Source organism: Oceanobacter sp. 3_MG-2023, from assembly GCF_030688925.1.
Taxonomy (GTDB): Bacteria; Pseudomonadota; Gammaproteobacteria; order Pseudomonadales; family Oceanobacteraceae; genus Oceanobacter.
Window position 1 is genome coordinate 173015 of sequence record NZ_JAUYVX010000003.1, and the last position, 57671, is coordinate 230685.

At 53.1% G+C, this 57671-nt stretch carries 54 protein-coding genes (1 of these 54 cut by a window edge); 25 read left to right on the forward strand and 29 right to left on the reverse strand.

Translation table 11 applies throughout. The annotated features are described in order from the left end of the window. From bamA to rpsB, 9 genes are all read right to left on the reverse strand, one after another. On the reverse strand, positions 1-1276 hold the 5' end (the start) of the coding sequence (gene bamA / locus Q8W32_RS04155) for an outer membrane protein assembly factor BamA (RefSeq protein ID WP_305413830.1). Its footprint begins 1286 nt before the window's first position; the window shows 1276 of its 2562 coding nt (coding positions 1-1276); the start codon lies at positions 1274-1276; its stop codon lies off the left edge, out of view. Positions 1277-1311: 35 nt separating this feature from the next. Beyond that, a complete protein-coding gene (gene rseP / locus Q8W32_RS04160) occupies positions 1312-2652 on the reverse strand; it encodes an RIP metalloprotease RseP (protein WP_303433826.1) in 1341 nt (446 codons plus the stop codon). After that, the gene (ispC, locus tag Q8W32_RS04165) at positions 2649-3842 is read right to left on the reverse strand and encodes a 1-deoxy-D-xylulose-5-phosphate reductoisomerase (RefSeq protein ID WP_305413831.1); all 1194 of its coding nucleotides are present in this window, start codon (positions 3840-3842) and stop codon (positions 2649-2651) included. The genes rseP and ispC overlap by 4 nt, the downstream gene beginning before the upstream one ends. After that, entirely contained in the window at positions 3842-4684 is an 843-nt protein-coding gene (locus Q8W32_RS04170) for a phosphatidate cytidylyltransferase (protein ID WP_303433830.1), read from the reverse strand. The genes ispC and Q8W32_RS04170 overlap by 1 nt, the downstream gene beginning before the upstream one ends. Further along, complete coding sequence (gene uppS / locus Q8W32_RS04175; RefSeq protein WP_303433832.1) at positions 4677-5444, reverse strand: polyprenyl diphosphate synthase; 768 nt, start codon at positions 5442-5444, stop codon at positions 4677-4679. The genes Q8W32_RS04170 and uppS overlap by 8 nt, the downstream gene beginning before the upstream one ends. A gap of 9 nt (positions 5445-5453) precedes the next feature. Then, a complete protein-coding gene (frr, locus tag Q8W32_RS04180; RefSeq protein ID WP_303433834.1) occupies positions 5454-6011 on the reverse strand; it encodes a ribosome recycling factor in 558 nt (185 codons plus the stop codon). A gap of 2 nt (positions 6012-6013) precedes the next feature. Beyond that, positions 6014-6748, reverse strand: a complete 735-nt coding sequence (gene pyrH, locus Q8W32_RS04185; RefSeq protein WP_303433836.1) for a UMP kinase — start codon at positions 6746-6748, stop codon at positions 6014-6016. A 96-nt stretch (positions 6749-6844) separates the two neighbouring features. Next, entirely contained in the window at positions 6845-7699 is an 855-nt protein-coding gene (tsf, locus tag Q8W32_RS04190; protein ID WP_303433838.1) for a translation elongation factor Ts, read from the reverse strand. 90 nt (positions 7700-7789) lie between these two features. Continuing rightward, positions 7790-8545: a 30S ribosomal protein S2 gene (gene rpsB, locus Q8W32_RS04195; protein WP_305413835.1), complete on the reverse strand. Its 756-nt coding sequence runs from the start codon at positions 8543-8545 to the stop codon at positions 7790-7792. A gap of 303 nt (positions 8546-8848) precedes the next feature. Here rpsB and map point away from each other — a divergent pair, with 303 nt between their 5' ends. The 3 genes from map (at position 8849) to Q8W32_RS04210 (ending at position 12824) form a co-directional block, all read left to right on the forward strand. Continuing rightward, positions 8849-9631: a type I methionyl aminopeptidase gene (map, locus tag Q8W32_RS04200; RefSeq protein ID WP_303433842.1), complete on the forward strand. Its 783-nt coding sequence runs from the start codon at positions 8849-8851 to the stop codon at positions 9629-9631. Beyond that, positions 9628-12321, forward strand: coding sequence for a [protein-PII] uridylyltransferase (gene glnD / locus Q8W32_RS04205; RefSeq protein ID WP_303433843.1), 2694 nt, complete (start codon positions 9628-9630; stop codon positions 12319-12321). The genes map and glnD overlap by 4 nt, the downstream gene beginning before the upstream one ends. A gap of 170 nt (positions 12322-12491) precedes the next feature. Continuing rightward, positions 12492-12824 carry a pirin-like C-terminal cupin domain-containing protein gene (locus Q8W32_RS04210; RefSeq protein WP_305413900.1) on the forward strand — a complete coding sequence of 111 codons (333 nt, stop codon included), beginning with the start codon at positions 12492-12494 and terminating at the stop codon, positions 12822-12824. Here the strand turns inward: Q8W32_RS04210 and Q8W32_RS04215 are convergent. Next, positions 12772-14151: a DEAD/DEAH box helicase gene (locus Q8W32_RS04215; RefSeq protein ID WP_303432920.1), complete on the reverse strand. Its 1380-nt coding sequence runs from the start codon at positions 14149-14151 to the stop codon at positions 12772-12774. The genes Q8W32_RS04210 and Q8W32_RS04215 overlap by 53 nt on opposite strands. Positions 14152-14306: 155 nt before the next feature. On the opposite strand from Q8W32_RS04215, the gene Q8W32_RS04220 reads away from it, so the two are divergent. Beyond that, positions 14307-15146, forward strand: a complete 840-nt coding sequence (locus Q8W32_RS04220) for a M48 family metallopeptidase (protein WP_303432921.1) — start codon at positions 14307-14309, stop codon at positions 15144-15146. 214 nt (positions 15147-15360) lie between these two features. Here Q8W32_RS04220 and tcdA read toward each other — a convergent pair whose 3' ends face one another. From tcdA to Q8W32_RS04240, 4 genes are all read right to left on the reverse strand, one after another. After that, positions 15361-16170 (reverse strand): tRNA cyclic N6-threonylcarbamoyladenosine(37) synthase TcdA, encoded by an 810-nt coding sequence (tcdA, locus tag Q8W32_RS04225; RefSeq protein WP_305413839.1) that lies wholly within the window; start codon positions 16168-16170, stop codon positions 15361-15363. Positions 16171-16222: 52 nt separating this feature from the next. After that, positions 16223-16837: a hypothetical protein gene (locus tag Q8W32_RS04230; RefSeq protein ID WP_305413841.1), complete on the reverse strand. Its 615-nt coding sequence runs from the start codon at positions 16835-16837 to the stop codon at positions 16223-16225. 185 nt (positions 16838-17022) lie between these two features. Beyond that, positions 17023-18348 carry a TonB family protein gene (locus Q8W32_RS04235; RefSeq protein WP_305413842.1) on the reverse strand — a complete coding sequence of 442 codons (1326 nt, stop codon included), beginning with the start codon at positions 18346-18348 and terminating at the stop codon, positions 17023-17025. A gap of 127 nt (positions 18349-18475) precedes the next feature. After that, a complete protein-coding gene (locus tag Q8W32_RS04240; RefSeq protein ID WP_303432925.1) occupies positions 18476-18943 on the reverse strand; it encodes an SUF system Fe-S cluster assembly regulator in 468 nt (155 codons plus the stop codon). Between the two features lie 295 nt (positions 18944-19238). On the opposite strand from Q8W32_RS04240, the gene sufB reads away from it, so the two are divergent. The 10 genes from sufB to Q8W32_RS04290 all read left to right on the forward strand — a co-directional run bounded on the left by sufB (position 19239) and on the right by Q8W32_RS04290 (position 28076). Further along, positions 19239-20714, forward strand: coding sequence for a Fe-S cluster assembly protein SufB (sufB, locus tag Q8W32_RS04245; RefSeq protein WP_303432926.1), 1476 nt, complete (start codon positions 19239-19241; stop codon positions 20712-20714). A gap of 199 nt (positions 20715-20913) precedes the next feature. Next, entirely contained in the window at positions 20914-21660 is a 747-nt protein-coding gene (gene sufC / locus Q8W32_RS04250; RefSeq protein ID WP_303432927.1) for a Fe-S cluster assembly ATPase SufC, read from the forward strand. 77 nt (positions 21661-21737) lie between these two features. Continuing rightward, complete coding sequence (gene sufD, locus Q8W32_RS04255) at positions 21738-23075, forward strand: Fe-S cluster assembly protein SufD (RefSeq protein WP_305413844.1); 1338 nt, start codon at positions 21738-21740, stop codon at positions 23073-23075. Beyond that, complete coding sequence (locus Q8W32_RS04260; RefSeq protein WP_305413845.1) at positions 23072-24316, forward strand: aminotransferase class V-fold PLP-dependent enzyme; 1245 nt, start codon at positions 23072-23074, stop codon at positions 24314-24316. Before sufD ends, Q8W32_RS04260 begins: the two co-directional genes overlap by 4 nt. A gap of 28 nt (positions 24317-24344) precedes the next feature. Next, the gene (locus Q8W32_RS04265) at positions 24345-24704 is read left to right on the forward strand and encodes an iron-sulfur cluster assembly accessory protein (protein WP_303432933.1); all 360 of its coding nucleotides are present in this window, start codon (positions 24345-24347) and stop codon (positions 24702-24704) included. Positions 24705-24827: 123 nt separating this feature from the next. Further along, positions 24828-25355, forward strand: coding sequence for a putative Fe-S cluster assembly protein SufT (gene sufT / locus Q8W32_RS04270; RefSeq protein WP_303432935.1), 528 nt, complete (start codon positions 24828-24830; stop codon positions 25353-25355). A 44-nt stretch (positions 25356-25399) separates the two neighbouring features. Further along, the gene (locus tag Q8W32_RS04275) at positions 25400-26098 is read left to right on the forward strand and encodes an alpha/beta hydrolase (protein WP_305413846.1); all 699 of its coding nucleotides are present in this window, start codon (positions 25400-25402) and stop codon (positions 26096-26098) included. 97 nt (positions 26099-26195) lie between these two features. Continuing rightward, entirely contained in the window at positions 26196-26564 is a 369-nt protein-coding gene (locus Q8W32_RS04280) for an ArsC family reductase (protein ID WP_305413847.1), read from the forward strand. A gap of 81 nt (positions 26565-26645) precedes the next feature. Beyond that, positions 26646-27677 carry a 2,3,4,5-tetrahydropyridine-2,6-dicarboxylate N-succinyltransferase gene (dapD, locus tag Q8W32_RS04285; protein WP_305413848.1) on the forward strand — a complete coding sequence of 344 codons (1032 nt, stop codon included), beginning with the start codon at positions 26646-26648 and terminating at the stop codon, positions 27675-27677. A 204-nt stretch (positions 27678-27881) separates the two neighbouring features. Further along, positions 27882-28076, forward strand: a complete 195-nt coding sequence (locus Q8W32_RS04290; RefSeq protein WP_303432943.1) for a (2Fe-2S)-binding protein — start codon at positions 27882-27884, stop codon at positions 28074-28076. A 102-nt stretch (positions 28077-28178) separates the two neighbouring features. On the opposite strand, the gene Q8W32_RS04295 is transcribed toward Q8W32_RS04290, so the two are convergent. Continuing rightward, positions 28179-28928 (reverse strand): sulfite exporter TauE/SafE family protein, encoded by a 750-nt coding sequence (locus Q8W32_RS04295; protein WP_305413851.1) that lies wholly within the window; start codon positions 28926-28928, stop codon positions 28179-28181. Between the two features lie 262 nt (positions 28929-29190). Here Q8W32_RS04295 and Q8W32_RS04300 point away from each other — a divergent pair, with 262 nt between their 5' ends. After that, positions 29191-30135: an AEC family transporter gene (locus tag Q8W32_RS04300; RefSeq protein ID WP_303432947.1), complete on the forward strand. Its 945-nt coding sequence runs from the start codon at positions 29191-29193 to the stop codon at positions 30133-30135. A gap of 124 nt (positions 30136-30259) precedes the next feature. Here Q8W32_RS04300 and Q8W32_RS04305 read toward each other — a convergent pair whose 3' ends face one another. Then, the gene (locus Q8W32_RS04305; RefSeq protein WP_303432949.1) at positions 30260-31399 is read right to left on the reverse strand and encodes an aminomethyltransferase family protein; all 1140 of its coding nucleotides are present in this window, start codon (positions 31397-31399) and stop codon (positions 30260-30262) included. Between the two features lie 500 nt (positions 31400-31899). Here Q8W32_RS04305 and aroQ point away from each other — a divergent pair, with 500 nt between their 5' ends. Continuing rightward, complete coding sequence (aroQ, locus tag Q8W32_RS04310; protein WP_303432950.1) at positions 31900-32328, forward strand: type II 3-dehydroquinate dehydratase; 429 nt, start codon at positions 31900-31902, stop codon at positions 32326-32328. Positions 32329-32497: 169 nt separating this feature from the next. Here aroQ and Q8W32_RS04315 read toward each other — a convergent pair whose 3' ends face one another. Beyond that, on the reverse strand, positions 32498-32713 hold the full coding sequence (locus Q8W32_RS04315; RefSeq protein ID WP_303432951.1) for a VF530 family protein: 216 nt from the start codon (positions 32711-32713) through the stop codon (positions 32498-32500). Positions 32714-33087: 374 nt separating this feature from the next. Further along, the gene (locus Q8W32_RS04320) at positions 33088-33495 is read right to left on the reverse strand and encodes an ester cyclase (RefSeq protein ID WP_303432952.1); all 408 of its coding nucleotides are present in this window, start codon (positions 33493-33495) and stop codon (positions 33088-33090) included. A gap of 309 nt (positions 33496-33804) precedes the next feature. On the opposite strand from Q8W32_RS04320, the gene nth reads away from it, so the two are divergent. Beyond that, complete coding sequence (gene nth, locus Q8W32_RS04325; protein WP_305413853.1) at positions 33805-34440, forward strand: endonuclease III; 636 nt, start codon at positions 33805-33807, stop codon at positions 34438-34440. Between the two features lie 216 nt (positions 34441-34656). On the opposite strand, the gene Q8W32_RS04330 is transcribed toward nth, so the two are convergent. After that, the gene (locus Q8W32_RS04330; protein WP_303432954.1) at positions 34657-35838 is read right to left on the reverse strand and encodes an MFS transporter; all 1182 of its coding nucleotides are present in this window, start codon (positions 35836-35838) and stop codon (positions 34657-34659) included. 88 nt (positions 35839-35926) lie between these two features. Between Q8W32_RS04330 and Q8W32_RS04335 the strand changes: the two genes are divergently transcribed. After that, entirely contained in the window at positions 35927-36814 is an 888-nt protein-coding gene (locus tag Q8W32_RS04335; protein ID WP_303432955.1) for a LysR family transcriptional regulator, read from the forward strand. Positions 36815-36984: 170 nt separating this feature from the next. After that, entirely contained in the window at positions 36985-37389 is a 405-nt protein-coding gene (gene gloA, locus Q8W32_RS04340; RefSeq protein ID WP_303432956.1) for a lactoylglutathione lyase, read from the forward strand. A 114-nt stretch (positions 37390-37503) separates the two neighbouring features. On the opposite strand, the gene Q8W32_RS04345 is transcribed toward gloA, so the two are convergent. The 9 genes from Q8W32_RS04345 to dctP all read right to left on the reverse strand — a co-directional run bounded on the left by Q8W32_RS04345 (position 37504) and on the right by dctP (position 48528). Next, on the reverse strand, positions 37504-38094 hold the full coding sequence (locus Q8W32_RS04345; RefSeq protein WP_303432957.1) for a hypothetical protein: 591 nt from the start codon (positions 38092-38094) through the stop codon (positions 37504-37506). 266 nt (positions 38095-38360) lie between these two features. Beyond that, the gene (locus tag Q8W32_RS04350; protein ID WP_303432958.1) at positions 38361-38738 is read right to left on the reverse strand and encodes a c-type cytochrome; all 378 of its coding nucleotides are present in this window, start codon (positions 38736-38738) and stop codon (positions 38361-38363) included. A 323-nt stretch (positions 38739-39061) separates the two neighbouring features. After that, the gene (locus Q8W32_RS04355) at positions 39062-40426 is read right to left on the reverse strand and encodes a sodium:alanine symporter family protein (RefSeq protein WP_305413856.1); all 1365 of its coding nucleotides are present in this window, start codon (positions 40424-40426) and stop codon (positions 39062-39064) included. A 488-nt stretch (positions 40427-40914) separates the two neighbouring features. Continuing rightward, complete coding sequence (locus Q8W32_RS04360) at positions 40915-41517, reverse strand: peroxiredoxin (protein WP_303432961.1); 603 nt, start codon at positions 41515-41517, stop codon at positions 40915-40917. Between the two features lie 214 nt (positions 41518-41731). Then, positions 41732-43114, reverse strand: coding sequence for a sigma-54 dependent transcriptional regulator (locus tag Q8W32_RS04365; RefSeq protein ID WP_303432962.1), 1383 nt, complete (start codon positions 43112-43114; stop codon positions 41732-41734). 21 nt (positions 43115-43135) lie between these two features. Further along, the gene (locus Q8W32_RS04370) at positions 43136-45319 is read right to left on the reverse strand and encodes an ATP-binding protein (protein WP_303432963.1); all 2184 of its coding nucleotides are present in this window, start codon (positions 45317-45319) and stop codon (positions 43136-43138) included. A gap of 66 nt (positions 45320-45385) precedes the next feature. Continuing rightward, positions 45386-46792 carry a TRAP transporter large permease gene (locus Q8W32_RS04375; protein WP_303432964.1) on the reverse strand — a complete coding sequence of 469 codons (1407 nt, stop codon included), beginning with the start codon at positions 46790-46792 and terminating at the stop codon, positions 45386-45388. Beyond that, a complete protein-coding gene (locus Q8W32_RS04380; RefSeq protein WP_303432966.1) occupies positions 46789-47448 on the reverse strand; it encodes a TRAP transporter small permease subunit in 660 nt (219 codons plus the stop codon). Before Q8W32_RS04380 ends, Q8W32_RS04375 begins: the two co-directional genes overlap by 4 nt. Before the next feature lie 72 nt (positions 47449-47520). Further along, the gene (gene dctP / locus Q8W32_RS04385; RefSeq protein ID WP_303432967.1) at positions 47521-48528 is read right to left on the reverse strand and encodes a TRAP transporter substrate-binding protein DctP; all 1008 of its coding nucleotides are present in this window, start codon (positions 48526-48528) and stop codon (positions 47521-47523) included. Positions 48529-48913: 385 nt separating this feature from the next. On the opposite strand from dctP, the gene gcvT reads away from it, so the two are divergent. From gcvT to Q8W32_RS04410, 5 genes are all read left to right on the forward strand, one after another. Next, entirely contained in the window at positions 48914-50011 is a 1098-nt protein-coding gene (gene gcvT, locus Q8W32_RS04390; RefSeq protein WP_305413857.1) for a glycine cleavage system aminomethyltransferase GcvT, read from the forward strand. A gap of 242 nt (positions 50012-50253) precedes the next feature. Further along, positions 50254-50640, forward strand: a complete 387-nt coding sequence (gcvH, locus tag Q8W32_RS04395; RefSeq protein WP_303432970.1) for a glycine cleavage system protein GcvH — start codon at positions 50254-50256, stop codon at positions 50638-50640. 301 nt (positions 50641-50941) lie between these two features. Beyond that, on the forward strand, positions 50942-53905 hold the full coding sequence (gene gcvP, locus Q8W32_RS04400) for an aminomethyl-transferring glycine dehydrogenase (RefSeq protein ID WP_305413858.1): 2964 nt from the start codon (positions 50942-50944) through the stop codon (positions 53903-53905). Positions 53906-54117: 212 nt separating this feature from the next. Further along, positions 54118-54288: an acetyltransferase gene (locus tag Q8W32_RS04405; RefSeq protein ID WP_305413859.1), complete on the forward strand. Its 171-nt coding sequence runs from the start codon at positions 54118-54120 to the stop codon at positions 54286-54288. 2 nt (positions 54289-54290) lie between these two features. Continuing rightward, the gene (locus Q8W32_RS04410; RefSeq protein WP_305413860.1) at positions 54291-54689 is read left to right on the forward strand and encodes a type II toxin-antitoxin system death-on-curing family toxin; all 399 of its coding nucleotides are present in this window, start codon (positions 54291-54293) and stop codon (positions 54687-54689) included. A gap of 141 nt (positions 54690-54830) precedes the next feature. Here the strand turns inward: Q8W32_RS04410 and Q8W32_RS04415 are convergent, their stop codons facing one another. Beyond that, positions 54831-55994, reverse strand: a complete 1164-nt coding sequence (locus Q8W32_RS04415) for a type III PLP-dependent enzyme (protein WP_305413861.1) — start codon at positions 55992-55994, stop codon at positions 54831-54833. Between the two features lie 258 nt (positions 55995-56252). Here Q8W32_RS04415 and Q8W32_RS04420 point away from each other — a divergent pair, with 258 nt between their 5' ends. Then, positions 56253-57569 (forward strand): acetyl-CoA hydrolase/transferase family protein, encoded by a 1317-nt coding sequence (locus Q8W32_RS04420; RefSeq protein ID WP_305413862.1) that lies wholly within the window; start codon positions 56253-56255, stop codon positions 57567-57569. The last annotated feature ends 102 nt before the right edge of the window (positions 57570-57671 follow it).

A 57671-nucleotide genomic window follows, 5' to 3' on the forward strand; every position in this document is an offset into this window, starting at 1 on the left:
TCAGACTGCCGTTCATCTGCTCTTCGACGTTGTATTCAACATCGATCAGATCATCAGTACCGGGTACCGCCGGGGTTTCCACCGTCACAGTCTTGAAAAAGCCCAGTTGGTTCAGACGGTTTTTACCGGCTTCAATTTTTTCAGTCGAAGCCCAGCCACCTTCCATCTGCAACATTTCACGGCGTAATACTTCATCCATGGTGCTGTCATTACCGGAGAAGTTAACGCTGCGGACATAGGTGCGTCGTCCTGGCTCGACAAAAAAGGTCAGATCCACTTCCAGTGTTTCGTCATCCGGTTTGGGGCTGCCATCCACTTTGGCAAAGGTATAGCCATCATTACCCAGACGACGAATCATGCCTTCGCTGCTGGCCAGCACCTTGCTGCGGGAGAAGACATCTCCGGGGGCAATATTATAAAAACGGGTGAATTCTTCTTCATCCAGCACCAGATTGCCCGCCAGACGAATATCCCGGATGGTATAGACTTCGCCTTCCGTCACGTTGACCGTGATGTAAACACCGTCTTTCTCCGGCGCCAGTGCCACCTGGGTCGACTCAATGTTAAAACGCAGATAACCCCGATCGTAATAATATGATCTGAGGGTTTCCTGATCGGCTGCCAGCTTTTCACGGGAATATTTATTGTCACCCGCGTACCAGGACCAGAAATTGGATTCCTGCAGGCTGAAACGTTTCAGTAATTCTTCATCTGGAAAGGACTCATTACCCACAATATTGATATGGGCAATCGAGGCGACATTACCTTCTTCAACATTGATTTTCAGTGCCACCCGGTTACGTGGCAACGCTTCCACCACGGTCTCGATGTGTGCATCGTAGCGACCTTGCATGACATACTGGCGCTCGAGTTCGAGTGCAATGCGCTCCAGCGTGGAACGCTTGAACACCATGCCTTCTGCCAGCCCGGCCAATTTGAGGTTATCCAGCAGGATTTCATCCGGAATCGCCGAGTTGCCGTCCAACTCGATCTGGGTAATGGTAGGTAATTCAACCAGTTGGAAAATCAGTACCTGATTGTCCCGATAAACCCGGATGTCATTAAAAAAACCCGTCGCAAACAAGCGACGCGATACTTCAGCCAGGCGATTACTGTCAACCTGGTCGCCAGCATTGATCGGCAACCGCTCAAACACGGTACCCGCGGATACACGTTGCAGTCCCTCGAGACGAATATCTTCAATGACAAAGGAATCATCAGCATAGGCAAATGAAGAAAACAGCCCGACAAACAGGGAAAACAGCAGCGAACGCATGAAAAAAGTAATCCAAAATTGCGCGACTTTCAAAGTTAAAGTCGACCGATATCGTTATAAAAGGCAACTGCCATGAGGCTGAACAGCATCACAATGCCCACTTGCATCGCCACTGTCTGTACCCGTTCTGGCAATGGTTTACCAATCACACTTTCTGCGCTATTAAACAGAATATGACCACCATCCAGCATGGGTACCGGCAATAAATTCAATACACCCAATGACACACTGAGCAGTGCCAGGAACTGTACGAAAGATTCCAGCCCTCCCGAAGCCGAAGTGCCGGCTACTTTAGCAATGGTAATTGGGCCGCTCAAGTTCTTTACCGAGAGATCCCCTGCCAGCATTTTCCACATGGAATCGAGGGTAAAGGTAATCAGATCCCAGGTCTTGCCAGCCGCTCTTACCATCGCACTCAACGGGTCAGCCGAGCTGGTACTGAGCCATTCCGGCGGCACTTCCGGTTGTATGGTACCAACCCCGGCAAAACCCATTGTCCGGCCATCATCCAGAGTACGACTGCCCGGCACCAGGGTCAGTAATGTCATATTGCCATCACGCAACACATCGACCTGCAAGGCCACACCGGCATGTCGCTGTACCAGATCCACCCAGGCAAACCAGTCTTCAACCTTCTGACCGTCCACCGTCATTACCTGATCCCCCGGCAAGAAACCCGCCTGCTCTGCGGCACTGCCTTCAACCACAGAGCCAATCATGGCCGGCACATCCAGCTGCCGCGGCTGGAGCCCCAGCGATCCCATCGGGTCCGGCTGTTCACTGTCGGAGAGCCAGTTATCAATAGTGATCTGTACCGGGCGCTGGATACGATTATGGTCTTCCAGCGTCAGGTCAATATGACCGCTTTCACCCAGATGACTGATCAGGCGCCAGTTAACATCTTCCCAGGTGGTGGTTTCGTGGCCATCCACCGCGACAATCCGGTCACGGGGTTCGATACCCGCGATCGCCGCTGGCGATGCCGACTGTACTTGGCCGATCTCAGCAATCACTCCGGTGGTGCCCACCATAAACAGCACCCAGTACGCCAGAATGGCAAACAGGAAATTGGCAAACGGCCCCGCAGCGGCAATAAAATTGCGCTGGGCGACCGATTTGGCATTAAAACTCTGCTCTCTCAAATGCTCGGGAACATCGCCTTCCCGCTCATCCAGCATTTTGACGTAGCCACCCAACGGCAGAGGCGCGACAGAATATTCGGTACCCTGCTTGTCTCGCACGGAAAACAACGGATTTCCAAAACCGACTGAAAACCGCAATACCCGAACGCCGCAGCGACGAGCCGCCCAGAAATGTCCATATTCGTGAATCACCACCAATAAACTGATAGCGACAATAAACCAGAGAATTGTCACGCATCTACCTCGTTTACAGAACCTTGCAGCAACTGGTGTGCCTGGCGCCGGGCCCATTGATCAGCCAACAGCACATTCTCCAGGCTAGTCATTGCTTCGACCTTATGAGCGTCCATCACCTGTTGTACGAGCATTGGAATGGTATTAAACGGAATTCGTTCCCCAAGGAAGGCCTCAACCGCTATTTCGTTGGCAGCATTCAAGACAGCCGGCATCGTGCCACCTGCCATAAATGCCCGCCGGGCCAAGGATAAACAAGGGAAGGTGTGTTCATCGGCGGCTTCAAAATCAAAGCGACCGATAGTGACCAGATCCAGTGGCGCCACTCCGGATGTCATACGTTCAGGCCAGGCCAGAGCGTAAGCAATCGGAGTGCGCATATCCGGTTCGCCGAGCTGCGCGATCACCGAACCGTCACAATATTGCACCAGGCTGTGAATCACGCTTTGGGGATGTACAACAACCTGTATCTGTTCCGGCTGGCAGTTAAACAGGAAACAGGCCTCAATCAACTCCAGCCCCTTGTTCATCAGGGTAGCGGAATCAACCGAAATTTTTTGTCCCATCGTCCAGTTGGGGTGGGCTACGGCCTCGGCAGGTGTAACATCCGCCAGCTGATCCGCCTGCCAGCCCCGGAACGGGCCGCCGGATGCGGTTAACAGGATTTTGCTGATCCCATGCGGGGCAAAATGGCCGTCGTAGCGTTCCGGCATCGACTGGAATATCGCATTGTGTTCACTATCAATAGGCAGTAATTCGGCACCACCGTCACGAATAGCGTCCATAAACAGCGGGCCAGCCATGACCAGTGCTTCCTTGTTGGCCAACAGTACCCGTTTGCCAGCCTGTGCCGCAGCCAGGGATGGCAATAAACCCGCAGCCCCTACAATCGCAGCCATCACCATATCGGTCTCTTCGTGAGCCGCCACCCAGGACAGGGCTTCGGCACCAGACAATACGGTTGTCGGGTGATCTTGCGGTAACAGACAACGCACCGCGTCAGCGCCAGCATCATCTTTCATCACGGCGTATTGCGGCACGTGCTGTAATACTTGCTCGGCCAGTTTTTCGGCACGCGTGGCGGCCGTCAAAGCAAATACCCGGTAACGTTCCGGGTGACGAGCAATCACGTCCAGGGTGCTGCAGCCAATTGATCCCGTTGCACCCAATACCGTCACTGCATGGGTCATCAGGCAAATCCCCAATCAAGTACATGAAGGCATAAGGCAAACACAGGAACGGCCGCTGCCATACTGTCGATCCGGTCCAGTACACCGCCGTGTCCGGGGAGTAATGACGAGCTATCCTTGATTCCCCGGTGGCGTTTCATCATGCTTTCCACCAGGTCGCCGAGTACCGAGACAACGGTGGTGATCACGGCGATCAGCATCAGTTGCCAGTAATCATCCTGGGACATCGGCCGAAGCCAGTAATCCAGCCCCAGACCAAACAGAATCGCGACCATCGCAGAGGTCGCCAATCCCCCCCAGAACCCGGCCCAGGATTTCCCCGGGCTGACATTAGGCGCCAGCTTGGAGTTACCCCAGCGTTTGCCAGAGAAATAGGCACCGGTATCAGCGCCCCAGACAATCAGCATCACAAACACAATCAATAACGAGCTGTGGGGTTGCACTTTGAGGTGCATAAAGCCGACCCACATGGGCACCAGTACACACAGTCCCAGTGCGCCCCGTATCGGGCGTGATGTCCACCAACTGGTACCACCGGGGTAGCGACGCACCAGAGCAAAGGCAACCGTCCACCACAAGGCACCCACCGCGAGGTAATACACCAGCAAATCGGGATGAATCCGGAGCAAACGAGCACTGGCGTACAGGCAGACAAACACCATCAAGGCGTAAGCGACCCGCCCCCAGCGGCGTTCATAACCTGCAATATTGGCCCATTCCCAGGCTCCCAGAGTCGCAATTGCGGCAATAAAAATGGCGAATTGCTTCAGCGGCAGGAAAAATATGCCGATGATCATCAGGGGAGCAAGCACCATCGCGGTGATTACACGCTGTTTAAACACGGCTGGCGGTTTCCTTCAGCTGGTCATCGGTTCGGCCAAAGCGACGGGTGCGATCTGCAAAGGATGCAAGCGCCTGGCGATATTCTTGTTCTTTGAAATCCGGCCAATACACCGGTGAGAAATACAGTTCGCTGTACGCACACTGCCATAACATAAAATTGCTGATACGTTGTTCGCCCCCGGTACGGATCAATAAATCCGGAGCAGGATAGTCACTCAGCCAGGTGTACTGGTGGACGGTATCTTCGTTGATGTCCGCCGGGTCCAGACGCCCTTGCTGAACTTCAATCGCGATTTTCTGGCAGGCCTGGGCAATATCCCACTGGCCGCCATAGTTGGCAGCAATCACCACCACCATGCCGGTATTGTTAGCGGTCAGCGCTTCGGCATTGGCAATCAGGGTCTGGATACGCTCAGAGAAAGCACTTTTATCCCCCATCACCACCAGCCGCAACTTGTTACGATGCAGGCGCTTGACTTCCCGTTCCAGGGCAACGGTAAAAAGCTGCATCAGAGCCGACACTTCAACCGCCGGGCGACGCCAGTTTTCACTGGAAAAGGCAAATAGGGTCAACACCTCAACACCAGCCCGTGCAGACACTTCAACGGCCTGGCGCACAGCATCAACCCCCGCCTTGTGACCAGCGATACCGGGTAAATAACGTGCTTTGGCCCAGCGATTATTGCCATCCATAATCATGGCAACATGACGGGGAACGCGGCCAACGGCCGCGCTTTTATCATCGATACTGGTAGACATGAAGAGTAATCAGACCTGCATCAGATCTTTTTCTTTCTGCGCCAGATGCGCGTCAACTTCAGCGATATACTTGTCGGTCAGTTTTTGGATCTGATCTTCGCCGCCGCGCTCTTCGTCTTCAGAAATCATTTTTTCTTTCAGCAGTTCTTTGATACTGCCGTTGGCATCACGTCGGATATTACGAACAGAGACGCGGCCTTTTTCGGCTTCGGAACGAGCCTGTTTGATAAAGTCCCGACGGGTTTCTTCCGTCAGCATTGGCATCGCCAGGCGAATGGTGTCGCCTGAAGTATTGGGGTTCAGGCCCAGATCCGACTTGAGAATGGCCCGTTCAATAACACTGACCATGTTCTTTTCCCACGGATTGATCGCCAGGGTACGGCCATCTTCAACAATAACGTTGGCTGCCTGGGCAATGGGCGTATCAGTGCCGTAATAGTCTACGGTAATGTTATCGAGAATGGATGGATTGGCACGGCCAGTCCGTACACGCTTGAAAGCATCCAGCAACGAAGACACACTTTTACCCATGCGTTCTTCAGCGTCTTTCTTAATCTCTTCGATCATGTTCACTTTTCCTCGCTTACAATCAATGTGCCATCATCACCGCCAGTGACCAGACGGGCAAGCACACCAACTTCATTCATATCGTATACCCGTAGCGGCATCGCGTGATCACGCGCCAGGCATATAGCAGTCAGATCCATCACGCCCAGTTGTTTCTCAAGCACTTCCTGATAGGTCAGGGTATCGTACTTGACCGCACTCGGGTCTTTCTTCGGATCAGCAGTATACACGCCATCCACGTTGGTGGCTTTCATTACCACGTCGGCGTTGATTTCAATGCCGCGCAAGCAGGCAGCGGAGTCCGTAGTAAAAAACGGGTTGCCTGTACCGGCGGCAAAAATAACCACATCGCCGATATCCAGCGCCCGGATAGCACTGCGTCGATCATAATGATCAACCACACCACTCATCGGGATTGCTGACATAACACGTGTTGTAATATTGGCGCGTTCCAGTGCATCGCGCATGGCCAGTGCATTCATCACCGTCGCCAGCATGCCCATATGATCACCGGCAACACGATCCAGACCGGATTCACTCAGCTTCTTGCCACGGAACAGGTTGCCACCACCAATAACCAGACCAACCTGAACACCAATACCTTTCAGCTGCCCTATTTCCAGCGCCATACGATCAAGCACTTTGGGATCAATGCCGAAATCCAGCTCACCCATCAGGGCCTCGCCGCTCAGCTTTAACAAGATACGTTTGTATTTAGGACTCTGCTGCTTAGCCATGACCGACTCCATTAGCGTGTATTGGACACAAATATGCCGGGCGACCCCGGCATATTCAGGTTGGGACAATCCCTGATGTGTTGCCCCGGTTTTGTATCAGCCTTTCAGCTGTGCAGCAACCTCTGCAGCAAAGTCTACTTTTTCGACTTCGATACCTTCACCAACTTCCATACGGATGAAAGAGGTGACTTCAGCGCCAGCTTCTTTAGCCAGCTGACCAACAGTCTGATCAGGGTTCTTGACGAATGGCTGATCCAGCAAGCTGTTTTCTTTCAGGAATTTCTTGATACGACCAACCATCATTTTTTCGACGATTGCGTCTGGCTTGCCAGCCATATCTGGCTGAGCCTTGATAATTTCTTCTTCTTTTGCCAATACGTCTGCCGGCATATCGTCACCACGGATAACGCGTGGGTTGGAAGCGGTAACGTGCATGGCGATATCTTTGGCGACTTCTTCGCTACCACCGGTCAAGGCAACAACACAGCCCACTTTACCATTGGAGTGCAGGTAGGCACCGACAACACCGGATTCAATCACGACCGGGCGACGAACAGTGATGTTTTCACCGATTTTCTGAACCAGCGCCATACGCGCTTCTTCCAGATCGCCTTCCATCAGTTTGGCCACATCGGTTTCACGAGTGTCTGCCAGCTTGGCAAGAACCAGATCAGCAAATGCATTAAAATTGGCATCGCCAGCAGCGAAGTCAGTTTCAGAGTTCACTTCTACAACAAACGCAACACCGTCTTGAACCTGAATACGCAATTTGCCTTCGGCAGCGGTACGGTCAGCTTTCTTGGCCGCTTTCAGACCAGAGTTTTTACGCAGGTCTTCAATTGCTTTATCAATATCACCGTCATTGGCAGTCAGCGCTTTTTTGCACTCCATCATGCCCAAACCAGTACGTTCACGCAGTTCTTTAACCAGAGCGGCCGATACGTTCGCCATAATCCCAATCCTCTTTTGTTAACTTGTCTTCAATTTTTTTGCTTAAAAAAAAGGGGGCACGCCCCCTTTTTTACCGACCAGAGCTGTCAGTTATTCAGCAGGTGTTTCTGCTGCAGGCGCTTCTTCAGCCGCCACTTCAACAAACTCATTGGCAGCCGGGCTATTTTGCTGCTTGCCTTCCAGTACTGCGTCTGCAACAGCAGAAGCGTAAATCTGGATGGCACGAATAGCATCGTCATTGCCAGGGATTACGAAGTCGATACCGTCCGGGTTAGAGTTGGTATCAACAATACCAACAACCGGGATACCCAGTTTATTGGCTTCTTGAATCGCAATACGCTCGTGATCCACGTCGATCACAAATACCATATCAGGCAGGCCGCCCATTTCCTTGATACCACCAATGGAACGTTCCAGCTTGTCCATTTCACGGCTACGCATCAGAGCTTCTTTTTTGGTCAGCTGCTCAAAGGTACCATCGGCTTGTTGCGTTTCGAGGTCACGCAAACGACGGATCGACTGACGAATGGTTTTGTAGTTGGTCAACATGCCACCCAACCAGCGATGTGCCACAAATGGCATGCTGGCACGTTCGGCCTGTTCCTTGATGATTTTACCTGCAGCGCGCTTGGTACCAACAAACAGAATCTTGTTGTTACGGGCAGCAATGCCTTCGATTTTGGCCAGAGCCGCATTCATCGCCGGAACCGTGTGCTCCAGGTTGATGATATGAATCTTGTTACGTGCACCAAAAATGTAACGACCCATTTTTGGATTCCAGTAACGAGTCTGGTGACCAAAGTGAACACCTGCTTTCAGCAGGTCACGCATATTTACTTGTGCCATTTCAAATACCTTATATATATCGTTGGGTTAAGCCTCCACGTACCCAATGAGTCGACTGCATAACCGAAGTTTGCAGCACCCCGACACATCGTTGCGGCACGTGTGTGATTTAGTTGTTGATCCAAAGTCAATTGCTTGCTTTGTTCAACGGTGCTTACAGCGCGCGCTTTATACCACTTTGCGACCTGTGAAGCCAGAGCCATGGCATCCTCCGTCACGAACAATTACATTTAATGATTGTTCAACACTGCCGCCACAACCGATACAATGGCAGCATCTACAAGCGGAATTCTGTGCCTCTACATGACTGTTACCATTAAAACGACTGAAGAAATAGAAAAAATGCGTGTTGCCGGACGCCTGGCAGCTGACGTTCTGGAAATGATTGCGCCTCACGTTGTCCCCGGCGTCTCGACCGGCAAACTGGACACCCTCTGTCATGACTATATTGTCAATGAACAACAAGCCATTCCTGCGCCGCTGAACTACCATGGTTTTCCCAAGTCGATCTGTACGTCTATCAACCAGGTGATTTGTCATGGCATTCCTTCCGATGACAAAATCCTGAAAAAAGGCGATATCATCAATCTCGATATCACCGTTATCAAAGACGGCTATCACGGCGATACCAGCCAGATGTTTTTTGTGGGTGAGCCAACACCGGCCCTCAAGCGTCTGGTCGAAATCACCCAGGAATGCCTCTATCTTGGTATTGATATGGTACGCCCTGGCGTCCAACTGGGAGATATTGGCGCCGCAATCCAGAAACACGCCGAGGCCAATCATTATTCGGTTGTCCGAGAATACTGCGGCCACGGCATTGGCCAAACCTTCCACGAAGACCCACAGGTCTTACACTACGGCAAACCCGGCACCGGCATGGCACTGGAGGAAGGCATGACCTTTACCATTGAGCCCATGATCAACCTTGGCACTCGTTTCAACAAACAGCTAAAAGATGGCTGGACAGTCGTCACCAAGGACCGCAAACCTTCCGCCCAGTGGGAGCACACATTATTGGTCACCGCTACCGGAGTGGAAGTATTGACGGCACGTACAGGTGAAAAATACCGGGCTGACGCATGAGCCCGGAGTTACCTGAGCTGAAGCTCGCAGACCATCCCGCCCTGCTGGCCCAACTGGCAGACAGCCCCAGCCCGATTCCGGTTATTCGCAACATCCTGAAACAGACTCAGCAACACGCGGATGACTATTTCCGCGCCACTCTGGATGCCGAAACCCCGGTACGGTTTCGTTCAGCACAAATGGATGCCCTGCTCGATTGCTTGTGGCAACACACAGGCCTGCAGAATGACGACCTGGCTCTGGTAGCCGTCGGTGGTTATGGCCGTGGTGAACTGCACCCCTACTCGGATATCGACCTGCTGTTGCTCTGTCGCGATGAAGCCGCCATCACCACCAGCTCGGAACAGTTACAAGGGTTTATTACCCTGCTTTGGGACCTGAAGCTGGAAGTCGGCCACAGCGTCAGAACACTAGAAGATTGTCGTAACGAAGCCGCCAATGATCTCACGATTATTACCAATATGCTGGAGAGCCGGATCATCTCTGGTGCTCCCTCTCTGTTCGCCGATCTGAAAGCCATTGTCGACAGCCCGGATATGTGGCCAGCGGCAACGTTTTTCAAAGAAAAATGGCAAGAACTGGAAGCACGCCACGACAAGCACAACGACTCCGAATACAACCTCGAACCCAATGTCAAAAACTCACCGGGTGCCCTGAGAGACATCCAGACCGTCAGCTGGGTGACCACCCGCCATTTTGGTGATGGCAGCCTCCAGTCACTGGAGAGCCGGGGATTTCTGACCAAGTTTGAATTCACACGCCTGGCAGGCAGCATGAAATTCCTCTGGCAGGTACGTTACGCCCTGCATATGCTGGCTGGTCGCGAAGAGGATCGCCTGCTGTTTAACCTGCAGCGGCAAATAGCCAGCCTGCTTGGTTTTGAAGACGACAACGAGCACCTCGGTGTCGAACGCTTCATGACCCGCTTTTATCGCAACCAGCTCTCCACCACCGAGTTATGCGACCTGCTGTTGCTGCACTTCAACGAAGATTTCATGAAAAGCCACGAAGGGGTCAAACCCGTCCCGGTCAATGAACATTTTGTTTTGTTTAACGGCTATTTACAGCTCACCGACCCACAACTGTTTGCGCGTGAACCAGCCTGGCTCCTGAAAGTCTTCGTCTTGTGTGCCAACACCCCCGATCTGAAAGGCGTTCACTCCGATACCATTCGGGCATTACGGGATCATCGACATCTGATCGACTATGAATTCCGCACCCATCCCGACAACAATGCCTGCTTTATCGAACTGATCTGCCACAAGAACCACGTAGTACGCGAGCTGTCCCGCATGATGCGCTACGGCATTCTGGGACGTTATATCCCTGAGTTTGGCCATATCATCGGCATGATGGAACACGACCTGCTGCATATCCATACTGTCGACGATCACAGCTTTCGGATGATTCGGATGTTACGCCAGCTGCGTTTTTCCAGCCTGCGTAACCAGTACCCACTGGCTTCCAAGCTGATTCATCGTATCCAGCGCCGCGAAGTGCTGTACCTGGCCGCACTGTTACACGACACCGGCAAGGCTCAGGAAGGTGATCATTCCAGCAACGGCGAAGTGATTGCCCTGCAGTTTTGCAGCCAGCACAACCTGCGCCCAACCGATACCCACATGGTCTGCTGGCTGGTCGCCAACCACCTCACCATGTCCCATGCGGCACAACGGCTGGACCTGAACAACCCCGATGATATTCATCAGTTTGCCCGTGAAATCGGCGATCAATACCACCTCGACATGCTGTACCTTATCACCGTCGCCGATATGATCAGCACCAATCCGAAACTCTGGACCAGCTGGCGAGCAGAACAGATGCGGGCCTTGTATTTCAATACCCAGCAAGCCCTGCGCCGCGGCCTGGCCAACCCGCTCAACAAAGAAGAATATATTCGCGAAATCCAGCAAGAATCGCTGTTGCAACTGGAAGCACTGGGTTTGAGCCGGGAAACGACGTTATCGATCTGGGGAGAACCCGGGGATGATTATTTTCTTCGCGAAAGCGTCGACAACATCATTTGGCATACCCTCTCCATAGCCGGTCATGGCAATAGCAGCGCGCCGCTGGTATCCATCCACCAGACCTCGGACCAGGATCGCGAAGGTGCCACCCAGATCTTTATTTACATGAAAGATCATATCGACCTGTTTGCCGTCACGACCGCAACCCTGGATCAGCTTAATCTCAACATCCAGGACGCCCGTATCATGACTTCAGAGTCAGACGACAAGGCGGTCGACACCTATATTGTACTGGATGAAAACAACCGGCTGATCGACGACCCACAACGCCTTGACGATATTCGCCAGGCACTGATCACCGCCCTCGCCAACCCGGAAGAATACTCCACCATTATCCAGCGTCGTACCCCACGACTGCTGAAGCAGTTTCCGGTAGAAACCCAGGTGACCATGAGTAACGACCCGCATATGCAGCGCACAATACTGGAAGTGGTCGCGGCTGACCGGCCAGGGTTACTTGCCCGCGTTGGAGCCATTCTCTCGGAATTTGGCGCCCAGATGCAGGGAGCCAAGATTCTGACGGAAGGGGAACGGGTATCGGATATTTTCTACATTCTGGATCAAAGCGGTGAACCGTTTTCCGATCCCGCCCTATGCCAGCAACTGCAGCGCGCGATTGTCAAAGGGCTGGATGACCAGGTGCAGGTACAAACCGCGGTTTAATGAGTCACTGCGGCGTTATTTCTTTCGATTGATTCGATCGACAAGCCGCACCTTATTCTCAGCAGCCCTAATACCGTCAGTGTACTCTTCTCCCATGCAGCAGAAGAATATGATGTCCACTTGAATGCCTGTCAGCAGCGGCCCCCATGCCATGGCTTATGGGGATGAGGATGAGGCATAGCCAGTTGCTGGGACTGCCAGCAACAACCCACACGGATCCAGACGAAGACTACATCACAGTAACCGCCAATACGGATATCGATCTGCACTTGTTAAGCGGACGTCCATTACGTGAGCCAATTATTCACTACGGGTCTTTTGTAATGAACAATCCGGAAGAAATTGAACAAGCCATTGCCGACGACCAGGACGGCCGATTAGGTCAACAACCCTGCCTGACCGCCGGCTCGAAAAACAGGCCATCAGGCATCAGTTACGATAATAACCGATCTATTCGGTTGGTTTTTTACGGTGCAAAGGAGCAAAACCTTCGCCGTCCGTAACGTTACTCTTGCGCGTCGCCGGGCGTCCTCCCGTCGGACGCTTTGCTCCGGCAGCCGCAGGCCGCGATGGACGTGGCCCGGTTCTGCCAGGTTTGCCATCACGCCCCTTGATTCCATCCTTGCCTTTGCTCTTCGGCTTGCGCTTGCCCGCCGTCGCCGCCTTACCGGATGCCTTGAGTTTTTTCGGGCCTTTATAAACCGCCACCAGACCTTCGATCTTGCGCGGTTCCATCACGACCTGAATATAACTTTCAATCGCCGCCTTGAGATTCCATTCATAGGGCGAAATCAGGCTGATCGCCAGGCCGGATTTACCTGCCCGACCGGTACGACCGATACGGTGTACGTATTCATCACCCTTGCGGGCCAGATCGTAGTTGATCACCAGGTCCATACCCTCAACGTCCAGACCACGCGCCGCAACATCTGTCGCCACCAGAATATTACGTTTGCCTTCCCGCAACATCTGCATGACATATTTACGTTCATCCTGGGTCATTTCACCGTGCAGCATGGCCACACCATTACGATGACGACGAACAAATTCTGACAGCCGTTCCACCTCGGTGCGCTTGTTCACAAACACCAGGGCTTTCTCATATGTTTCATTGGCCAGCAGCCAGGCAATCAATCGGTCTTTATGGGCGTTATCGTCCGCCAGAATCCGTTGCTGGGTAATCAGGCCATGTTGTTCCTGAATCGTATGGGTGGTGATTTCTTCCGGTTCTTTCAGCAAGTTAGCAGCAATGCGGCCAACCCCTTCATGACGTAAAGTTGCCGACAACAGCAGGGTTTGACGCTCGTTCTTACAGGCGCGCCGGATAATATCCATATCTTCGGCAAAACCCATATCCAGCATACGGTCAGCTTCATCCAGAATCAGATATTCCAGATCGTCCAACTCACAGGTACCGCGTTTCAGGTGATCAACCAGTCGCCCGGGCGTTGCAACAATCAACTCCGGGTTTTTACGCAGCAAAGCGGCCTGATACTGGAATTCTTCACCGCCGCATAACTGGCCAACACTCAGCGTCGTCAGATCACAAAAGTGCTGACAGACCTTGGTCACCTGATTGGCCAGCTCTCGGGTCGGACACATAATCAGTGCCCGAGTGGCCGAATTGGGCGCATCCCGCTCCAGTAACCCCTGCATCACCGGCAACAGATAGGCCAGCGTTTTACCACTGCCCGTTTCAGCGCATACCTGAATATCCTTGCCAGCCAATGCTAACGGCAAGACTGCCCGTTGTACCTCCGTTGGAGTTGCCAATGACAATTTTTCCAGGCCAAGCGCCAAGCGGGGATTCAGAGAATAATCAGTAAACACGTATACGCCTCACAATAATATTGCGGCAATTATAACAGCCGGATGACAGAGACACTCTGAATTAAACGCGCTGTCAGTACATCTATTCTCTTCAGACTAAAGGCAATTGACCGTAAACTGACCGCATCAGGATATTCAAAACGGAAAACGATCTCATGCACACTGCCAACACCTCCACCTGCCAATCCTTGCTGTTGACTGGCATTACTGCAGCCCTGCTGCTGGCCGGTTGCTCAACCAGCCCGACAGGCCGCTCGCAATTGATGGTGATCTCACCAGAAACAGCCATTACGGAATCCAAAACGGCATACCTGAGTACCGTCAGCGAACTGGAAGCCAGCGACCAACTGGTCACTGACCCACAACAAATCAGCCGTATCCGCACCATTACTGGCCGCCTGATCACCGAAGCGGTCGCCAAGTACCCGGATACCAGCAGCTGGGAATGGAGCGTTGCCATCATCAATGACCCGGACACACTGAATGCCTGGTGTATGGCCGGTGGTCGCATGGCCATTTACACCGGTATTATTGATCAGCTCAATCTGACGGATGATGAAATTGCCCAGATTATGGGGCACGAAATTTCCCACGCGCTGGCCAACCACACCGCCGAACAAATGTCCCGCGCCATGGTCATTAACGCCGGATTAATGGCCACTGCTGCGGTAACAGACAATAACGCCATGGTGTTGTCTGGCGGTGCTCTGGCAGCTCAATATGCCTTGCAATTGCCCAATAGCCGCACAGCCGAAACAGAAGCCGACCGTATTGGTATCGAGCTGGCCACCCGTGCCGGTTACTCTCCAACCTCGGCAGTAACACTCTGGGAAAAAATGCAGCAAGCCAGCGGCAGTTCCGTACCGGAATTCATGTCTACTCACCCGTCATCCAGCAGCCGCGCCAGCGATCTGGGCAAGCTGGCACCGGAAATGGCCAAACTGAATCCGACGGCTCAAAAATCAGCGGTATATCCTGTGACGATTGTGCAATAAGAACCGGAGTCCAGAAGCCGCCACCCCCAATCGGTCAGTACCATTGACCATTGGGATCAGAACAACCGGGGCAGAGGTGGAATGGATTCCAAACCCTGTTCAGCATGGCGTTTTTTGGTATGGCTGCAGTAGCAGCCATATTCTCCGCAGCTCACTCCTCGCAGCTCAATCCCACAACAACTCCTTGTTTATTCCTGCAAGGTGATCGCGAACATCAGCCTTTTTTGCCCGCATCCGTAGCAATGCGCTTGACCACACGGGAAGCCGCGACAAAGCCAAAGGTTCCCGTCACCATGGTCGCCGAGCCAAAACCGGAAGCGCAGTCCAGCCGGGTACTATCGCTGTCAGCAGATTTCATCTGACAGACCGAGCCATCCGGCTGTGGATACACCAGCTGTTCGGTAGAAAAAACACAAGGAATGGAATAGTTACGGCTGGGGTTACGAGAGAACCCATACTCACGTCGCAGCAGGGAACGGACCTTACGCGCCAAAGGATCATTGGTGGTTTTATTGAGGTCGGCAATCTGGATCTGTGTTGGATCAATCTGGCCACCCGCTGCACCGGTTGTTACCACGCGGATTTTACGACGCTTGCAGAAAGCCAATAACGCCGCCTTGCTCTTGACGCTATCAATACAATCCACCACATAATCAAAATAATCGTACTGGTCATCCGGTGCCAGTATCGCCGCCATGTTGTTACCGGTGACAAAATCCTCTACCACCTGCACATCACACTCAGGGTTGATTTGCAGCACTCGCTCGCGCATGGCAGCCACTTTCATCTGTCCGACGTTATCGGTCAGAGCATGAATCTGACGGTTGGTATTGGTGATACAGATATCGTCCAGATCCACCAGTGTCAGGGCGCCAATACCAGAGCGGGCCAAGGCTTCAGCAACCCAGGTACCGACACCACCAATACCCACCACGCAAACGCGGGCACAGGACAAACGCTCAAGTCCGGAAACGCCATAAAGACGGCCGATACCGCCAAATCTGTCTGTATATGTTGGAGTCACTGCTACCTCTGAATGCTACGCGTCAATCACCACGGGTGAAGGACGGAGTATATCAGAGCTGGGAAACGCGGGTTTTACTGGGGAAACGCAACCAGCGGGATGTCTGGCTGATACGTTGGAGGGGGATTTCTTCGGCATGAAATTCATTTTCCAGTGCAATCATTTGCTCTGGTTCAATCAAACCGAGCAAGCCCTGTCGTAATTGTGGGATCGGTGCAATACGTGCAGTCAGGGAATCAACCAGCAAGGACATAAACTCTGCAGACAGGTGGGCATGGTCATAGTGATTGATCACCAGTACGGTATCACCGCTCTGTAATTCAAGAGAGATTCGGTCGTCTTTTAACAAGGCGCCCTTGACGGAAGAAAAGAAACGATCAAGATCTTGCTGATAATCAGCCATCTTGTGTGTGGTGCCAGCGGATGCCAAGGCTTCCATCCAGAGCTGTCGAAAGCGGCGTGGTGAAATTTCGTCTTCAACCACTTTTAATTCCAGGCGTGTACCTTCGGTCACAGTACCTTGTTTGCCAGACTCTGCGGTATTGTTCAAAGCCACTAAAAACCAGGACTTGCCCAATACCTCAAAATTACCGTACGTCCGCTCACCTGCCGCAAAAGCGGGAGTGGCCAGTATCAGAAACATGACAAGCACTGATATACGTTTCATTACTACAACCCTGCCTGGATTGAAATGACTTGGATCTGGTATTACCAGAAAAACCCCCTTGCACGACGTGTTAATGATATTTATCACACTAACACAACGCAGGCGTTTATCTTGCCCTTCGCGTCTTTCCGCATCCCTTCAGATTGTCCAACGTTAGCACGACGCACCGGGGACTGGCAGCCTGGTTAACGGGCATTCATCACAAAACGAAAAGGAATATCGAACTCAAAATCTGAGCCAGATAACACATCCGGCAACGCCTGATAAGGCGCGGCCCGTTCTGCCGCTCGCACCGCAGCCGAATCCAGCACTTCATGGCCGGAACTATCACTGACAACGGCCGATACCAGCTGTCCGTCCCGTTGCAATTTCAAGGTTACTTGAGTGGTGCCTTCCAGCCCGCGCCGCACCGCCTGCTTGGGGTACAGCACCTTCCCGTTTGCGCTCGTCAGCAGCTCCTGATAGTAGCGGGTTTCAGCTTGTTGCTGTTCAATCTGCAAGGCTTCCTGACGCATACGCTGTGCCTGCTGCGCGGCCAGTTCAGCCGCCGCTTGTGCCGCGACGGCCTGTATTTCCAGTTGTTGCTGCTGTTCTGATTGTTCAGTGCTTGACACATCCACCGCTGCGTCTGCTGTTGATTCTGCCTCCAAAGGACTCACGCCATCCTCTGCCATGGCGTCAGTACTGTCGGGTAATTCGACGGCTGTATCCGCCGTTTTATCCAGCACTATCGCCGTCTCTGGAGCCGCCTGATTACTGACGGTACTGGCAACCACGTGCTCTGTAGCAGCTGCCGTTGATGCCGAAGCCGGTGCTGGAGCCGATACAGGTGCTACAACCGCGGCTGCCGCATCCAATCGCTCACGTGATGGACGGCGGACCGGTTGGGCCGGTGGTTTGCTTGCGGCCAGCCACCCCTTGATCACTTGCTGACGCCCCGGTGCAGGTTGTATAGACAGCAACCGGGCCTCTTGCAACTGGCGCTGATCGGCAGACATATGCACCAGATCATCCTTGAATTTTTGTGAGCGAGGGTACTGCCCTACCCAGGCAGCCACTAACGCCCGTACAAACCCAGGATCATCCAACTGCAACAGCTCAACCCCGTTAACAGACACCAGCGTTTGATTGCTTTCGTTGGAAATCACCAGATGATCCCCTGCCAGCAAGTCATCCTTCAGCAAATGCATAAAACGGGTGACTTCCGTAACTCGCTGGTTCATTTCCTCTTCGCTGAGATTAATTGCCAGCCCTTCATTCCAGAGCCGATAAAAACGCCGGGGAGAGAGTTCTTCAGCCAGGATATGCATTTCCAGCCGTAGTGGCTGACTGGCGTGTAACCAGCTATCGCTGCTGCCACTGGCGCTGTAGACAGAAGCCAGATACACATCGTTATCCAGCCGCTGATAAACCGCAACGCCTTGTAACTCCAGCACATGGGATTCAAGCTCTGCCGCTTCAATCGTCGCCATCGATAACAGTAAGAAAAGACACAGGGAAACCAGGCGCATATCAGATCGGTCCGTAATATTCATCAAACCAGTCTAGATACGAAACATGACAGATTCTTGTCGATATCAGCTCAAATGACGCTTCGGTGACATTTGCATGACAGAACACCGGCAGCCACGGTATGACCTAATCCAGATTGGTCAGCGGAATCTGATCGGTAGACAAGGTTAAACAGGCGGTAATACGCTGCAGCGCTTGCGGATGGCGAATGTCGTGCAAGCTGATACCCGACAGTACCAGCGTCAGCACCTGGTTGATTCCGCCCCAGTTTTCGGCCAATGAGCAGCTATCGGTAATATCACAACCCGACTCAACCGTGCTGCATTCGGTCAGGCTGACCTTGCCTTCAAAGGCTTCCACAATCGTCAGCAAAGGAATTTGCTCCGGACGACGGGCCAGCCGATATCCACCACGAGACCCGCGCCGCGCCTGTACCAGTCCGGCATCAGCCAGGGTTTTTAATACTTTACGAGCGGTTGGCAACGACACACCAATACTGCTGATAATTTCATCAGTGGACTGCTGAGCCCCGCCGCTTTGCGCCAAATGGTTCAGTACCAGCACACCATAGTCGGTCATTTTGCTGATTTTCATGGAGAGTAATTACTCACTTGATCGTCCATTAGCCAGCGCTAGATCGCTGCTTCAGGAGCCACCGCAACAGTGGCATAAACCGGTTTATCACCAAAGCATACCAAATTAGTATTGATTCTGGTAATACCGTGATTACTTGAGTAGAATGGTGGGACTAACGAAATGATGATATCCGCACAGCTTGAGCCATCGTGGCCTGCGTTGACCGCTGAGTTCAGCAGCAATGCTGGCAAGCCATCACCTCACGGTTTGCAATCAGGAACGGAACGATGTCATCCGACCGAGAGATAGCGCCATGACCGATGCCCCAACCCCAGTTCTGACCGACCCCGAAGCGAATCAGGAAATCCACCAGCGTTTCAAAAAAGAATACGCTGCCGGATTTATCAGTGATATCGAATCCGACACCTTGCTCCCCGGCTTGAATGAAGACGTGGTGCGATTTATTTCTGCCAAGAAAGGTGAGCCGGAATGGATGACCGAATGGCGTCTGAAAGCTTACCGCTCCTGGCTGGAAATGGTCGAACCGGATTGGGCTCACGTACAATACGACAAGCCGGACTTTCAGGCACTGTCGTATTATTCCGCCCCCAAAAGCATGGCCGATGGCCCCAAAAGCCTCGACGAAGTCGACCCTGAACTGCTGCGCACCTATGAAAAACTGGGTATTCCGCTGCACGAACAGCTGATGCTGGCCGGTGTTGCCGTCGATGCGGTGTTTGACTCGGTATCCGTTGCCACCACCTTCCGCGACAAACTGGCGGAAGCCGGGGTGATTTTTATGCCGATTTCCGAAGCGGTACACAAACACCCGGAACTGGTGAAAAAATACCTTGGTACCGTGGTGCCACAGCGTGACAACTTTTATGCCGCACTTAACAGTGCCGTGTTCTCCGATGGCTCGTTTGTTTATATTCCCAAAGGCGTCCGCTGCCCGATGGAATTGTCGACCTACTTCCGCATCAACGAAGCCAAAACCGGTCAGTTTGAACGTACCCTGATCATCGCCGATGAAGGCTCCCACGTTTCCTACCTCGAAGGCTGTACCGCGCCAATGCGCGACGAAAACCAGTTACACGCTGCGGTGGTGGAACTGATCGCCCTTGATGATGCAGAAATCAAATACAGCACGGTGCAAAACTGGTATCCCGGCGACGAAGAAGGCAAGGGCGGCATTTATAATTTTGTGACCAAACGCGCCGTCGCCCATACCAATGCCAAGGTCAGCTGGACCCAGGTCGAGACCGGGTCTGCAGTTACCTGGAAGTACCCGAGCTGCATTCTCAAGGGTGACAACGCCGTCGGTGAGTTCTACTCCGTCGCGTTGACCAACAATTATCAACAGGCCGACACTGGCACCAAGATGATTCACCTGGGCAAAAACACCCGCTCCACCATTATTTCCAAAGGGATTTCTGCCGGTAAAAGCCAGAACGCCTATCGCGGCCTGGTGCGTATGAACCCGAACGCAGCCGGTGCCCGAAACTACACCCAATGTGATTCCCTGCTGATTGGTGATCAGTGTGGTGCCCATACTTTCCCCTACATCGAAAGCAAGCACCCTTCGGCCGTTATCGAGCACGAAGCCACCACCTCCACAGTCAGTGACGATCAGCTGTTCTTGTGTCGCCAGCGCGGCATTGATACCGAGAAAGCCGTCTCCATGATTGTTAACGGTTTCTGCAAAGAGGTGTTTAAAGAGCTGCCGATGGAATTTGCCGTCGAAGCAGGCAAACTGCTGGAGCTGTCATTGGAAGGCTCGGTGGGCTGACCCACACCCAGCCCGATACCCCGGTTCCCTTGCGCCCGCGCAAGAGCCGGATCACCAACGTGTATCGGCAAACTCGTTGCCAGCTTGAGTATGACAACGAGGAAAAACAACAGCATCAGACGTCCGTCAACCGACGTCTGAGCAATAAATCCTGCGTCCGACGTCCTGCGTCTGACGCCAGACGAAGACAGGAACAACCATGATCAGCATTAGCAACCTGCACGCCAAAGTGGAAGACAAACCCATTCTCAAAGGCCTCAACCTGGACATCAAACCCGGTGAGATTCACGCCATCATGGGTCCGAACGGTGCGGGCAAGAGTACTCTGGGTAACGTATTGGCAGGCCGCGATGGTTATGAAGTCACCGCCGGCTCTGCCACCCTGAACGGCAAGGACATTCTCGCTCTGGAAGCAGAAGAGCGTGCTCGCGAAGGTCTGTTTCTGGCGTTTCAGTATCCGGTTGAAATTCCCGGGGTTTCCAACCTCGAATTTCTCAAGGCGTCAGTCGATGCCATTCGCGCTCACCAGGGCAAAGAGCCACTGGATTCAGTCAGTTTTCTGAAAAAAGCCCGAGAAAAAATCAAGGCCGTTAACCTCGACCAGAGCTTCCTCAAGCGTGGTGTTAACGAAGGCTTCTCTGGCGGCGAGAAAAAACGTAACGAACTGATGCAAATGATGATGCTGGAACCGTCATTGTGCATTCTCGATGAAACCGACTCCGGTCTGGATATCGATGCCCTGCAAGTGGTTGCCCATGGCGTCAATGCCATGCGAGATCCAAACCGCTCTTTTATTATCGTGACTCACTACCAGCGTCTGCTCGACTACATTGTGCCGGATTACGTACACGTACTGGCCGATGGCAAAATCGTCAAGTCCGGTGGTAAAGAGCTGGCACTGGAACTGGAAGAAAAAGGCTACAGCTGGCTGGAAAGCGAAGCCTGAAATGGCGAGCTTTTGTCTGTCTGGCGTCAAGAATCTGAACCCTGACGCGTTACAACACCACAGTCCGGAGAGTTAAGGTGGCTACTGTTTTTCAAGATCAACAACTGCAACGAGTCAACGGCACCCATGCGCCAGACTGGTTACAGCCCATTCGCGCCCAGGGCAGTGCTGCATTTGCCGCTGCCCCCTGGCCGACCCGCAAAACCGAAGCGTGGAAATACTGCTCGCTGAAAACCCTGGCCGGGGACAGCTACCATGCTGATATCCCCCCTATCACCGCGGCCAATAACAAGGATCTGGCAGCAGCGGCAACCATCGCCGGACTGGACAGCTATCAGCTGGTGCTGGTTAACGGCCAGATCCATCCCGAGCTGTCCAGTGCATTGGCGTTGGAGCAAGTGGTACTGTTTGAGAACGCCAATACAGACCAGCAAGCTGCCATCGCTGAACAGTTGGCCAACGCCCGCCAGCAATCGAATCATCACCTGTTCAACGACCTTAACGACGCCGTGCTCAACAGCGGCGTACTGGTCACCATCGGCCGTAACAGCCAGCTCGACAAACCGCTGCAAATCTGTTCCATCAACACCGGAGCCGAATCAGCCTACAGCGTCAATAGCCGGGTTCTGGTGGTATTGGAAACCAATGCGGAACTGACACTGATTGAACAATTTGCTTCCGTCTCTGCACACGACGATAACAGCTTTACCAACAATCAGACCGATATCCAGATCGGCGACAATGCCCGCCTGACCCATTACCGCCTGAACCGGATGCAGTCCGCCAGCGCCTTTATCGGCAGCAGCCGCATCGACTTGCAGCGTGATGCTCACTATCAGGCGTTTCATTTAGGGTTGGGGTCAGCACTGACGCGCAACGATCTGGTGGTTAACCACAATATAGGTGGTTCGCACTCAGAGATTTCTGGTGTATATGTGCCGCAAGGATCGCAGCTGGTCGACTTTCATACCTGTATCGAACACGCTGCCGCCCATTGCACCAGCAACGAAGTATTCCGCGGCATTATCAACGACCAGGCCAAAGCCGTCTTTAACGGCCGCATTCATATTCACAAGGATGCGCAAAAAACCCTGGCCGAGCTGAGCAACAAAAACCTGTTGCTGACCAACAAGGCTGAAATCGACACCAAGCCAGAACTGGAAATCTACGCCGACGATGTGAAATGCGCCCACGGTGCAACCGTCGCCCAGCTTGATGACAAGGCCCGTTTTTATCTGCAAAGCCGCGGCATCAGTGAACAGGATGCCCAAGTGATGCTGAGCTTTGGTTTTATCAACGAACTGCTGGATGCCCTGCCGCACCCTGCCATCGGGGACTGGTTACGCCCGCTGCTGGCGCAACGTTTTGGCCGCGCCCCGGCGTTTACCACCGAACAAGTGGAGGCCTTGTCATGATCGACGCCTATGCCACCGAGACCCGCCGCTACATCGAACAGATCCGTCAGGACTTCCCGGCACTGCAACAGCAGGTCCATGGCAAGCCACTGGTCTATCTCGACAACGGCGCGACAACGCACAAACCCAATGCAGTCATTGAAGCCGAAGCCAACTTCTACCGTACGGTCAATTCCAACGTCCACCGTGGTGCCCACTATCTCAGTGACGTGGCGACCGAACAGTTTGAAGGTGCCCGCCGCACCGTGCAGCAATTTATTGGTGCTCTGAAACCGGAAGAAATTGTCTGGACCCGTGGCACCACCGAAGGCATAAACCTGGTTGCCGCCACCTGGGGCCGCAAGCACATTGGCAAGGGTGATCGTATTCTGGTCAGCGAGATGGAGCACCACTCCAATATCGTGCCCTGGCAAATGCTGTGTGAGCAGGTTGGTGCTGAGCTGATTCCGATTCCGGTGAAAGACAATGGCGAACTCGACCTCAACGCCATGGCCGAATTGATGGAACCCCGTGTCAAACTGATTTCGGTGGCCCACGTGTCCAACTCACTCGGCACCGTGAACCCCATTCCGGACATTGTCCGTATGGCCCGCATCAACGAATCCGTCGTCATGGTGGATGGCGCCCAGGGCGTATCCCACTTCGATATCGACGTATTGCAACTGGATGTCGATTTCTACGCTTTCTCCAGCCATAAATTATTCGGCCCGACCGGTATGGGCGTGCTGTACGGCAAGGAAGAGTTGCTCAATGACATGCCGCCCTATCAGGGTGGCGGTGAAATGATCGAACGCTGCTCCTTTGCTGGCACAACCTACAACCAGCTGCCTTACAAGTTTGAAGCCGGAACGCCAAACATTGCCGGGGCGATTGGCCTTGCCGCCGCGATCAACTATCTCAACGGGCTTGACCGCAAGATACTGGCGGCCCAGGAAGAAGCACTGATCAAAAAAGCCCATGCCATGGCGCTGGAGCTGGGCGGTATCCGTATTATTGGTGAAGCCGCCAAAAAAGCCTCGGTCTTCAGCTTCTTGCTGGAGGGAGTGCACCCGGCGGATGTTGGTACCCTGCTCGACCAGCAAGGCATTGCCGTACGCACCGGCCACCACTGTGCCATGCCCTTGATGGAACGTCTGGGTGTTCCCGGCACCGTGCGGGCTTCGATGGCGTTTTACAATACTCTGGACGAGGTTGATGCCTTGTTCAAAGGGTTGGAAAAAGCCAAGATGTTTTTGCTGTAATGATTCGTGACCGATTGAGGACACACCGATGAGTATTGAAACCTACGACCCGAATGCCGCTGCCGATGTCAGCATGACTGCTGCAGCGATCCAGCACATCCGCAACATGCTGGCCAAAAACAGTGACAAGACCGGCGTCCGCCTGGCGGTCAAAAAGAGCGGCTGCTCCGGCTTCAAGTATGATATCGATTTTGTCGACGCTCCCAGTGACGGCGACCAGATTGTACAGGTCGCCAGCGATGTCACCCTGTATGTTGCTGCCGATGCCAGGTCCTATGTCCGTGGCACCGAAATCGACTTCACCAAAGAAGGCTTGAACAGCATCATCAAGTTCAATAACCCCAATGCCCGTGATTTGTGTGGCTGTGGTGAATCCTTTTCGGTCTGAGTCGGTGTAAGCTTGCCCGTCTTGTCTGGCAACTGATGTTTGGCACACCAGCACTGCCACTCCGCGATACCGGTCGCCATACCGTCATCGCGGAGCAAAACCTTCGCTACAGGTAATTCTTTTATGGAAAAACGTATGGTTGTTTCGCTGGCCGAATGTCCAGCGCGACAGGTACCTTCCGGTATTCCTGCCACCATTCCGCCAGGTGTGTTTGTCACCATCAACCAGGCGCTGGGTGGCAACTACACCGTTACCGTGAACGGCAATATGATGCGCGTGGACGGCACGGATGCTGCCGCACTGGGGCTGGAAGCAGAACAAATCGAATTTGCCGCACACGATGACGGCATTGTTCGAAAAGATCAGGTCGAGCAGGCCTTGCGGACGATTTTTGATCCGGAAATCCCGATCAACCTGCTTGATCTCGGTCTGATTTATGGCATCGATATCGATGGCACCCAGGTCAATATTCGCATGACCCTGACCGCCCCCACCTGCGGTATGGGGCCAGTGCTTATCTCTGACGTCAAATACCGGGTCGCCAAGGTACCCAATGTCAGTGCTGTCAACGTTGAACTGGTGTTTGAACCCCAGTGGCATCGTGACATGATGACGGAAGAAGCGCAGCTCGAAGCCGGTCTGTTTTTCTGACCGGGGGACATGATCCCTGCCCCATCTGGAGACAAATACAGCCTATGAATATGACCGAAACCCCGGAGCAGGTGGTGCTCGAACCGTCCAGCGGCAAGGCCAGTGCCTGCCTGATCTGGTTACATGGCCTGGGGGCCGATGGCTACGACTTTGTCCCGGTGGTGCAGCATATGGGCAGCCTGATGGACACCTCTCAGTTGCGCTGTATTTTCCCCCATGCCCCCAAACGCCCGGTGACCATGGCCAATGGTACCTCGATGCGCTCCTGGTACGATATTCTGGCCATGACTCCCAAACGCACGATTGATCCCGACCAGCTGGCCGATTCCGTCAATCGTATGTATCGCCTGATCCAGCAGCAGATCGACAGCGGTATTCCATCCTGGAACATTTTTATTACCGGTTTCTCCCAGGGAGGGGCCGTCGCGTATCAGACCGCCTCCAGCTTTGGCCAGACACTCGGTGGCCTGATTGCCCTGAGCACCTACGTGCCCGATGGCAGCCGGGTAAATCCGTTCAAGCTGCATCCGGCCAACTGCCAGCTGCAAGTCATGATTGCCCATGGCACAGTCGACCCGGTAGTTCCTATCTCGCTGGCAACAACGGCGCTGGAACAGCTGCGTCAGCATGGCCTGCAACCACTGTGGTTCAGCTATCCGATGCAACACGAGGTGTCGCATCCGGAAATTGCCGATGTCTGCCGTTTTCTCAGCAGCTGCCTCAGTCATACCCGGGCTTCCTGATCTTTGTATATCCAGCCATGAATCACCACCACACGCTGAACTCCGCCGCTGGCTTTGGTATCCTTGCGCCTTTCGATTTTCGGCAGCGGATTTCATCATGATCACCATGTACGGCATCAAAAACTGCGACACCATCAAAAAGGCCCGCAACTGGCTCGATCAGGCAGCGATTGAGTTTACCTTTCACGATTACAAAAAAGACGGGCTGGACCCGGCGCTGGTTGACCAGTGGCTGGACGAGCTGGGCTGGGAAGCCTTGATCAACAAACGCGGCACGACCTGGCGCGCCCTGCCGGATGACCTCAAAACCCGGATGGATAACGCCAGTGCGCGCCAGGCCATGCTCGAGAACCCGTCGATCATCAAACGACCCTTGCTGGATACCGGCAGCCAGAAGTTACTGGGTTTCAAGCCAGATACTTACGCCGCCCTGTTTAACCAACCACCAGCAACCCAAATCGATTAATCAAACCCGATTAAACAATCCACAGACTGACTGGCTGCCCGTACCTGTCTGGCGCAGCGGAATTGAATTGAGGAATATGACATGAGTAATGCATTTGCACTGGCCATCGGTGTCGGCACCAAAAACAGCAAAGGAGAATGGCTGGAAGTCTTTTACTCCAAGCCCTTGCTCAACCCCGCCGACAGCCTGATTGAAGCGGCCAAAAGCGCCCTGGGCTACGAAGGTGGCAACCAGGCGATTGAAGCCGACGGTGGCGACCTGAGTGCATTTGCGGATGCGCTGGCAGAACTGGATGCCACTCAATCCGGCCTTGCCCGTGCCTGCATTGAAAGCGAACAGCCGGTGGTAATCACAGTACTGGCAACCGATGTCCAGTCCAGCAGCACGCCCGAGGTATATCTCAAGCTGCATTTGCTGTCCCATCGCCTGGTCAAGCCACACGGTGTTAATCTGGCCGGTATGTTTGGCTTGCTGCCGAATGTCGCCTGGACCAACCAGGGTGCCATCGATCTGGCAGAACTGCCGGCGGCCCAACTGGATGCGCGCCTGAACGGTACATTGCTGAGCGTCAACAGCGTTGATAAATTCCCTCGCATGACCGATTACGTAGTACCTGCAGGCGTACGCATTGCCGATACTTCCCGTGTCCGTCTGGGCGCTTACGTGGGTGAAGGCACAACCATCATGCACGAAGGGTTTGTCAACTTTAACGCCGGTACGGAAGGCGTCTCGATGGTTGAAGGCCGTATCTCAGCAGGTGTTGTGGTCGGCAACGGTTCTGACCTGGGTGGCGGTTGTTCGACCATGGGCACACTGTCCGGTGGTGGTAACATTATTATTTCGGTGGGCGAAAACTGCCTGCTGGGCGCTAACGCCGGTATTGGTATCCCACTGGGTGATCGCTGTACCGTTGAAGCCGGTTTATACGTCACCGCCGGTACCAAGATTCTGGTACTGGACGACCAGAAAAATGTGGTTGAAACCGTCAAGGGCCGTGACCTGGCGGGCAAATCCGATCTGCTGTTCCGTCGTGACTCCATCAGTGGCGCAGTACAGTGCGTGACCAACAAAAGTGCCATTCAGCTGAACGAAGAGCTGCACGCACACAACTGATCCAGGCGTTTCCAGCATTGATCAGTCAGCCATCGCAGTACCGTTTTACGGCCTGCGATGGCTCTTGCCTGCACTCTGTTTGCTAGCCGCTTTCCTGCCCCGGTAACCAACCGGAATTACAGTCACTAAAAGTATTGCAAACTCTTATCATTTAGATACACTGTCTACCACTGATAGTCATTCTCGATTGCGGAGATCAGCAATATGTATGTGTGTCTGTGTAAAGCCGTTACCAATCAACAAGTCAAAGATGCGGTTGATCAAGGTCAAAGTTATGGTGAAATGCGCCGGTCGCTCGGTCTGGCTACCGACTGTGGTTGCTGTGGACGCGCTGCCAAGCAACTGATCCGCGAGCATGTCAGCACCCTGCCCGCTTGTGAGTTTGCCAATGTTGGCTGATAACAGCGCAGCAGTACACGACACGCTATGACAGCCTGACGAACAACAGTCGACAGTCGTTCGCAGCCAGTTGGGTTGCTACTCGTCGCTCCTCCAGAACACTCAAATCGCATCCCACAACAGCCGTAAACCAATCAAGCCTAACGCCAGATAAATAATCCGGTAAAAGGTTTTGTCGTCTATCAGTGCCTGTAATTTCACACCGTAACGAGCACCCATCCAGGCAAAAGGCATCAGAATCAGTGCGGTCATCAGGTTGGCAGAACTGAGCTGCCCCAGCAGGCCATAAGGAATCAGCTTGACCACATTCAGGCAGGCAATGGTCACAACCATGGTGGCCAGATATTCAGGCCGTGGTAACCGCAACGGCAACAGATACAAATTCAGCGGTGGCCCACCGGCATGGGCAACAAAACTGGTAAAACCGGTCATCAGGCCACACACACGGGCAACCCACGGATGGCCCTGCCGCGGTTCACCCAACGCCTGCTTTTTACCCAACCCCCACAGTGCAAACGCCAATGACAATATCCCCAGCATCATCTTGATCATGTCGGCATTCAGCCAATCAAACAGCAGATACCCCACGACCAACCCCAGGGCCGCCGGTACCAGCAAACGCCGCAGTTCCTGCAGGTTCTGTTTACCCCACCAGAAACGCACACTGAAAAAATCCATCAGTAACAACAGCGGCAACATAATGGCCGCGGCCTGACGGGGGTCGATATAAATGGTCATCAGGGGGACGGCGACCACGCCAACCCCACCGGCAAAACCGGACTTGGAAATCCCGGTAATCAACACTGCAATGACCGCCAGCAGCCAAAAGCCAGGCTCAAAACCCATCCACATGCGATATTCCTTACTTTGAATAAGCTCTCAGTCAGTGAGCGAGACAAGATATTATCGTGACCAGACCGCCCTTGTCGCAGTCAACGCCCTTACCAATCATTGAATCACCACACACAAGATTGAATTATCACCCTGCTGCCCTGACGTGATAGCGTTTTGCCCGGTAATCTTATTACCCGGTTGATCATTGACCCACAACATCGGTCATCTGATCTGAGTGCCGAGCGCTACTACGCAGCCCCTTACCCAGGACGCCTTTCCCATGTTGTCTACTGTCTCGATTATTATTCCTATTTTTGCTGTTATTGGCTTGGGCTTTTACCTGGTACACAGTCGTTTTATCCCCAAGGACATGCTGCCGGTATTATCCAGGCTGGTACTGTATTGCCTGATTCCGGCGTTGACCTTTGCCACCGTATCGCAATTGGACTTCAGCCAGATTCAGGCCTGGGATTTCCTCGGTGTGTATGCAGCAGGGGCCTTGCTGGCCCAGATCGTTGCACTGATCGTATTTCGCGGCATGCTCGGAAACAACCTGTCCACCAGCGCAATCAAGGCACTGGGCTGTTCCATGCCCAACAGCATCTTTATCGGCTACCCGGTGGTCGTACAGGCCTTTGGAGAGGAATGGGGCCATACCTTTGCTTTCGCTGTGATGGTCGAAAACATCGTTATTCTGCCGGCGGTACTGATTATGGTGGAGCTGGGCAGAAGCAAGGAAGACCAGCAACAGGCGTTGTCGATCATCACGGTACTGGCGGGTATTATTCAACGGCTGATCAAAAATCCGATCATTATCGCCATCGCCGCGGGTTTGCTGGTTTCTGTGGCAGGCTGGTCTCTCCCGAATCCGGCCCTGCGCACCTTGACCCTGTTAGGTAACGCCGCTGCCGCCATTGCCCTGCTGGTGATTGGTGGCTCACTGGTTGGCAATACCTTGCGCGGTAACCTCCGTGATATCAGCTTGCTCAGCACCATCAAGCTGCTGGTTCATCCACTGGCGGTGATGTTGGTATTGATGCTGTGGCCCGACTTTGACCCGACATTGCAAACCCTCACCATTGTTTATGCTGCCTTGCCCATGGCGGCGCTGTTTCCGATGGTTGGCAGTCATTACGGTATGCGCAACTTCTGTTCCAGTGGCTTGTTGGTGGCAACGGTGGCGTCATTTTTCACCCTTACAACGGCGCTGTTATTGCTGCTCTAGGGCGGCTGCCGCAAACCGCAGCAACACAATAACACCAATAAAAAAGGGCTTGTTTCCAGGAAACAAGCCCTTTTCTTCAGGTGTCGATCACACGTCTGTCATAGCTTCAGCCCGGAAGGCTTGATCAGCCTTTCGCTACACGCTTTTTCTTCTCTGGATCATCAAACGGCAGAGTATGGGCAATGGCCGATACGTCAAGGCTGCCTTTGACCTGGAGCGGTGCGCCCTGTTTGGCGTAAGGCACTTCAAGACGAGCAATGGCCATGGAGCGGTCAGTCAGGCGCGAGTACATGGCACAGGTGATAACTCCGACTTTTTTGCCGTCAGCCCAAAGTTCGTCGCCTTCAGCAGCAGCTTCCTTGCCTTCCAGCAATACGCCAAAGATGCTGAAACGCTCTTTGCCCTTCAGGCGGAAGTGTTCGTAGGCACCACAGAATGCAGTTTTGTCCTTGGATACGGTGAAGTCCAGACCCAGTTCCCACAGAGTGTCGCCCGCAGGTTCGTTTTCGAACGGGTACATCTCGGAGTTATCAAACGGAAAAAACAGCAGATAGCTTTCGGTACGCAGCCAGTCGAGGGCGGTAAAGGAGCAAGGGATAATGCCAAATTCCTTACCCTGTTCCAGCACGTTGTCCCAGATCGTGGCAGCGTCAGCAGCTTTGCAGAAGATCTCGTAACCACGTTCACCAGTATAGCCAGTACGTGAAATCGTTACCGGGCAACCAAACAGGCGGGCGTGAGTATGGTGGAAATAAGGCAGATCACGGATGCCAGGAACATGCTCGGCGAGGAAATCCACCGCAGCAGGGCCCTGCAAGGACAAATCGTGCATATCGTCATCGAACAACACTGCGACCTGTTTGCCGAGCGCAGCCTGGGTCAGGCGTTCGTAACCGGTACCAGTACCATGCACCACCATAAAGGAGTTGGGGCCCATACGATAAATAACGCAGTCATCGATAAACTTGCCTGCTTCGTTCAGCATACAAGCGTAAACCGCTTTACCAGGATAGAGTTTGGAGATGTCACGAGTGGTCGCCCACTCCAGCAGGCTTTCCGCATGTGGACCAACATAGTGCACTTTCTTCAGACCCGATACATCCATCAAGCCCGCTTTGGTACGGATTGCTTCGTGCTCGTCGGCCAGAGTGTAACCACTGTTACTGTAGGTCCATGCTGTAGGCAGACCGTTCCAGTCTTCCAGGTTTGATCCCAGGGCTCGGTGTTTTTCCGCCAGTGCGGCGATACGCCATGAATTAGCCATTTGTTTCTCCGTTCGTGTAGACAGTACTTAATCCCTGCAAGGGAATTATTATTCCTGAGAGGAAAGGCAAGTTCCGGGCCATGGATTGCCAAACTGATGATTCCTATGAGGAAAAAAATATTTCTACCCGGATTTCACCCCAAAAATGACCGGATTACCGCTCACCGCACCCAATAGCCGCCTTATTTTAGGTCAACCAAGTACCAGATAGCATCATATTGGTGCATTAAATCAAGCAGTCAATGCAGTAAATATAGAGTGAGCAACAAGATGCACACGCTATAAATAAACGACAAACCATAAAACCTGTGCAACACGGCTCCCGTTTATTACACATCGACTGTCCGGTATCGCCGGTTCCCGGTGTTATGGCAGCAGTTTGAAAAACAACCCGATGCAGGTATCTGGCACAACCAGGCTGCGCCGCCGCCCGGATATCCGCTAAACTCCACTTCCACCAATCAGCAACAACGGCCCGTGGCCTACGATGGAATCAACCAATGAACAAAACTATTTACGTATTAAACGGCCCTAACCTGAACCTGCTGGGCAAGCGTGAACCAGAGATCTACGGCAACGAAACCCTGCAAGATGTTGAAAACAAGATGCGTCAGCGGGGTGCTGGGTTGGGCCTGACCATCAAGTTTTTCCAGAGCAATCACGAAGGTGAGATCATCGATCGCATCCATGAAGCGCGTGATCAGGCTCAGGGGATTATTATCAACCCAGCGGCCTATACCCATACCTCGGTTGCTATCCTCGATGCGCTGAACACCTTTGAAGCGGCAGTGGTCGAAGTGCATATCTCCAACGTCCATAAGCGTGAAGCCTTCCGTCATCACTCCTACGTCTCCTTGCGGGCCGACGCTGTGATTGCGGGTATGGGAACGCTGGGTTATCAGGTTGCTCTCGAATACTTTGCCCAGTAACCCCTGCGAGTTGCAGTGTCGGCCTGTACTGGCAGGCTTGTATTAATCCGGGGAAACAAACCGACAATACCTACACCTACCAATACCTGCCGGTGGGCACCGTAGCGGCTGTTATCTGAGCGCGGTTTCAAGCGCCAATACCAAACCCTCACCACGCTGTCCAAATACATCAGAAAGTAGACAGATACAGTGCTTCGACCTTACTTCTGGCCCATTCGGTTTTACGCAAGAATTTTAGCGATGACTTGATCGACGGATCACTTTTGAAACAATTGATATTGATCTCCTGCGCCAATCCACTCCAGCCATAATGCTCAACCAGACGCTTGAGTATGTTTTCCAGCGTCAGTCCATGCAGGGGGTTATTGGGTTGTTCGTGTGCCATGGGTGTTACCTCGCAGAAGCCAATAAAAAAACAGAGCGAAGTGTTAGTCCAAAGAGATCAAAGGTAAAGGGAACATCTATTTAATCCTGCACAACTCTGCGCGAGTGTTGCCGTTGTTCAGGGCAAGACGACGAATGCAGCGAAATGACGAGTCCTTTTCAAATTCGTCAACACCGCACTGGACGGCGGCAATCCGCGCCCTTCGGGGGCTGCCGGTAGCCCAGAGTGAGCACCGGATTAAATAGATGTCCCCTAAAGCAGAAACCTTGATAAAAACAACGGACAGGAACCTGCCTGGAATCAGACAGGAAAAGTAATAAAAGGACGGATGCTATTTAGCCAATGGCAAAACTGAATGCCGACTATTTCATCAGTCAAGCAACGGCGAGCTGCTGTTGCAAGTGAGCAATATCGATCATCAGACTGATATTACGTACCTTACCGCGCTGCAACGTCCAGGTAATTGCACAGGTAATACCAACCAGTTTCTGATTGGGCTGAAAGCCGAATACCGGTTTGACAAAGCTTCCGCAGATGGTCATTACACTGATAGCACGGTCGCCATCGGTCATAATGTCTTCAATCGCCAGATCAAAATCAGTGATCGCATTATGCAGGGTGTCGATCTCCTTGATAAAACCATCAATATCATTGGTTTCGAGAGACTGTGAGGCATGGTAAAGAAAGTCCCGACTTACCATTTGCTTCACAAGATTGAATCGACCTTTTCCCCAGGCATTATGTATAAATTGCTCAACGAGCATTTTATTATCGGTGGTCATTGCCTTTTCCGTGGGTTGTTACTTTCTGTGACAGCGGGCAGTGTAGATTTTGTATCGAAGTGTAACCACTCCATAGCCAAGAAAGCGTGACATGGTTCCGCTGGAGTTCACCTAACGGTACTGTTTCCCTCTGTAACGGTAGTCCATACACGACTAACCGGTTTCCAACCCTTTCATTCTCTTACTTAACACACCGGCCAACTCACACAAATATCACGTGATACACCTGCCGGTAACATTTACCGCTAGGCTGTCCACAAGGCTCATGGCACAGTAACCGCTCCCTGATACTAGCCCGACAACAGAACCATGAACAAAGCGAAACGCACCGAAATTTTCAGTCGTCTGCAGGCGGCCAACCCACACCCCAAAACCGAGCTGGAATACCGCACTCCTTTTGAATTGTTGATTGCCGTATTACTATCGGCCCAGGCAACGGATGTCTCGGTCAATAAGGCGACCCGTAAACTCTATCCGGTTGCCAATACGCCAGAAACACTGCTGGCACTGGGTGAAGAGAGACTAAAACAATACATCAAGACCATTGGCCTGTTTAACAGCAAAGCCAAAAACGTCATCAAACTCTGCGACATTCTGATCAATAAACACCAGAGCCAGGTACCGGAAACCCGAGAAGCCCTTGAAGCTCTGCCAGGCGTTGGCAGAAAAACAGCCAACGTCGTGCTTAATACCGCCTTCGGCCAACCGACGATTGCCGTCGATACCCATATTTTCCGGGTATCCAACCGTACCCGTATTGCCCCCGGCAAAGACGTCAACGAAGTAGAACAACGGCTCATACGGCTGGTGCCCAAGGAATTTCAACTGGATGCTCACCACTGGCTGATTTTGCACGGGCGTTATACCTGTGTTGCCCGTAAACCCCGCTGTGGTTCATGCTTGATTGAAGATTTATGTGAGTACAAACAAAAAACGTCCGACTGACAGACATGCCATCACATCATATCGGTCTGTGTTTTGCTGCATCTCCCGGCCCGGCTTCGCGGGTCGGAGTACGAAATGGTGCATATAAGTACTCCTCCCGCTCTCATTATCCGGCTCTGCATTTAGCCGTTTCAATGTCGGAGAGCCTGTGACAGCAGGTAGTCTCCAATCTTGAAGGCTTCATAACAGACCTTGGAGCCGGTCTCAAAAGTGAGTTTAGTCCGTTGCCAGTTTCGCTAATGAACGAGAGTCTAATACTCCCGAAATACGCGTCAGAATAATGGCCAGCGCCACAATCAAAGCCCCAATCCAGGGAGTATCCATTAACGACAAATCTTCGACTATCACACCACCCAACATAGAACCTGCTGCCACCCCAAGATTAAATGCGGCAATATTCAGCCCCGATGCCACATCCACTGCATTCGGTGTATAACGCTCCGCCAATTGCACCACGTACACCTGCAAGACAGGTACGTTACCAAAGGCAAAAGCGCCCCAGAACAATACCGTCAACACCGCCAGTGCCGGGGTATTCGCGGTAAAGGTAAAAATCAGCAGTACCAGCGTCAGAGCACAAAAAATAATACTCAGAGCCTTGATGGGTCCATGAGAATCCGCCAGCTTGCCACCCCAGATATTACCGACGGCAACCGACACACCATACACCAGCAGCACCAACGCAATCGCATTGGGTCCAAAGCCACTCACCTGCTCCAGAATCGGCGCAAGATAAGTAAACGCCGTAAAAGCACCACCATACCCCAGTGCCGTAATGAGGTAGACCAGTAATAACCGAGGCTCCATCAACACCTGAAATTGTTCACGCAACGTTGCTGGCGCAGATTGCACAAGATTCTTTGGTACCAGAACGGCACTTCCTATCAACGCAATAACACCCAATAACGAGACAGTCAAAAACGTAGCACGCCAACCAAAATGCTGACCAATCAAGGTACCCAAGGGTACGCCAGTGACCAACGCTATCGTCAGACCGGTAAACATAATCGCAATAGCGCTGGCCTCCTTGTCCTTGCTCACCAGACTGGTGGCAATGGTTGAGCCAATGGCAAAGAAAACACCGTGTGCCAAACCGGTAAGAATTCGCGCTGTAATCAGGCTTTCGTAACCCGGCGCTTGCCAGGCAGCCAGGTTACCCACCACAAACAATCCCATCAAACTCAATAACACGCTTTTACGAGACCAGCGCCCGGTCAAGGCCGTCAAAACCGGGGCGCCGATAGCCACCCCAACCGCATAAAGGCTGATCAGCAAGCCCGATGATGGCAACGATACGCCCAGGTCTTGAGCGATGGTGGGAATCAATCCGACAATCACAAACTCGGTAGTACCAATAGCAAATGCACTCAACGTGAGTGCCCACAAAGCGAGAGGCATGAAATAACTCCTGAATTAATTTGCAGAGGAGTATGGGCAAAGATAATATTGCAAAAAACATCACAATAAACAAAAAACTTTTGCACTTATGACAAATATATCCAAGACGGATGATCTCGTCATTCTACTGGCAGTTTTCGATCTCGGCGGCTTCTCGGCAGCAGCCAACAGCCTTGACCACCCTGTTGCCAAAGTCACCCGTGCCATTCAACGACTGGAGCAACGGCTCGACACCAACCTGTTCAACCGCACCACACGCAAAGTCGAACCGACCGAAGAATGTATAGACTTTGTGCAACAAGTGCGCAAAGGTCTGGAGTATCTGGAACACGCAGAAGAAACGCTGCAATTACGCAAACAGGCACCATCGGGCTGGTTACGGGTAGATGCCGCCAGTCCGTTTATACTGCATCAAATCGTCCCTCTGGTGACTGAGTTCCAGCAGCGCTATCCGCTGATTACCCTGGAATTGGTCTCTAACGAGAGTGTTATCGACCTGATCGAAAAACGCACCGATGTCGCGATCCGGATTGGCCAGCTTGACGACTCTAACCTGCATGCCATCAAGCTTGGCCGCAGCCCTCTGCGACTGGTCGCCAGTCCCAATTACCTCAAGGTTCATGGCACACCCCAATCTATACAAGACCTGCATCACCACCGACTTATCGGTTTTACTCGGGGCAGTACACTGAATCATTGGCCACTGTCAGATTCGTTTGAAATACGCCCATCCATTGCCGCCAGCAGCGGAGAAACGCTGTTGCAACTCTGCTTGGCCAACCAGGGAATCGCGCTGATTTCTAACTTTATGGTAGCGGCGGCATTGAAGAACGGCGCACTGGTTGAAGTACTGCCAGGAGTCATCAATCGGCACAGCCCACGCCAGGAAGTACATGCCGTGTTTTACCGCAACACCACCCTGTCGAAGCGTATTTCAGTTTTTATTGATTTTTTAGCAACTCGACTGAGTCTGTAAAATTAATACGGCAGCCGCAGTAATCTGCTGCCGCTGCGACACCCGGGTTGCCTACACACCACGCAGTGGTTCATGCTTGCCGAGGTGATTACGCCACGATAACTACCCAGCGTCCCGCAGAAGCGACGCATCATCACCATACCGACCCAACCGAATACAGAGAGGCCCCCATGAGAATGCTGCACACCATGTTGCGAGTAGGAAATCTGCAACGTTCCATCGATTTTTATACCCAAGTGATGGGCATGGACTTGCTGCGTCAGAACGATAACCAGGAATATCAGTACACCCTCGCCTTTGTGGGTTATCAACCCGAGAGTGAAGGCACGGTACTGGAACTGACCTATAACTGGGGCCAAAGTGAATACGATCTCGGCACCGCCTACGGCCATATTGCACTGGAAGTGGATGACGCGGCAGAGGCCTGTGAAAAAATCCGCGCCAGTGGTGGCAATATTGTCCGCGAAGCCGGCCCGGTTGCCGGAGGCAAAACCGTGATTGCCTTTGTTGAAGATCCGGATGGCTACAAGATCGAACTGATCGAAAAAACACCGGATTTCCCGATCGAGCTGTAAATAAACCTTGTGCCTTGCCTTCCCAAGGAAGGCGGCAAGCGATCGTCCGATTGACCGGTCGCTTGCGGTGTGGCCGCGGCGTTATGCTAAAACCCAGTGATTACTCACACCGGCTCAGACAGGCTGGGCAACGCCAGTCGTGGTGTTGCCCACAGCCGCAGTATCGGCTGTGGCACTGGCTGTCACATTGGCCGCGGCTTTTTTATTGGCCAGGGCATGCTGTTGGTCGCAGCTTGACTGGTCTTCTTCACATACCCGCCGCGTCAGGGCCAGAAAAGCCCCCAACGATGCCAGCAACAAGGAACAGGCCACCAGAATCGCAACCGGGTAATACAGATTACCGGCCAATTCCAGCTGGCTGTATTTGATGATCATAATCAGCGCTTCCAGCACCAGAGCAATACACACGGTACCAACAAAACGCGAAATCGTACGGCGCACACTGACAAAAACACTTTCCCCTTGCTCATCCGCAGTGTATTCCTTGCCGACCCCAACACCGAGTTCATACATGGCGAGGGCAATCACCAGGTTATTGATCGACTTGATAACATGAGTAATCAACTCAATTTCCGGATTCCCGACTCCCGAGAAAAAATCACTGACCGCAAGAAACACCAGCAGCAATGCGATCAAATGAAAAATGCCCGAAAACAACAGGGCGACCGCAGTTTTATACTCAAACAAGCGGGTACCTAACAGCATGGTAAAACCACCTCGACAATACTCAGAATAAAAATAATCCGGGCCTCACACAGGTCAGTACCGGCACTCATGACACATAGAATGCGATACCCCGGTTCGGCAGAGGTTCCCATAAATTCAGTTTGGGATAAGGCAGAGTGAAACATCAGGGCGGAGAGACCCCGGCAAAACAAACAGTAACCAGAGCAGATGGATACACCAGCTCAGCCCCACGGATACAGCGCATTCCCACCTGGGGCAGGGATGCGCATTTTGCTCAGACAACCTTACAGCGTTTTCAAATAAGCAATCAGGTAATCCTGCTCGGCCTTGTCGGTAATCGCGACATGACGCATACGGGTACCGGGTACCAAGGCTTCGTTATCCTGCACCCAGAGCCGTAACTTCTCTTCTGTCCAGCTAAACCCCGCAGCCCGCAGCGCATCCGAATACGCAAAGCGCGGCAAGGAGCCAGCCTGACGTCCAACAACGCCAGTCAGGCTTGGACCAAAGGTATTTTTGCTGGAATCTTCTGAATGACACGCATGGCAGTTTTGCGCGAAGACTACCTGGCCTTGAGCGGCACGCATGTCATCCCCGGCATTCGCCAGCGACGCAGCCAGAGTAGCGGCACACAATAGCACAGAACCCAATGACTTTTTCATAACAACACTCCTGATAGAGACGGGAAACGATGGAATCCATCCAGTGTATGCAGTCGTGTTTAATTGCCATCCTGTACTTCGGTACTGTTCCCGGGGCTCCTGTGAGACAGATCAATAAAATACGTATTTTGGTTTATTCAGGATTTACACCCGCGGGAAACGGGCGTTACCCAATGCGGCAGAGGCTCAACCCTGGCATCCAAATAAACCAGAGCATCAACCTGACTCACGCCATCAGATTGAATCAGACACAAGTCAGGCATCGCTTTTATCAACCGGTCAAGCACAGCAGCTGGCTGGCAACGGCCAGCCAGCAAGTCAGGTTACTTTGCTGTGCTGTTTGTGCTGTTAAAGTACTCACGGGCCAGACGGAAGACCACCGGGCTCAGCAATGCCAAAGCCACCAGGTTTGGAATCGCCATCAAGGCATTGAGAGTGTCCGCCAACAACCAGACAAAATCCATGCTGATCAGGGCACCAACCGGCACACTGAGAATCCAGACAATCCGGAATGGCATAATCGCTTTCACCCCAAACAAATATTCTGCACAGCGTTCGCCGTACAGGCTCCAGCCCAGAATTGTGGTAAAGGCAAACACCGCCAGCGCAATCGCCACCAGATAATTACCAACACCAGGTAATGCTTGAGCAAAGGCTGCCGATGTCAACGCCGCACCGGACTCTCCGGAAGTCCACAAACCAGAGGTCACAATCGCCAAACCGGTAATCGAACAAATAATAATGGTATCCAGAAATGTTCCCAGCATCGCAATCAGGCCCTGACGAACCGGGTCGGTCGTTTGTGAGGCTGCATGGGCAATCGGCGCAGAGCCCAGACCCGCTTCGTTAGAGAACACTCCTCGCGCCACACCAAACTGGATCGCAGCCCAAACCGCCGCACCGGCAAAGCCCCCTTCAGCAGCCGATTCGGTAAAGGCATACTGCATAATCAGGCCCAGCGCGGCGGGAATGGCTTCGACATTCACGATCAATACCGCCAACCCTGCACACAAATAACCGATCGCCATTAATGGCACCAAAGCACCGGCAACCGAGCCAATACGCTTGATGCCACCCAACAGTACAGCGCCTGTCAACACCATCAGAATCAAGCCGGTTATCCAGCTCGGCAGAGCAAAGTTGCTCTCCAGTACCGCTGCGACCGAGTTGGACTGCACCGTATTACCAATACCAAAACCGGCGGCCATACCAAAAACCGCAAAAGCGGTGCCCATCCAGGCCCATTTGGCACCCAGTCCGTTCTTGATGTAATACATGGGGCCACCAACATGATTGCCCTGTTCATCCACTTCGCGATACTTCACTGCCAGTACCGCTTCGGAAAACTTGGTCGCCATCCCGACCAGCGCGGTACACCACATCCAGAACAAGGCACCAGGCCCGCCCAGAAAAACAGCCGTGGCAACGCCGGCAATATTCCCGGTACCAACCGTTGCGGACATCGCCGTCATCAAGGATTGGAAAGGAGAGATATCGCCTTCTTGACTGTCTTCTTCGTTGGCCTGACGCCCCTGCCACAGCAAGCTGAACCCGGCTCCAATTTTAAAAATAGGTGCCAGTTTCAAGCCTATTTGCAAAAACAGCCCCACTCCCAGAATCAGCACCAACATCATTGGCCCCCAGACCACACCGTTGATAGCACCGACCCAACTGGTTAATACATCCATACTTATGCTCCGCCTTGATTACATTATTAAAATTCAAACAACGCCCCTTGCCTCACTGTCCAGCAGTCAAAAATCAATAGCCTTCAGTGGATATTTGAGCATCAATTGATGCGCAGTAAAGTAAAAGAATTGGTTTGGTAAATGGCTTCGAATTCGCTATTTTTTCAGTTTAATCAACTGAAAAATACGACCGATAAAGGAGATAAGCCCAAAAAATACCTGACAGCCAATAGAATCAACAATTATGACAATCTTCGTCCGTTATTGGGAGCCAGTTGGCAGTGGTGTGGGGATACATCGGTAATACGGCAAAACCGGTTCAACGGACACAGACGGATTTGGCACAACGGACGCAGGACGGAGCCGGCCCCAGGAAATTCAAAGCTGCAAAATCACCGTGATTCGCTTAACCAGCGCCCATAAAAATGCCGGGTAACCTCACGGCAACCCGGCACTTTCAATCAGGTGTAGTCCAGCTTAATGCAAGATTACAAACCGTCAGCAGACTCAGACAGATACTTGGCAACACCTTCCGGAGAAGCCGTCATGCCTTTATCGCCTTTGCTCCAGCCAGCAGGGCAAACTTCGCCGTGCTCTTCGTGGAATTGCAGCGCTTCAACCAGACGTACCAGCTCATCAATGTTACGACCCAGTGGCAGGTCATTGATGTTAGCCGCACGTACCATACCTTCCTTGTCGATCAGGAAAGCACCACGCAGCGCCACACCACCAGCGGTTTCAACGTCGTATGCTTTACAGATGGCGTGGCTTACGTCAGCCGCCATGGTGTATTTGACTTCGCCAATACCACCGTTATCGATGGCTGTGTTACGCCATGCGTTGTGAGTGAAGTGAGAATCGATGGATACGGAAATCACTTCAACACCCAGATCGCTGAACGTTGCCATACGCTTGTCCAGAGCGATCAGCTCGGATGGGCATACAAAGGTGAAGTCCAGCGGGTAGAAGAACACCAGGGCGTATTTGCCCTTGGTAGCTTCGGCGAAGTTGTATTCATCAACGATGGTTCCATCACCCAGTACGGCTGGAACTGTAAAATCAGGGGCTTGCTTACCTACCAGTACGCTCATATTTCTCACTCCATTTGTATTGAACATCTCAGCCGTGATCGGCCGTGTATCAAAATGATGCTGGGATCATACGCCACGCCAAGACACGGTCAAACCGGTGTTTGAATGAAAAGATCGAACGATTACTTTTTCCCATGCCTTTGATAGCAGCAGACTATCCCGGCTGTTTTGGTGGCTGTCAGCCCGATCTGGATGCCGCCCATGACAGCCTCTCTCAATCGCGATAATCCTGGGTGTTAATGCCGTAACGGTTGAGTTTCTGGTTGAAGGTACGGCGCTCAATACACAGGTCTTCCAGCACCGCTGCTACCTTGCCGTTATGTTCCGCCAGCTTGGAACGTATCAGCTTTTCTTCGTAGGCTTGCACCATATCTTTTAACGACTCCCCTGCGCCTACATCAAAGGTATTGTTGGTATCCAGTTCGATGGCGTTTTCGATATGTCGACAACCCCGGATGGCATAACGGGTAGCAACGTTGATCAGCTCCCGAACGTTACCCGGCCAGGAATATTGCAGCAGTACCTGACGGGTGTGAGAATCAGCCAGCCGATAATCGGTACCAAAATTGTCGCACTGTTGATGCGCGTAATACTCAAACAGCCGCTGGATATCCCCTTCCCGGTCTTTTAATGCCGGAATACGCAACTCCGCCACTTGCAGCCGAAAAAACAGATCCTGACGAAAAGCGGGGTTATTACGCAGCTCGTCCTTGGTCGCCGAGATCACCCGGCAATCGATGGCAATTTCCTGATTGGAACCAAGCGGGGTAATCAACTGATCGGATAACGCCCGCAGCAACTTAGCCTGAGTCGTCAATGGCAGACTTTCGATTTCATCCAGAAACAAGGTGCCGCCATTGGCGTGTTGCAGTTTGCCGGTACGGGCACTGCCGGCGTCGGTAAACGCGCCCTTGGCATGGCCAAACAATTCGGCCTCTGCCAGTTGCTCGGGAATGGCGGCGCAGTTGAGAGCAACAAACCGTCCGCTTGAGCGACGACTGAAGCGATGCAACGAGCGCGCAACCAGCTCTTTACCAACTCCGGTATCCCCATAAATCATCACGGGAATATCCATCGGCGCAAACTGCAGGACATCGCTGCGCAAGCGATGAATGGCCTGACATTGCCCGACGATCACCTGTTCGATGGCGGCACCATTTTCCAATGACTGATGAGCTTGTAATAAGTTAAGGGCATGAAGACGCTTATCCACGGCTTTTTGTACCGCTGCCAGCAGATAATCGGTATCAAAGGGTTTTTCGACAAAATCCGTAATGCCCTGCTTCATGGCATCGACGGCAATGGAGATATCACCATACCCAGTCATCAGAATAACCGGCAAATCCGGGTCAATTTTGAGTGCCTGACAGGCAAACTCAAAGCCGTCGGCATCGGGCATACGCAAATCGGTCAGAATGACCATTGGCTGATTCACCGTCAGCCGTTTCAGCAAAGCGGCCGGCGAGGCATAGGTACTGATACGTTGATACTCGACCGATAACAGGTCGGACGTATTGATCCGCACATCTTCGTCGTCGTCGATGATCACAATTTCAATATCGGCCGCACTCAGTGGCGACGCTTCAGTATCGGTCATTGAACAGCTTCTTTGTTATTGTCAGGGAACAGCCAAAGGCAATTGCAGGGTAAAGCGGGCACCGGTTTCAGCCCCATCATGACTGATGTTCTCAGCATGAATATCCCCGTGTTGCTGTTGCACAATCTCATACACAATCGACAACCCGAGACCAACGCCTTTACCCACTTCCTTGGTGGTGAACCAGGGGCTGAACAGATGCTCCATAACCGCATCATCCAAACCACCGCCATTATCTTCCACCACCAACTGAATATGACTGGCTGTTGCACTTAACTCAACCCGAATCCGGGGCGATGCGGTTTTTTCCAAGGCCTCCATGGCATTTTTCAGCAGATTAGAAACCGCCAGATCAAACTTGATAGCGCTCATGTTTACCCGGTTGGCCGGAGCCACCAGCCGATCGATCAATTCAATCTGGATCCCGCGCTCTTGCCATTGATCGTGATGCAAGTCGAGCATTTGCTGAATCAGGGTCGCCACATCCAGCAGGCCAATATGATTGCTGTCATCGTAACTGAAGCTCTTCAGTAACTGGATCACGTCCCGCATCTTGCTGCCCAGAGGTTTTAACCGGGCGGCGGATTCCATCGCCCCGGACCAGTTTTCACGCTTGACCTTGCCCTCAATGGCGGCCACGGAACTGTTGATCGCCGCCAGTGGCTGGCTCAGCTCGTGCACAATGGTGGCCGCCATATTCCCCAGCGCTGCCGCCTTGCTCTTTTGCAACAACTCTTGTTGTGCCACCTTGAGTTCACGTGTCCGTTCGTCAACAGTGGATGCCAGCGACGCATTCAGCTTGACCAGCTGTTCTTCGGCCCGCTTGCGCCGCACAATATTGATCAGCGTCATCAGGTAATGCTCGCTGTTATCGTAATCCACCCGGGCCAACGCAAACATTACCGGCACCGGCGATTCGCCAATACGTGTCCAGGTTTCAAAATACTGCGGCGTGCGCTGCAAATCGACCAGGTACGAGTCGAGCCCGTCGAGGGATTTCAAGCGCAGTAAATCCACTACATTGGCGACGCCGTTTTCATTAAAGGAAGCACCGGCCAGCAACAGGTTTTCGGCATAGTCGTTCATCGAGGTAATGCAGCCTTCGCCGTCGAATACCAGCACGCCGATGTGAATATGATCGATCAAGCGCTGCAAGTCTTCACGGCGACGAATTTCTGTCTGGCGCACTTTGGCACTGTAAACGGCCTTTTTCTGCCGCTCCCGCATCAGCAAATACCAGAAACAGCCCAGCAAACTGACAATAAAAAAACACGCCAGCGTCGGTAACAGTATTTGCCGGTGACTGACCACATGATGCAGCGTCCAGTCGGTACCATTCACAGGAAAATGATCCACCAGCCAGGTTTTACCATCCACTTTCCAGTAGTCCGCTCCTCCCGTTGGCAACATCGACAAGAAGGGGTCAGGCTGAAACAGCAGTTCATGATTTTCTTCCGGAAACTGGCGCTCGCGATACACCTGATTCAATTTTCGAATCGGCAACGGTGCTAACAGTCGATAGAGCCACTGGCTGTCCGACGCCAGGATAATGACACCATTGGCATCACTCACCAGCACCCGGTCATGACTGCTCTCCCAACTGTCGAGCAAGCTGGCCAATTCCAGCTTGACCACCACCACACCGATAATACGATCATCAACCCGTACCGGTGAGGATATAAAAAAGCCCGGTATCCCGGTGGTCATGCCTTTGGCGAAATAAAACTGCCGCTCTCCCGTCGCCATGACACGGGCGAAATACGGCCGAAAACCATAATTATGGCCCACAAAACTGCCGATTTTATCCTGATAGTTGCTGGCCGCTGTCACCCGTCCGTCCGGGCGCAACACATACACAATATCAGCACCGGAACGACGGGCCGAAAAGGCCAGCTCATTGTTGGTCGTGAGGTCGTCCAACGTGGACTCGGAATAGGCTGAACGCAAATGAGCAATTATTTTCTCATTGCGCGCCAGCAAGGCAGGCAGGTATTCAAACTGATCGATCGAGGCCCGTAATGATTGCTCAAAGACGGCGGCCGAACGGCGATTGTCGGCCGAAACAGAAGCGATTTTCAGGAAATAGAAAACCAGAGTCACCAGCGTAATCAGCGCCAGTACCATCCATAACCAGCGCCGTCCAACCGGTGCAAAAACAGACGAGGTTAATGGGTTTTCAGCAGCCGCAGCAGAAGAAACGTTCACAGTAGCCAGTACTCGGTTGATAGCAAACTCCGGCAGCTGCCGCTGCCGGAGTGCAGGCCCGCCAGCTTACGCGTAGCCCATCAGTCCCGGCAACCACAACACAATTCCGGGGGCAGCGATCAACACGATAATCGTGAAGACATCCGCCACAAAGAAAGGTGTACAGCCGCGGAAGACATCCTGAACCGAACACTCAGGACGAACCCCCGCCACCACAAAGCAATTAAGACCAATCGGCGGCGTAATCAGACACAGCTCCGCCATTTTCACCACAATGATACCGAACCAGATGGCGCAGCCTACCCCGGACACACCAAAGGCCGAATCCACCGCCGCAACATCAGGGCCACCGTTCAACGCCATCACCGCAGGATACACGACCGGCAGGGTCAGCAGCAGCATGCCGATAGCATCCATAAACATCCCCAGCACCGCATAAGCACACAGGATAAACACCAGGGTCAGCATCGGGCTCTGGTCAAGACCGACCAGCCAATCGGAGAACGCCGACGGCAAATCGGCAAAGCCGAGGAAGCGCACGTACAGCAAGACACCCCAGATGATGGTGAAAATCATGACTGTCAGCTTGGCAGATTCCAGCAGCGCATCTTTCAGTTGGCTCAGCTTCATGCCCTTGTGCAAGGCCATCAGCAAGATCACAAACGCACCCAGAGCACCGGCTTCAGTCGGTGTACCAACACCGCCGTAAACACAGATACCAATGATACCGACAACAAACAGAATCGGTGATGCGCCCGGCAGCGTGGCGAAACGATCTTTCCAGGTAAAGCCGGTCACCGGTGGCCCCAGCTTTTTATTGGTCAACGCCAGCAAGATAACCAGACCGCCATAAATAAACGCCGATACCATGCCCGGAATAAAACCGGCCATCAGCAAGGCACCAACATCCTGCTCCACAATAATGGCGTAAATCACCAGGATAGAAGACGGTGGAATCAACGATGCCAGCGTTCCACCCGCCGCAACCACACCCGCCGCAAAGCGTTTGTCGTAGCCCAGCTTGAGCATTTCCGGTACCGCGATACGGGCAAATACCGCCGACGTGGCTACCGATGCACCCGACACTGCCGCAAAACCGGCGGTCGAAAATACCGTGGCAACCCCCATACCGCCTGGCAACCAGCCCAGCCATTTTTTCGCGGCATCAAACAGCGCCCGGGTCAGCCCGGCGTGATAGGCCAGAAAACCAATCAGAATAAAAGTGGGAATCAACGACAGCGCCAGTGACGATACCTTTGAATGCGGAATGGTACCGGCCATTTTAATGGCTACTTCAAAACCTTTTTCAAACCCCAGACGGGCCGAAAAAATCCACAACAAGCCCAGAAATCCAGCCAGTGCAGCAGCAAATGCCACCCGCAACCCCAGGATGACACACAACAGCATAACGCCAGTTACCCAAAGACCGATCGAGATCGGGTCCATGGCAGACATGGTTTCCCATAAACTCATACTCGGTCCTTCCCTTGTTCAGGGTTTGTATTTTCATCAATATCGAATGAAGCCGAAGCCACCGTTGCCGCTTCACGAGCCGCAACCACCGCCGCGCTTTCAACCAGAGGCACGGCCACCGGATTCGGAGAGCCGGAAATCAGCGCACGGCTATACCCCCAGGCTTGCAGAATCAGACGCAAACACAGCAGCCCCAAAGCAATCGGCACCACCAGCTTGGAAGGCCAGGTCACCAGGCCAATATCAAACGAGGTATCACCATTCACAAATGCACGGTTAAAGTGTTTATACGAGCCGTACATCAGCAATACACTTAACACCAGCATCACCAGCACGGTGAACAATTCCACCGCCCACAACCAGCGACCCTTCAATTGACCAATCAGAATATCCATTCGGATATGACCACCATCACGCTGGGTATACGACAGCCCCAGAAACGCCATAAAGGCCATTCCCTGCTCTACCCAGTCGATGTAACCACTCACAGGCAGGTCAAAAAACCAGCGCCCCAGAATATTGGCCACCGCCATAAACACCAGCATCAAAATGACGCAGCCTCCCAATAACGACAGCAGAGACTCCAGCCGATAATAAAGCTGGTCAGCCCGGCTTAATACAGATTGATCGACCAGAACGGTCGCGCTTGCAGACATGGTCAGACTCTCTTTGCAAAAAAATCATCAGGGGAAAAAAAGAGCCGGGAACCCGGCCCTTTCAAAAGGTACTTATTCGCCTTTGAACAAACCGGTGGTGTATGCCAGCAAGGCTTGGGAATCGAATTGTTTTTCGTATTTCAGCACCCAATCCTTACGTACCAGCTCAGCGACTTTATCCAGCATGGCCGTTTGCGCTGGCGTAAAGGTCACCTTGGTTACCTCGTGCTCTTGCAAGGCTTTTTCGTAACCGGCAACCGCATTGGTGTTGTAGTTTTCCACGTAATACGCCATCGCTTCTGGCACGGATTCCAGCAAGACTTTGCGGTAAGCAGGTTTCAGGTCTTCAAAGGCTTCGGTATTCATAACCACCGGACAATCACCAGAACCCAGGTTCAGGTTGGTGGTCGCCCAGGTACCGATATTGGTGGTATTGGTCGCCAGGTGTGCGTGGGGAGCAAAGGCGGCAGCATCAATCACACCGGAATCCATCGACTGACGCACTTCACTGAACGGCACACCGGTTTTGATCGCGCCAAATTGCGTCAACACTTCCAGTACGCCACCCGGACCACGGGTCCGTTGACCGTCAAAATCTTCCAGCTTGGTCAGCACATCGCCTTTCGCCACCAGGTTGTACTGCGGCAGCGGTGTTGGCATCAGCAAGGTAGCGTTCCAGCGGGCCATGTCTTTCTTGACGATGGGATGTTGATACACCTTGGTGTAGATTTCAGCCACGCGAGCCAGCGAGACATCTTGCGAGAACGGCAATTCGTTCACCGTGATGGTCGGGTTTTTACCGGCATGATAAAACGCACAGAACTGCGCCATCTCGAATGCACCGAATGAAATGCCATCGAGGTTTTCCTTGGCCTTGCTCAAGCCGCCATAGGAAATATTCATTTTGAACTCGCCATTGGTTTTTTGCTCAACCAGTTCGGCCAGTTTCTCTACGTTTTCAGTAAAGGCGCGTCGTTTACCCCACAGTGATACATTCCAGGTGGTGTCGGCCATTACTTCAGGAGCAATAAAAGACAGGGACAGGGCGGAAACAAGCGTGAGCTTTTTGAAGGTGTTCATTCGGTATTCTCCGATGTCGGGCATTATTGTATTTGTATCCTCCGACAAAGCAGTATTCGGGCCAAAACATAAGCTATTGATTTTTATAATATTTTTAATAAACCGATATTCAAATAGGTCAAAAAACTCCTGCCTTTTCTGCATAAAAAGGAATTTTTTTTCTCATTGTTCGCTCTTTTCAGTCAGTTCCTGCAGCCGTATTCCCCCAATCGCCAGCCAATTCTGTTGCCCGACCGGATTTCAGGCGCTCAACATTCTCCGTGCAACTGCTGCGCGTACAGTGGCAAGGCTGTATACTGTCCGGCCATTTTTTACCGACCAGATCAGTACTTTATTACCTGTAACTGGCGGGTAAATCCCACAACATGTGACAACAGGACGCTCCATGGCCAAACGTACTGCATTGTATGCAAAACACCTGGAAGCCAATGCCAAGATGGTAGACTTCGCCGGGTGGGAAATGCCGATTCACTATGGTTCCCAGATCGTCGAACACAAGGCCGTTCGCGAACACGCTGGTATGTTTGATGTATCGCATATGACTATTGTTGATCTGTCTGGCTCCGACGCCACCGATTACCTGCAAAAACTGCTGGCCAACGATGTCTCGCGCCTGCAGGAAAAAGGCAAGGCACTCTACAGTGGCATGTTGAATCAGGATGGCGGCGTGATCGACGACCTGATCGTCTATAAAGCCGACAGCGGTTATCGCCTGGTGGTCAACTCCGCTACTCGCGCCAAGGATCTGGAGTGGATGGAAAAAAACCTGCATGGTTTTTCCAATATCTGCCTTACCGAACGCCCGGAACTGGCCATGCTCGCCATCCAGGGGCCACAAGCCATCGCCAAGGTCAAGCTGGTCAAACCGGAAGCAGCCACCGCCATTGATGGCCTGAAAGTCTTCCAGGGCCGGGGGCAGGCCGAATGGTTTTACGCCCGCACCGGTTATACCGGTGAAGACGGTCTCGAAATCATGGTGCCCGACGCCGAAATTGCCGCCTTCTGGCAATCGCTGCTGGAAGCCGATGTCCAACCTTGTGGACTGGGCGCCCGTGACACCCTGCGTCTGGAAGCCGGCATGAACCTGTACGGCAACGACATGAGCGAAACCGTTAGCCCGCTGCAAGCCAATATGGCCTGGACGGTTGCCTGGGAACCGGCCAGCCGCGACTTTATTGGCCGGGCAGCGCTGGAAGCTGAAAAAGCCGCAGGCGTACCCACCAAGCTGGTTGGCCTGATTCTGGAAGGTCGCGGCATTATGCGTTCGCACCAGAAAGTGATTGTCGACCTTGGCACAGACGGTCAGGGCGAAGGCGAAATCACCTCCGGTACCTTCTCACCAACGCTGGAATGCTCCATCGCCATGGCCCGGGTGCCGAAAGCCACCGGCGATCATTGCCTGGTAGACATTCGAGGCAAGCAGGTCCCCGCCAAAGTCGTTAAGCTGCCCTTTGTACGTAACGGCAAAAAAGTCTGCGAATAAAGACTAACGTCTGACGGGAGCATTGCCCCAGGCAATTCTCCCGACGACAATACGCAGTAAACTATCTACCTGATGATTTTTTAACAACTCACTCACTGGTGTTGCAACAGTACGGTCAACCGCCCGCGTTATCCTTTTATGGACGGGCAAAACGGCGAGTCGGACACGGTTTACACCAGTAACCGTTATCGGCTCTCACGTTTTAGCGCCACACTGGCAATGCCGAAGCCTGGAGAAAACCAATGGCCAATGTACCCTCAGATCTGAAATACGTCGCTTCTCACGAATGGGTGCGCATCGAAGCCGACGGCACGGTGACCATCGGCATTACCGACTTTGCCCAGGAAGCACTGGGTGACGTGGTATTTGTTGAATTACCCGAAGTGGATGCCGAATTCGATGCCGATGCCGAATGCGCAGTGGTCGAGTCTGTCAAGGCCGCCTCCGATATCTATGCACCACTGGCCGGTAAAATCATCGCCGTTAACGAAGACCTGGTCGATGCGCCGGAAAAAGCCAACGAAGACCCATACGGTGAAGCCTGGTTCTTCAAAATGGAACTGGCCAACGCCGCTGACCTCGATGGCCTGATGGACGCCGCGGCCTACACCGCCGCATGCGAAAGCTGAGCTGTGGCTGTGATAGTGCATTAACCGGTGCAACAGGGTAACGCGGGCTTGCGACCCTACTGCACCCATTAACATCTCTTGCAGGATACCGATTCAGACCGCCAGATGACAATCGATCGATACAGTCTGTTTTGCTGTATCCATACCGATCGGTCGCCTGCGGCCTCTGCCAATCGACACATAAATACAAGGTATGCATCGGATGTATGAGCACATAGCGTGACTTATACACCCGGCTGACACACCAGACGAACCTCTGACCCTTCAGGGGTTCTTTGCTTTTACTGAGGGTAACTTCTCAATGACACAAACTCTGTCACTGCAACAGCTGGAACAACACGACGCTTTTGTCGGTCGCCATATCGCCTCCAACGGCACCGGCCCGGATCAATCAGAAGCCGCCGCCATGCTTGCCGCTGTAAACGCCGACTCCATCGATGCACTTACGGCTGAAATTGTCCCGGCCGACATTCTGCGCCCCCCCTTTCTGGACATCGCCCCCAGCAAGACAGAGTTTGAAGCGCTGAACTACCTGCGCCGTCTCGCCACCCAGAACAAGGTCTTCAAAAGCTACATCGGGCTGGGCTATCACGACACCCTGATGCCGCCAGTGATTCTGCGCAACGTGCTGGAAAACCCAGGCTGGTACACCGCCTACACCCCCTATCAGCCCGAAATAGCCCAGGGTCGCCTCGAAGCGCTGCTGAACTTCCAGCAAATGATCATCGATATGACCGGCATGGAACTGGCCAACGCCTCCCTGCTGGATGAAGGCACCGCCGCCGCCGAAGCCATGGCCATGTCCAAACGCTCGGTCAAGAAAAACAAATCCAACACCTTCTTTATTGATGAAAACTGCCTGCCACAGACCATCGACGTAGTCAAAACCCGCGCCGCCGCCTTTGGCTGGGATATTCTGGTTGGCCCCGCCGACGATGCCGCCAGCGCCGACGTTTTTGGTGCCCTGTTCCAATACCCCGGCAAACAGGGTGACGTGCGTGACTTCACCACCATCATCGATGCTCTGCATGCCAATCACGCCATGGCCACCGTGGCCACCGACCTGATGGCATTGGTGGCGCTGAAAGCTCCCGGCGAAATGGGAGCCGACATTGTTCTCGGTAACGCCCAGCACTTTGGTGTACCCATGGGTTTTGGTGGCCCACACGCAGCATTTTTTGCCACCCGTGATGCCTTCAAGCGCTCCATTCCTGGCCGGATTATTGGCGTCTCTATCGATGCCCAGGGCAAACCGGCATTACGTATGGCCTTGCAAACCCGCGAGCAACATATTCGCCGCGAAAAAGCCAACTCCAATATCTGTACCGCCCAGGTCTTACTGGCTAACCTGTCGTCGTTCTACGCGGTTTATCACGGTCCCAAAGGCCTGAAAACCATCGCTGCCCGTATCCATCGGCTAACCGATATCCTTGCCGCCGGACTGACTTCAGACGCCGCTCAAACCGCTGGGGTCACACTTGCCAGCAGCAGCTGGTTCGACACTCTGACCCTGCGTGTCAACGACCGCGCCGCCGTACTGGCCCGCGCAGAAGCCGCACAACTCAACCTCCGTGACGACGCCGCACTGGGATTAACCCATGCCGGTCAGCCAGCCGATACACTCGGCGTCACCATCAGTGAAAAAACCAGCGCTGCCGACATCGAACAGCTGTTCGACGTTATTCTCGGCAACCAGAATCACGGCCTGGATGTATACGCCCTCGATGCCAACATTGTCGCCAGCGCCGCTCAAGGCCGCTCATCCATTCCGGCCGAGCTGACCCGGACCAGCGACTTCCTGACGCATCCGACCTTCAACCAGTACCACAGCGAACACGACATGCTGCGCTACCTGAAGCGGCTGGAGTCCAAGGATCTGGCCATGAACCACAGCATGATCACCCTCGGCTCCTGCACCATGAAGCTCAACGCCACCACCGAAATGATCCCGGTGACCTGGCCAGAATTCGCCAATATCCACCCCTTCGCGCCAGCTTCCCAAACCCAGGGCTATGAAGCCATGATTGGCGAACTGGACGACTACCTCAAAGCCATTACCGGCTTTGATGCCATCTGCATGCAGCCCAACTCCGGTGCCCAAGGTGAATACACCGGCTTGCTGGCCATCCGCAAATACCACGAAAGCCGCGGCGACGGGCATCGTAACGTTTGCCTGATTCCACGCTCTGCCCACGGCACCAACCCCGCCTCCGCCCAAATGGCGGGTATGCGTGTGGTTGTGACCAACTGCGACGACCAGGGCAACGTTGACTTCGACGATCTCAAAGCCAAAGCCGAAGAGCTAAAAGACCAGCTCTCCTGTCTGATGCTGACCTATCCATCGACCCACGGAATTTACGAGCAGGGCGTCAAGGAAATTTGCGCACTGATCCACGCCAACGGCGGCATGGTCTACATGGACGGCGCCAACCTCAACGCCCAGGTCGGCATCACCCAGCCCGCCTTTATCGGCGCTGACGTCACCCATATGAACCTGCATAAAACCTTCGCCATTCCACACGGTGGCGGTGGCCCCGGCATGGGCCCGATTGGCGTGACCGCGGCACTGGCACCCTTTGTGGCCAACCATACCGTACGGCCGATAGACAACGCTGCTCAAGGTAATGGCGCGGTTTCTTCCGCTCCTTATGGCTCCTCCAGCATTCTGCCTATCAGCTGGATGTATATCACCCTGATGGGCGGTGACGGCCTGCGTCTGGCGACCCAGAACGCCCTGCTGAAAGCCAACTACCTCGCCCAGCGCCTGAGTGACCACTACCCGATTCTGTACTCCGGCCAGAACGGCCGCGTCGCCCATGAATGCATCGTTGACCTGCGCCCGATCAAGGCCGCCAGCGGCATCACCGAAGTCGATATCGCCAAACGCCTGATGGACTACGGCTTCCACGCCCCCACCATGTCATTCCCGGTGGCTGGTACCTTTATGATCGAACCGACGGAATCCGAGTCCAAGGCCGAAATCGACCGCTTCGCCGATGCCATGATCGCCATTAAAGCTGAAATCGACGCCATTCAACGGGGCGAACTCGACGCCGACAACAACCCGCTGAAAAACGCCCCGCACACCGCCGAAATCGTCACGATTGGAGACTGGGATCGCCCCTACAGCCGTGAACAGGCGGTGTACCCAACCCACCAGCTCGGCGCGCATAAATTCTGGCCGTCTGTTGGCCGGATAGATGATGTGTATGGTGATCGCAACCTGATTTGTTCTTGTCCGGCGATTGAAAATTACGAAGACTGATACAAAGCAACAGCCACGGATATAGGGACGTCCTCCGTGGCTGTCCTTATATTCTGCGCTTTATCCTGCGGTAACAAACGGAACCCTGATGGACATGGACAGCGCCGCTCCCTACCGTTACATCATTCTGAATACGCCAATGCAAGCTTTGTTATTTCTGGACACATTTTTACTGCCGCTCCATACTCATTGTTCTTAATGAGGTAATTGTGATGAACGAAAAAATTGCTCGTTACGGTGTGAAACCAGTTCAACGCCCCAAAATCAAAGCCGACCGCCAGCTCGACCTGAGTGGTGAAGAAGGCAAGAAAATCATTCAAGCTGAAACCCGTTCAGTACTCAAAAAACACGCCAAAACCTTCGCCAAACTGGCTGACATGTAACCATGGAGATTATTCTGATCCCGTTCGAACGGGTGATAGAAGTCAATACCTGTATTTTACAAACTGAACCGGGACACAAAGGCCCGGTAGATACAGGAAAATTGCAGGGGGCATTAGGCAGAATAGAGACAGCCATTCACTACAACGGTCTCGATGACGTCTTTGAAATTGCTGGCCTGTATGCTGAAGTCATCGCAAATTCCCATGCCTTGCCAGATGCGAACAAACGCACTTCTCTGGCCATTGCTCTGGAATATTTATCGTTACATGATTTCGAAATCAACCAGGACAACGATCTACTGGCCGACGCAATCAGAGACTTGGTACTCGGAGAGCTTTCAGCCAAGGACATCGCCGATTTGCTTTATTCTCAATATGATTCTGAGCAAGAACGTCACTGAAAGATAAGTCATCAACAAACACGGACGAGCCCTCATGGACATGGACAAAACCGGTCCGTCCCTACGTGACATCAAATTACAAAATCATTATTCCTGGATTGCCACGGATATAGGGACGCCCTCCGTGGCTGTCCGTCAGATTCAGATGCAATACGCCTGTAACGGCGGGAAGCCGTTAAATTCCACCGCGCTGTAGGTGGTGGTGTAAGCCCCGGTAGAAAACCAGTACATACGATCCCCCATCGCCAGATTCAGCGGCAATTGATATTTGTAATCTTCATACAAGATATCAGCGCTATCGCAGGTTGGCCCGGCAATCACGCACTCTTCTGCTTCGCCTTTTTTCTCAACATACAGGGGGTACTTGATCGCTTCATCCATGGTTTCAATAAACCCACCAAATTTACCGATGTCGGTGTACACCCATCGGTGTAACCCAAATCGGGTCTTGCGGCTGATCAGCACCACTTCACTGACCAACACCCCCGCATTGGCTGCCAGCGAACGACCCGGCTCCAGGATCACTTCCGGGAAGTCATCACCAAAATCTTCTCGCAGATAGCGGGTAATTTCTTCGGCGTAGGTTTCCAGATCGTTGGTGCGGCTAATATAGTTGGCCGGAAAACCGCCCCCCAGGTTGATCATTTGCAGCTTGATGCCATCTTCTTCTTGCAGTCGTTCGAAGATCCATTTCACTTTCGCGATGGCGGAGTCCCAAACACCTATTTCACGCTGCTGGGACCCCACATGGAAGGAAATACCATACGGCACCAACCCCAGATCACGCGCCAGAATACACAGATCCAGCGCCATATCGGTCTGACAGCCAAATTTGCGCGACAACGGCCAATCGGCGGTTTGGGCCCCCTCGGTCAGAATACGAATAAATACCCGGGCACCGGGAGCCGCACGGGCAATATTACGCAGATCGGCTTCGCTGTCGGAGGCAAACAGAGTGACACCCTTGTCAAAAAAGTAGCGGATATCAGCCGCTTTTTTGATGGTATTACCAAAACTCACCCGATCACCAGACACACCCAATGCCAACACCTTGTCCAGCTCATACCGTGATGCCACATCATAATTACAACCACGTTGCTGCAATATCGCCAGCAATTCCGGGGCCGGGTTGGCTTTCACGGCATAGTAGGTTTTGGCGTACGGAAAACAGTCCAGCAAGGAATCCAGTTGCTGGGCAAACAGCTGTGTATCAATCACCAGGCAAGGGGTTTCCTGTTGATCGGCAAAGGCTTTGATGCGCGCAAAGGTATCGGCGTCGTAGTAATCTTCTGGTTGAGTGAGCATCTGGCTCGTTGTCTCCTCGAATAAGATCCGTCAGCGTGGGTGCTGATTGGGAGGCGCAAAGATAGGGTTATTTACGAGAAGTAAAAGCGCTATTTTTTTCTCTTTACGATCACAGAATATGATCAACATCGGCAGCCACAAGCAATCACCCAAACCTTGATCCAGATCGTCTCAATACTGCCGTATCAGTGGCAGATGATGCTATAAAACCCATCGATTACTATTTCCTCCTGACCCGCTTAACCCAAAGGACGCCTTATGAGCTGGAATGATTTGTATATGGAAAAACGCCTGACGCCATCACAGGCTGCGGAGCGACTGAGTGATTGCCACAACCTGATTCTCGGTATGGGAGTCGCCATGCCACCAGCGCTGATTACGGCGATTGCGGATGCCTATAAAAACGATGCCCTGCCTGCGCTTAACATTTATTACATGCACGGCTCCGCAACGTTGCAAGAACAACTGCTGACCCCTGCCATGCGGGGTAAATTTACACCTCGTTGCCTGTTTCTGAGCAGTTATGACCGTCTGGCTGTCAAGAACAATGCCAACCACCCCTGGATCGAGTTTGTCCCTTCGTCGTTTCACCAGGTAGGCCGGATGTTGACCGAAAACATCAGCCCGGATTGTCTGATGGTGACAGTGTCGCCGATGGATAAACACGGCTATTTCAGCCTCGGCACCAACGCCGATTACAGCGCCACGGTGATCCGCAAAGCCCGCAAGGTGATTGTCGAAGTCAATCACCATATGCCGCGTACCTTTGGTGAATGTTCGGTGCATATTTCAGAAGTTGAAGCGCTGATCGAAGCCGATGTGCCACTCACCGAGCTGCCAGACGCAGCCGCATCCGATGTCGACTGGGCCATTGCCCGTCAGGTCGCGGAGCGGATTGATAACGGCGACACGCTGCAAATGGGCGTTGGTGGTGTACCCAATGCGGTCTTGTCCATGCTGGAGCACCACCAGAACCTGGGGTTGCATTCGGAGTTGTTTTCTCCGGCCATGGTCAAGCTGATCAAGTGTGGTGCCCTGAATGGACGCCTCAAGCGTGTCATGCAGCACAAACACGTCTTTACTCTGGCACTGGGCGATCGGGCGATGTTTGATTTTATGGACGATAACCCCTCGATCGTGGGCTTCCCGGCTTCCTGGGTAAACAATCCCAGCGTGATCCGGGAAAACCCCAATATTGTCTCGGTCAACTCCGCCATTGAGGTGGATATCACTGGCCAGATCAACGCCGAGCAGATTCTTGGCCATCCGTTCTCGGGCACCGGCGGCCAGCTGGACTTTGTTCGTGGGGCTTACGGTTCCAAAGGTGGCCGTTCGTTTGTCGCCCTGCACTCCACCGCCAAGCACGACAACCTGAGCCGGATTGTGCCGCAGTTGACCGGCGGCACTGTGACCGATACCCGGATGGATGCCCATTATATCGTCACCGAATACGGCAATGTCTGCCTGAAAGGCATGTCGATCCCGCAACGGGTAAAAGCGTTGATTGGTATCGCCCATCCCAAGTTCCGAGAGGAGCTGACACAGCAAGCCATCCAGCTGGGATACTGTCACTGACCCCAGTCCGCCGTGCGGCACCCACACGCACGGCCAGTCTGTTCGAACAGGGCAATCCATCGAACAGACTTATCAAGGTCACGTCTCTGGTTTAAGGTAGCG

Excerpts from the sequence above, each read along its gene's own strand:
- ispC (WP_305413831.1), bottom strand. The coding sequence starts at position 3,842 with ATGACCCATGCAGTGACGGTATTGGGTGCAACGGGATCAATTGGCTGC.
- uppS (WP_303433832.1), bottom strand. The coding sequence starts at position 5,444 with ATGTCTACCAGTATCGATGATAAAAGCGCGGCCGTTGGCCGCGTTCCC.
- frr (WP_303433834.1), bottom strand. The coding sequence starts at position 6,011 with ATGATCGAAGAGATTAAGAAAGACGCTGAAGAACGCATGGGTAAAAGT.
- pyrH (WP_303433836.1), bottom strand. The coding sequence starts at position 6,748 with ATGGCTAAGCAGCAGAGTCCTAAATACAAACGTATCTTGTTAAAGCTG.
- tsf (WP_303433838.1), bottom strand. The coding sequence starts at position 7,699 with ATGGCGAACGTATCGGCCGCTCTGGTTAAAGAACTGCGTGAACGTACT.
- rpsB (WP_305413835.1), bottom strand. The coding sequence starts at position 8,545 with ATGGCACAAGTAAATATGCGTGACCTGCTGAAAGCAGGTGTTCACTTT.
- map (WP_303433842.1), top strand. The coding sequence starts at position 8,849 with ATGACTGTTACCATTAAAACGACTGAAGAAATAGAAAAAATGCGTGTT.
- glnD (WP_303433843.1), top strand. The coding sequence starts at position 9,628 with ATGAGCCCGGAGTTACCTGAGCTGAAGCTCGCAGACCATCCCGCCCTG.
- Q8W32_RS04210 (WP_305413900.1), top strand. The coding sequence starts at position 12,492 with ATGAGGCATAGCCAGTTGCTGGGACTGCCAGCAACAACCCACACGGAT.
- Q8W32_RS04220 (WP_303432921.1), top strand. The coding sequence starts at position 14,307 with ATGCACACTGCCAACACCTCCACCTGCCAATCCTTGCTGTTGACTGGC.
- Q8W32_RS04230 (WP_305413841.1), bottom strand. The coding sequence starts at position 16,837 with ATGAAACGTATATCAGTGCTTGTCATGTTTCTGATACTGGCCACTCCC.
- Q8W32_RS04235 (WP_305413842.1), bottom strand. The coding sequence starts at position 18,348 with ATGCGCCTGGTTTCCCTGTGTCTTTTCTTACTGTTATCGATGGCGACG.
- Q8W32_RS04240 (WP_303432925.1), bottom strand. The coding sequence starts at position 18,943 with ATGAAAATCAGCAAAATGACCGACTATGGTGTGCTGGTACTGAACCAT.
- sufB (WP_303432926.1), top strand. The coding sequence starts at position 19,239 with ATGACCGATGCCCCAACCCCAGTTCTGACCGACCCCGAAGCGAATCAG.
- sufC (WP_303432927.1), top strand. The coding sequence starts at position 20,914 with ATGATCAGCATTAGCAACCTGCACGCCAAAGTGGAAGACAAACCCATT.
- Q8W32_RS04260 (WP_305413845.1), top strand. The coding sequence starts at position 23,072 with ATGATCGACGCCTATGCCACCGAGACCCGCCGCTACATCGAACAGATC.
- Q8W32_RS04265 (WP_303432933.1), top strand. The coding sequence starts at position 24,345 with ATGAGTATTGAAACCTACGACCCGAATGCCGCTGCCGATGTCAGCATG.
- sufT (WP_303432935.1), top strand. The coding sequence starts at position 24,828 with ATGGAAAAACGTATGGTTGTTTCGCTGGCCGAATGTCCAGCGCGACAG.
- Q8W32_RS04275 (WP_305413846.1), top strand. The coding sequence starts at position 25,400 with ATGAATATGACCGAAACCCCGGAGCAGGTGGTGCTCGAACCGTCCAGC.
- Q8W32_RS04280 (WP_305413847.1), top strand. The coding sequence starts at position 26,196 with ATGATCACCATGTACGGCATCAAAAACTGCGACACCATCAAAAAGGCC.
- dapD (WP_305413848.1), top strand. The coding sequence starts at position 26,646 with ATGAGTAATGCATTTGCACTGGCCATCGGTGTCGGCACCAAAAACAGC.
- Q8W32_RS04290 (WP_303432943.1), top strand. The coding sequence starts at position 27,882 with ATGTATGTGTGTCTGTGTAAAGCCGTTACCAATCAACAAGTCAAAGAT.
- Q8W32_RS04295 (WP_305413851.1), bottom strand. The coding sequence starts at position 28,928 with ATGTGGATGGGTTTTGAGCCTGGCTTTTGGCTGCTGGCGGTCATTGCA.
- Q8W32_RS04300 (WP_303432947.1), top strand. The coding sequence starts at position 29,191 with ATGTTGTCTACTGTCTCGATTATTATTCCTATTTTTGCTGTTATTGGC.
- Q8W32_RS04305 (WP_303432949.1), bottom strand. The coding sequence starts at position 31,399 with ATGGCTAATTCATGGCGTATCGCCGCACTGGCGGAAAAACACCGAGCC.
- aroQ (WP_303432950.1), top strand. The coding sequence starts at position 31,900 with ATGAACAAAACTATTTACGTATTAAACGGCCCTAACCTGAACCTGCTG.
- Q8W32_RS04315 (WP_303432951.1), bottom strand. The coding sequence starts at position 32,713 with ATGGCACACGAACAACCCAATAACCCCCTGCATGGACTGACGCTGGAA.
- Q8W32_RS04320 (WP_303432952.1), bottom strand. The coding sequence starts at position 33,495 with ATGACCACCGATAATAAAATGCTCGTTGAGCAATTTATACATAATGCC.
- nth (WP_305413853.1), top strand. The coding sequence starts at position 33,805 with ATGAACAAAGCGAAACGCACCGAAATTTTCAGTCGTCTGCAGGCGGCC.
- Q8W32_RS04330 (WP_303432954.1), bottom strand. The coding sequence starts at position 35,838 with ATGCCTCTCGCTTTGTGGGCACTCACGTTGAGTGCATTTGCTATTGGT.
- Q8W32_RS04335 (WP_303432955.1), top strand. The coding sequence starts at position 35,927 with ATGACAAATATATCCAAGACGGATGATCTCGTCATTCTACTGGCAGTT.
- gloA (WP_303432956.1), top strand. The coding sequence starts at position 36,985 with ATGAGAATGCTGCACACCATGTTGCGAGTAGGAAATCTGCAACGTTCC.
- Q8W32_RS04345 (WP_303432957.1), bottom strand. The coding sequence starts at position 38,094 with ATGCTGTTAGGTACCCGCTTGTTTGAGTATAAAACTGCGGTCGCCCTG.
- Q8W32_RS04350 (WP_303432958.1), bottom strand. The coding sequence starts at position 38,738 with ATGAAAAAGTCATTGGGTTCTGTGCTATTGTGTGCCGCTACTCTGGCT.
- Q8W32_RS04355 (WP_305413856.1), bottom strand. The coding sequence starts at position 40,426 with ATGGATGTATTAACCAGTTGGGTCGGTGCTATCAACGGTGTGGTCTGG.
- Q8W32_RS04360 (WP_303432961.1), bottom strand. The coding sequence starts at position 41,517 with ATGAGCGTACTGGTAGGTAAGCAAGCCCCTGATTTTACAGTTCCAGCC.
- Q8W32_RS04365 (WP_303432962.1), bottom strand. The coding sequence starts at position 43,114 with ATGACCGATACTGAAGCGTCGCCACTGAGTGCGGCCGATATTGAAATT.
- Q8W32_RS04375 (WP_303432964.1), bottom strand. The coding sequence starts at position 46,792 with ATGAGTTTATGGGAAACCATGTCTGCCATGGACCCGATCTCGATCGGT.
- Q8W32_RS04380 (WP_303432966.1), bottom strand. The coding sequence starts at position 47,448 with ATGTCTGCAAGCGCGACCGTTCTGGTCGATCAATCTGTATTAAGCCGG.
- dctP (WP_303432967.1), bottom strand. The coding sequence starts at position 48,528 with ATGAACACCTTCAAAAAGCTCACGCTTGTTTCCGCCCTGTCCCTGTCT.
- gcvT (WP_305413857.1), top strand. The coding sequence starts at position 48,914 with ATGGCCAAACGTACTGCATTGTATGCAAAACACCTGGAAGCCAATGCC.
- gcvH (WP_303432970.1), top strand. The coding sequence starts at position 50,254 with ATGGCCAATGTACCCTCAGATCTGAAATACGTCGCTTCTCACGAATGG.
- gcvP (WP_305413858.1), top strand. The coding sequence starts at position 50,942 with ATGACACAAACTCTGTCACTGCAACAGCTGGAACAACACGACGCTTTT.
- Q8W32_RS04405 (WP_305413859.1), top strand. The coding sequence starts at position 54,118 with ATGAACGAAAAAATTGCTCGTTACGGTGTGAAACCAGTTCAACGCCCC.
- Q8W32_RS04410 (WP_305413860.1), top strand. The coding sequence starts at position 54,291 with ATGGAGATTATTCTGATCCCGTTCGAACGGGTGATAGAAGTCAATACC.
- Q8W32_RS04415 (WP_305413861.1), bottom strand. The coding sequence starts at position 55,994 with ATGCTCACTCAACCAGAAGATTACTACGACGCCGATACCTTTGCGCGC.
- Q8W32_RS04420 (WP_305413862.1), top strand. The coding sequence starts at position 56,253 with ATGAGCTGGAATGATTTGTATATGGAAAAACGCCTGACGCCATCACAG.